The sequence below is a fragment of the Vibrio sp. SCSIO 43135 genome (assembly GCF_023716665.1).
In the GTDB taxonomy this organism is placed as follows: domain Bacteria; phylum Pseudomonadota; class Gammaproteobacteria; order Enterobacterales; family Vibrionaceae; genus Vibrio; species Vibrio paucivorans.
Genome location: NZ_CP071859.1, coordinates 1,783,266 through 1,840,936 on the forward strand (window position 1 = coordinate 1,783,266; position 57,671 = coordinate 1,840,936).

Genomic DNA, 57,671 nt, shown 5'->3' on the forward strand with positions numbered 1-57,671 from the left:
GGTACAGAAACCATTCAACAAGCCGCCGTAAAAATGGCTGAAGAAAATGTCTCTTCTCTGCTGATTGTAAACCCTAACATTAGCGAAGAAGATGAAGATGCTAGCCCTGTTCTCGGTATCATTACCGATAGAGACTTATGTACCCGTGTACTGGCTGAAGGCCTTGATCCAAGTGACGACGTAACAAGCGTGATGACCACTGATGTTATCTCGCTTGACCATAACGCTTATGTGTATGAAGCAATGCTGACCATGCTGCGCTATAACGTCCACCACCTTCCAGTCATCAAAGGTAAGCACCCTATTGGGATCATCGAAGCGACAGATATTGTTCGCTATGAATCTCAAAACTCTCTGTTACTCGTGAGCAGTATATTCCAGCAACAGAGCATTGAAGATCTCGCCAGCCTAGCGGAGCAAGTCAAAGATTCTTTTGTTCGTTTAGTCAATGAAGACGCAAACTCACACATGGTGGGTACCGCAATGTCAGTGATTGGACGCAGCTTTAAACAGCGAATTATCGAACTCGCAGAAGAGAGCCTAGGTACTCCTCCCGTCCCGTACTGTTTTCTAGCGTTAGGTTCCATGGGCCGTGACGAGCAATTGATCGTAACCGACCAAGATAATGCGATTATCCTCGACGACAGCTTTAATAAAGAGAAGCACGATAAATACTTCGCGGATCTGTCAAAGTTTGTTTGTGATGGACTCGACCGCTGCGGCTATACCTACTGCACGGGTGACATCATGGCAACCAACCCTGATTGGCGAATGACCCGTCGAGAATGGGAAGAGTGCTTTGCTGATTGGATTGATGACCCGAACCCTAAAGCTCTACTTAACGCCTCAATCTTTTTCGATTTAGATGGTGTTTATGGACGTTTAAAATGGGCTGAGCAACTTAATGGCTTTATCGTCAGACGCGCTCGTAAAAACAATCGTTTCCTAGCTTGTTTAGCGCGTAACGCATTGAATCGAACGCCACCACTTGGCTTTTTTAAAGACTTCGTGATGGAGAAAGATGGGCGTCATAACAACTCAATCAACCTAAAACGCCGAGGTACTGCGCCATTAGCCGATCTGATACGTGTTCACGCGCTTGCTGTTGGCTCTCGCTCTAGAAACTCTTTCGAGCGGCTAGACGACATTATAGATGCGGGAATACTGCCAAAAGGACGAGCTCAAGATTTAAAAGATGCCATGGAGTTCATTTCAATGGTACGCATCCGCCATCAAGCATTAGATGTCGAACAGAACATTGAACCGGATAACAATATCGAGCCAGAAAACCTGTCTGATTTTGAGAGACGTAACTTGAAAGACGCGTTCCAAATCCTAAGTAACGCGCAGAATTTCCTCAAGTTCCGCTACCAAGCAAGTAATAACTTTAAGTAGGTGCCAGCATGAAATTGTTGAAAACACCGACTATCGATTGGCCGAGTAAATTTGCACAGCGCCTTCAATTAGCGCAGCATCCAGCTTTGAAATCGTTCTACCAGCAGACTCTTCCTAATGCAGATACGCCAATGGATGAGATTGAGTTCATTGCACTGGATTTTGAGACAACGGGACTGGATCCAAAGAAAGACGACATTATCACTATTGGCCTTGTTCCTTTCACGTTGAACCGAGTGTTTATCAATCGCGCGAAACATTGGACAGTACGCCCGAGGAAACAACTTAAAGAAGAGTCTGTTGTTATTCATGGTATTACTCACAATGATGTGCTCGACGCTCCTGATCTGTCAGAGATTATCGAGGAAGTGCTAGAAGCCATTCAGGGACACATTTTGGTTGTTCACTATCGAAGAATTGAGCGCGAGTTTTTGGATCGTGCGCTAAGAACGCGCTTTGATGAAGGAATCGAGTTTCCCGTCGTCGATACCATGCAAATCGAAACAGCCATTCAGGCCAAATGGGCGGGTGGTTTTTGGAACAGATTGAAAGGTATCAAACCACAGTCTGTACGTTTAGGAAAAAGCCGGCTAAGGTACAACTTACCCGCCTACACACCTCACCATGCTCTAACCGACGCCATCGCGACGGCCGAGTTACTGCAGGCTCAAATAGCGTATCACTACGATACCAAGCAAGCGGTAAGAGATTTTTGGCTGTAGCTTGTATCTTTATATAAAAAAGCCGGAGATGAGTCTCCGGCTTTACTACTAACACCTAGATAGAATTCTTTAAATACTAGGAATTGCTGTAGCTTCTAACTCAATTTCCGCTCCCCAAGAAGGTTCCGAACGCTCTTGCAATAACGTCCCACGATTGTTGATCCACACTGTTGACACATCAGGTATTTCAGAAGAGGCAAATGTAGTCTCGCTGTATACTTTACATGCGTAGAATGTACCCGCTTCCACTGTGATTTTTTCCTTACCTAAGTAGACTTGGGTATAGTCAAAATAGACTGGGTTTAAGTCCATATACGAAGAGTTTTCTGGAGCAGAATTAATATTAGCCAAACTTACGTTTGCAGACTGGCCATATACCGTTTCAACACCTAGTAAAATTTCATCATTGTTTACGACTTCAGGTAATACCGCTTTTGCTTGACCCCAAGTCCCATCACCTGCTGCTGTTTCACCATACTGTCCGAAGTAATAGTTTTGGTTACTATATTGATCTTCAACGAACAAATCATTGCCATCTTCATCTCTACCCAGTACCTCGGTTTTTGTCAATTCTCCTTCCGACAACACTGCAGGTAAATCGACTACATTCGTTTCTGTTAGCCATGAAAAGTTACTTCCTAAATAAGTAAACTCATATTCTCGGTCAGTATCATTGAAATCCACATCGTAGATATGCTTATCTCCCACTTCTGCTTCATAGTCAGCATCAGGAAGTTCTGCCAAACATGAAGCAAGCGTCATTGGCTGTGTATAGTTATCCAGAATAAACGTTACTGTCGCTGTGTCGAAAATATACTCAGCGTCACTCGCTTCATTTTCTTCATAATGACTTACTCGAACAAAATCGTTGTATAACGCAAGGTAGAACTTCCCATCGTCATCATTAATACTGGACCAAGAATAGTCATAGTCTTCGTATACGACTGATGGGCTGGCCACTTCACGAAGCGTTTCTCCATTTACTTCAATATCTCGCCAATTACCTTCCTCTTCTAGCTTCTCTAGGCTTCCATCTACCCAAATGTGGTGATAATAATATACGGAACCATTTTCAAGTAGCTGAGCCATGACGTTTCCGCCATTCCAGCCAATTACAGATATGAGGCTTTCATAATTCGTGCTGCCCGTTCGATCTGCGCTATCTGTAGCAAGAGTATCCGCCAGTGTTTGTGCATATGAACCATCGATCAACACACTGTTACAAGCACCATTTAACGCTTCTCTATTATCACACCAATCACCCTTGTTGAATGCATAATACCCATCGACAGTAGCTTCGAATTCTACTTTATACGCAGTTGTATCTGCTGGAAAATTTAAGTCTTCGGAGACAACTTCTCCCCAAATACCGTCACCGCCTGTTTTAGACAATACAGTTGATACACTTAGCCCGCTTATATCTACTTGTTCAGCTTCAGCGATTTCGCTTAGCTCAGGAGTCGCCATTACTAATAGAATTGAACCTTCATCATTAATCTCAATCGATTCAACGGCATCATCTTCGTCTACCCACCCATTAGAGCTCAATATGACACCTTCATTTTCACCGTTAGATTCTAATACAACAAATTTAGCGGTCTTATAGTCAAACTCATATTCAGTGTCACTAATTGAGTCATCTGAGTTCAGCTTGAGTTGACCAAACTCCAAAATTCTTGGCGTATTGCCTTCTTGCTCACTCCAAAACCAATTAATTCCTTCACTTGCAACCAAAGCCCCTAAATTAGCCGCAGATGAGTTTTTAGTTGCCTCGTTCTCTTCTATTTTCTCTTCAAGATTATCTTGGTCTAAATCTATCAGGCTAGAACCGATACTCGTTGCAATACTTGAAGAGTCAAATTCATCTTGATCGGCATATTGTTCGACTTGCTGTACGATATTGGAAATTACCTGTGTTACTTCTTCCAAGATCAGACTCGTTAGTTGCTCAACCGAAATACCCGCGCCACTTGCTGCTGCTTCAAGTGCGTCTGTATTATCAGCCATAATGCCCGCTGTCACTTGAGATATACGATGAAGATTTTCAAAAGCGGCTTGTTCTTCAGCCGAGTAATCGTCGGAAGACTTAGCTTCAACATAATCTTCTGTGATATCTAAGCTCGTTCCCAATTGAGTTTTGATTTTTGCGGTAGCTTCTTCTACAGAACTTCCATTCTCAATTTCATTCTGAAGCAGTGTCGTAATTGGGCTAATGAAGTCTGAACCAGGAGGGGCTGTCAAGGTATAGCTTTTCGCGAGTGTTACATCTGGATTATCGAGATCAATGGTTTGATTTTCAACGATCTCTATTAGAATCACCCCCTGCTCTAACTGTTCTTGAGTAATACCAGATATAGTAAACTCACCGCCATCTCCAGTTACTGATGAAGGTTCATCATCATTACATACCTTGTCACCATTTAAATCGAGGCAAGCGTTAGCACCCACTAAATACCCGTCGGCTGCTTTCGCAGTTAAAGATGTTGTAGCTGCACCTTCATTAGTTGTGTCAGTGCTCGAAGTGTCATCGCTTCCACAAGCAGCTAATGTTGCCGCGACAGTAATCGCCAATAAAGAACGTTTAGTATGCATCCTATATCTCCGTATATAATCTAGGAACGCTATGTTAGTTCAGCTCCCTAACCCAAAGGGGGGCACCTTGTTACATAGCAATAAAACTTCCGTCGCAAATCATACACACAGATAATTTAGACCAATAACTCAAATCAAATACATATGCGAGACATATCTTACAATTGACCTTCTAGTCAACTAATCATTAATTGTCTCAGTTCTAAAACAAGATTTACCAATTGCTAAATAAGTGAACCGTAATCGGCAATGTACTCTAGTGGGAAATAAAAAGGAGCCTTTCGGCTCCTTTTTCGTTTTCTAAATACCTAGTATTTTTCAGTGCGCATACCTTTAAGTAAGCTCACACACATCAGCAACAAGATCAGTGTAAACGGCAGTGCTGTCGATATTGCACCTGCTTGTAGAGCCTGAACCGCTTCAGTGCCACCAATCCAAAGAAGCGCTACAGCAATAGCACCTTCCATAAATGCCCAGAATACACGCTGAACAACTGGTGCATCTACCTTACCACCGGCAGTAATACTATCGATAACCAAAGAACCAGAGTCTGATGAGGTGATAAAGAACACTAGTACCAGTACAACCGCAATGATTGAAAGCACTGAACCAAATGGCAATACATCAAACATTTGGAACATCGCCAACGATACGTCAGTTAAGCCTTCAGAACCTAGTTGACCAACGTTATTGATAACTTGGTCGATTGCCATGCCACCAAATACTGACATCCAGATAACTGTTACAGCCGTTGGTACAAGTAGTACTGCTGTTAAGAACTCACGAACAGTGCGACCTTTAGATACGCGAGCGATAAACATACCAACAAATGGTGACCAAGATACCCACCATGCCCAGTAGAATACCGTCCAACCTTGGAACCATGTCTCATCTGGTCGGCCGTGTGGGTTACTTAATGGGATGAAGTTTTCAATGTAGGCCATTAACGTTGTAGGGATAGAACCCAGCGATACCGCCCAACCAATTAAGCCCACTAGAATCAGTAGTAAGAACGCAATGATCATGTTGATGTTACTGATGACTTTCACACCGCCGTCAATGCCACGTAGCACAGATACAACCGCTAAGAGCGTCACTACCGAGATCACAACAATTTGCAGCCCCATACCCGCATCAATTCCGAACACGTGGTGAATACCACTTGCGGCTTGCTGCGCACCCAGACCTAATGATGTCGCTAGGCCAAATAGCGTTGCTAGTACTGCTAGAATATCAACAATGTGACCCGCCCAACCCCAAGCACGATCACCAAGAATTGGGTAAAAGATCGAGCGGATAGAAAGAGGTAAGCCCTTATTGTAAGCAAAGAATGCTAGTGACAATGCCACAACACCATAAATTGCCCACGGATGAAGGCCCCAGTGATACATGGTCGCACCCAAGGCTAACTTAGCGGCTTCCGGTGTGTTCGGTTCAACGGCCAGAGGCGTTTCAAACCAGCCAGTGAAATATGCGACAGGCTCTGCGACGCTCCAGAACATCAAGCCGATCCCCATACCGGCCGCAAACAGCATCGCGAACCATGATACGTATGAATAGTCCGCGGTCGCATCTTGGCCACCCAAACGGATCTTTCCGTATGGTGAAACGATAAGCGCCAAACAGAAAATTACGAAAATGTTGCCTGACCAGATGAATAGCCAGTCAAACGTTCCGATGATTTTCAGCTTAATTCCATCGAGTACGGCTTTAGCTGATTCAGCATCTGTCACTAATGTAGCTAGTAGAAATAGTGCGATTAATCCAGCGCTCACGCCAAATACTGGATTGTGAACATCAAAGCCCCATTTTTGTACATTATCCTGACCGACTGTGTAGTCGGTACTGTCGATACTGTACTTATCAATACCCTTTGTCATTGTTCCTCTCTCAATTGTTTCTTTAACGAAAGTTATGAGCACAACGAAGTGCAGGAAGAACTCCTAGTGAATATTTCGTACTCATAACAGTGGTTAAAACGAAGTTTCTACAGAACATTCTACGCCAATCCTTTCAACAATCCAGTAATGTCCTATTTTTTAACCACTTTCATACACACTATCCATTCAAATGCTGAGTTTTCATACAATCTGTTCAACTAAAAAATCACCTATCATTAGAGCTCTAAACTTTGACCTCTATCGACCATTGACCGGTATTCCAACCTATACATCTAACTACTTATAGATAGAACTTTTCAACACGATGAATTTGATGTATTTTCGCCAAAACTCGCCTGTTATTTAACGCTTACTGGGTAACTTCATTGGAAAAACACGAAGAAGTATTGGTATCAATACGACAAATTATAAGAGCGATAGATCTCCACTCTAAAAAGCTGAGCAAAGAATCCGGCCTTACTGGCCCACAGTTGATTTTGATGCGCTCGATTCAAGAGTTAGGAGAAGTCACCATTCGTCAGCTTTCAAACCACACGAATATGAGCCAAGCGACAGCTACAACTATCTTAGATAGGCTGGAGCGAAATGGTTATGTTCAGCGTGTAAGAAGTAATACCGATAAGCGTAAAGTTCATGCCTATTTAACTGAAAAAGGCACCGAGCGTATTAAGTCGGCTCCGCGCCCACTTCAAGACAGCTTCATTAACAAGTTCCAAGCGATGGAGGAATGGGAGCAAAGCCTACTGCTCTCCTCTGTTCAGCGTATATCGTCAATGATGAACGCCGAGGATATCGATGTGGCACCAGTGCTCGAGCTAGGTAGTATTACCAAAGCAGAATAGAACGATTTAAAAACTAAAAAGCTCAGCAAATGCTGAGCTTTTTTAGATGTTTAGTTTGGGATCTTGTCTGGATTATTAACGTAATACATATCAAGTAACTCCTTGCCGTAATAAACCTCGGTTTGTAAGTGAAGCACCAGCATAACCATTGCAACCACAACGAAGATGAGATTAAACCTTGATGTAAACTTTGTCCTCTTCTGTTCTCCAAACACCGCTATTGAAATGCCAACAACGACAAACGGGTAGGAAAAAAGCATCGCCAACAAAATGGCCAGATACGTAGAAATCGCCATCGGTGTGTCATAACCCATAAACCACCTCCTGTCATTTATGAAGTAAACCTACCATATCAACGGGCTCAATATTGAGAAGCTAGAAACTTCTCGCTTAAGCGCGACTCGTTGTCGCTAACAAAGCCCCCGCTCCGATAAATACGCCACCCGTCAAACGGTTGAACATTTGAGCTCGACCTTTAGCAAAAATCCAATTAGAGGATTTAGTCCCTAAATAGCCATAGATTAATAGCCAACTTAGTTCCATCACCATAAAGGTAATAGTGAAAATGGAATACTGAGGAAGCAAAGCAGCTTGTGCATCAATGAACTGTGGAAACAGTGCGGTAAAGAAAAGAATCGCTTTGGGGTTGCTTGCTCCGACAATAAACCCGCTCACATAGTGCTTAACGGCACTGGTTGGGACGACAAGAGCCTCACTCATTTCATAGTTTTGCTCTTTCGACGTAAGGGCTTTGTATCCCAAATAGGCTAAGTAGGCCGCGCCACACCACTTAATAATGTTAAACACCAGTTCAGACGAAGCGATAATGACGCCTAAGCCAGTGAACGATAGTGTTAAAACACCCGTAATTGCGGTTAGGCTCCCCAACGCAGTAAACAACGCACCTTTAAAGCCCGTAGTTACACCCTTAGTCATACACAGTAACGAGCTTGGGCCTGGCGACGCAGTTAAAATCAGTACAGCAAAAAAATAAACAATCCATGTTTCTAAATTCACACTCAACTCCTTTGAAGTGAAATTCATCCGAATATTCAATTAATCAGATATCAGTTACGATGTAAATACTAAATTTGTCTAAGCTCTGGCGCTTCTTTAAAACTGACAAATAATATTGGTTCGGCTTTATTGTTGAATAGATACAAAAAACCGAGCACATGGCTCGGTTTTTATTAGAATAGCGAGGAATTACTCTTCGTTATTTGCTTCGTCTGAATTTGAAGATTCACCAGCTTCATTGGATACCGCTTCAGTTTGCTCACTTTCTTCAAAGTCAGCTTCTTCCACTTCTTCAATACGCTGTAGGCCAACGACATTTTCATCTTCCGCAGTACGGATCAAAGTAACACCTTGAGTATTACGACCAACTTGACTCACCTCTGCCACACGAGTACGCACTAGCGTACCGGCATCAGTGATCATCATCATCTCGTCGCCTTCCTCAACTTGAATGGCTCCAACCACTGGACCGTTACGTTCAGAGACCTTAATCGACACAACACCTTGAGTTGCACGGCCTTTCGTTGGGTACTCAGCAAGTTCAGTACGTTTACCATAACCATTTTGAGTCACAGTCAGTACGTCACCCTCATTTGAAGGAACGATTAGAGAAACAACTTGATCGTCTTCTGCTAGCTTCATACCGCGAACACCTGCCGCTGTACGTCCCATAGCACGAACTTTGTCTTCGCTAAAGCGAACAACTTTACCTGCTTTCGAGAACAACATGATGTCGCTATCACCATTAGTGATATCTACACCGATCAATGAATCATCGTCGCGTAGGTTAACCGCAATCAGGCCGTTAGCGCGCACGTTAGAGAATTGATCAAGTGATGTTTTCTTAACGGTACCGTCACCAGTCGCCATAAAGATAAACTTCTCTGGACTGAATTCTGAAACCGGTAGAATCGCAGTAATACGCTCATTCTCTTCCAGAGGAAGGATGTTCACAATTGGCTTACCACGCGCTGTACGACTTGCCAGTGGTAATTGGTATACCTTCAAGCGATATGTTTTACCGCGAGTCGAGAAACATAAGATGTTGTCATGAGTATTCGCAACAAGCAGACGCTCAATGTAATCCTCTTCCTTCATCTTAGTTGCGCTCTTACCTTTACCACCACGACGCTGTGCTTCGTAATCGCTTAGTAATTGGTACTTCACGTAACCTTCGTGAGACAGCGTCACTACAACATCTTCACGAGCGATTAGCTCTTCCATATCGATGTCGTGGCTTGCAGCTGTGATTTCTGTACGGCGAACATCACCAAATCCATCACGAACGGCTTCAAGCTCTTCACGAATAACTTCCATCAGACGTTCAGTGCTTGCAAGAATTCGCATTAACTCAGCGATTTCTTCTAGCAATGCTTTGTATTCGTCAAGAATCTTCTCATGCTCTAGGCCTGTTAGTTTCTGTAGACGAAGATCAAGAATCGCTTGAGCTTGCTGTTCAGTTAGGTAGTACTGGCCATCACGGATACCGTATTGAGCTTCTAGCCACTCAGGGCGAGCTGCATCGGTACCAGCGCGCTCTAGCATTGCCGCAACATTACCAAGATCCCAGCCACGGGCTGTTAAGCCTGCTTTCGCTTCCGCTGGAGTTGGTGCTTTACGGATTAGTTCGATGATCTCATCGATATTCGCAAGAGCAAGAGCCAAACCTTCAAGAATATGCGCACGTTCGCGAGCTTTGCGCAATTCGAAGATAGTACGGCGAGTTACAACTTCACGACGGTGATCCACAAAGCACTTCAACATATCTTTCAGGTTGAATAGCTGTGGCTGACCATTGTTCAGTGCAACCATGTTAATGCCGAACGTAGTTTGCAGCTGAGTCTGCGCGTAAAGGTTATTAAGGACAACCTCGCCTACCGCATCACGCTTACATTCAATAACAATACGCATACCGTCTTTGTCAGACTCATCACGTAGTGCACTGATACCTTCGACTTTCTTATCTTTAACTAGCTCGGCAATCTTTTCGATTAAGCGAGCTTTGTTCACCTGGTAAGGGATTTCCGTAACAATAATGGTTTCTTTACCATTCTTGTCAGCTTCGATATCCGCTTTAGAGCGCATATAGATCTTGCCGCGACCAGTCTTATAAGCATCTACGATGCCTTTACGACCACTGATCAAAGCAGCAGTTGGGAAATCTGGACCTGGAATGTAGTCCATTAGCTCATCAATAGTGATCGCTTCATTATTGATGTATGCCAAGCAACCATCGATTACTTCCGTCAAGTTATGCGGAGGAATGTTCGTTGCCATACCTACTGCGATACCTGAAGCACCGTTTACCAATAGGTTAGGAATCTTTGTAGGAAGAACTGCTGGAATTTGTTCAGTACCATCATAGTTAGGTACATAGTCCACAGTTTCTTTATCTAAGTCAGCCAGCAGTTCGTGGGCAATTTTTGCCATGCGAACTTCGGTATAACGCATTGCCGCTGCTGAGTCACCATCGATCGAACCAAAGTTACCTTGGCCATCGACTAGCATGTAGCGAAGTGAGAACGGCTGAGCCATACGTACAATAGTATCGTATACCGCGCTATCACCATGTGGGTGATATTTACCGATTACGTCACCTACCACACGGGCAGATTTTTTATATGGTTTATTCCAATCATTGCCTAGTACATTCATCGCGAATAATACGCGGCGGTGTACAGGTTTTAGGCCATCACGCACATCTGGAAGAGCACGACCCACGATAACTGACATCGCGTAGTCTAGGTATGAACCTCGAAGCTCATCTTCAATGTTTACGGGCGTGATCTCTTTAGCTAGATCGCTCATAGAGCCATTATCCCTCTATAGTTTGATCGTATGTTCGATACGTACAAGGTCGAAAAATATAACATACTATTAGCCTGTTCGGCATTACTTTCCCTCTCCTTTTATCAGGTTGTGAGCTTGGTTGTGAATCAATTGCCGAGAATTTGCACACTCGTCCAATATCCATATGAAAAACGGTGATTTTTTGTTCGGTTATTTACGAATATACTGCTTACTATGTTCATGCCGCGAGTTGTGGTTATAATGCCCGCAATGTTCATGGAAGTATTTCGAATGTGAGTAACTCGATTATGACTAAGCCGCAAAACGTCGATCCTAGTGAAATTAAAAAATTTGAGGATATGGCCTCACGTTGGTGGGACCTAGAAGGCGAATTTAAACCTCTACATCAAATCAACCCACTTCGTCTTGATTATGTGCTTGAGAAATCTGGCGGACTGTTTGGCAAGAAAGTGCTAGACGTTGGCTGCGGTGGCGGCATCCTCGCAGAAAGCATGGCGAAAACTGGCGCTGAAGTGACAGGCTTAGACATGGGTAAAGAGCCTTTAGAAGTCGCGAGGCTACACGCACTCGAAACAGGAACAACCCTTACTTACATTCAAAGTACGATTGAAGATCATGCTAGCGATAATGCACAGACATACGACGTGGTGACCTGTATGGAGATGCTGGAACATGTTCCAGATCCCCTTTCTGTTATCCAATCTTGTGCCGCATTAGTGAAGCCTGGCGGTCATGTCTTTTTCTCAACCCTAAATCGCAACATGAAGTCTTATTTGTTTGCCATTGTGGGGGCTGAAAAGCTACTTAAAATTGTTCCAGAAGGCACTCACGACCACGACAAGTTCATTCGCCCTTCTGAGTTGATCAAAATGGTCGATAAAACGGATCTTCAAGAGCTTGGTATCACAGGTTTGCACTACAACCCATTGACCGACAGCTATAAATTAGGATCCAATGTCGACGTCAACTATATCGTTCATACGCAAAAGCTCTAGTCGTTGATCAATAAATGGCGCAAGGCGGTAGCACAAGCTCACCGCCTTTTTTAGTCAAAAAACAAACAAATTTTGTCGATTAGATTCCATTTTGACCAACTCAATTTTCGCTCCCCATTTTGTTCAAAGATCAAGAGATTTTTTTTTGTTTGTGGTTACAAATAAACCGATCATGAAACGGTAATTTTCTACAATCACACCAGCTCTATTTTCATCGGTTAGTAGACACTTACTGTTTTTTTTATTTTTGTCAGTTATCCACAACTCTTCCCAGATCTGTACCTTGAAAAGGTTGGGATATAGCACTATCTTGTAACCCGAATAACGAAGCACCCCTATATCTTGTGTTTGAACTACAATATAGAGGTAGAGCTTGATCACAAAGCCGATATGCACTTTTCAAAATTTGCAGTTAAAAAGATTCAATAATACGGCTTTAATCAGTTTTGTTAGGGAAATTAAGCAGAATGAACCAACAACTCACCGTCACTAAGCGTGATGGCCGCAAAGAAAACATTGATCTCGACAAGCTACACCGTGTCATTACATGGGCTGCCGAGGGCCTGCAAAATGTTTCTGTATCTCAGGTAGAACTAAGAGCTCACATTCAGTTCTACGAAGGCATCACCACATCAGATATCCACGAAACGATCATCAAGTCAGCAGCGGATCTTATTTCAGAAGAAACGCCAGACTATCAATACCTAGCTGCACGTCTTGCTGTATTCCATCTACGTAAGAAAGCGTATGGCCAATATGAGCCACCAGCGCTATACGACCACGTAGCTCGACTTGTAGATATGGGTAAGTACGACAAACACTTACTAGAAGACTACACAAAAGTAGAGCTTGATGAACTGAATGAGTACATCGATCACAAGCGCGATCTAGACTTCTCTTACGCTGCTGTAAAACAGCTTGAAGGTAAGTACTTCGTACAAAACCGTGTGTCTGGTGAAATCTACGAAAGTGCGCAGTTCTTGTACATGTTGGTCTCAGCATGTTTGTTCGCGAATTACCCTAAAGAAACGCGCCTCGATTACATCAAGCGTTTCTATGATGCGACATCTACCTTTAAGATTTCTCTACCTACACCGATCATGTCTGGTGTACGTACTCCGACTCGTCAGTTCAGCTCATGTGTTCTTATTGAATGTGGCGATAGTCTTGACTCTATCAACGCAACAGCAAGTTCGATCGTACGCTACGTTTCTCAACGTGCAGGTATCGGAATTAACGCTGGCCGCATTCGTGCGCTAGGTTCTGAGATCCGTGGTGGTGAAGCATTCCATACTGGTTGTATTCCATTCTATAAGTACTTCCAAACTGCGGTTAAATGTTGTTCTCAAGGCGGCGTACGTGGCGGTGCAGCAACAGTATTCTACCCACTATGGCACGGTGAAGTTCAGTCGCTGCTCGTACTGAAGAATAACCGTGGTGTTGAAGAAAACCGTGTACGTCACATGGACTACGGCGTTCAGTTGAACAAACTTATGTACGCTCGTCTTGTTGAAGGTGGCGACATCACTCTGTTCTCTCCATCAGACGTCCCTGGTCTATACGATGCATTCTTCGAAAACCAAGAAGAATTTGAGCGTCTATATGTTCAGTACGAAAACGACCCTTCTATCAAGAAAGAGAAAGTGAAAGCCGTTGAGCTGTTCTCTCTGTTAATGCAAGAGCGCGCTTCTACTGGTCGTATTTACATTCAGAACGTGGACCACTGTAATACACATAGCCCATTCGACTCAGAAGTCGCACCTGTTCGTCAATCTAACCTATGTTTGGAAATCGCGCTGCCAACGAAGCCGCTTACAAACGTTGAAGATGACTCTGGTGAAATTGCTCTGTGTACACTATCGGCATTCAACCTTGGTGCAATCAACTCTCTAGATGACTTCGAAGAGCTATCTGACCTAGTCGTTCGTGCGCTAGATGCACTACTTGACTATCAAGACTACCCGCTTCCAGCGGCGTACAAGTCGACTATGAATCGTCGTACTCTAGGTGTTGGTGTAATCAACTATGCATACTACCTAGCAAAACACGGTGTGAAGTACTCTGACGGCAGTGCAAACGGCCTAACTCACCGCACATTTGAAGCGATTCAATACTACCTATTGAAAGCTTCTGTAGCGCTAGCTAAAGAGCAAGGTAAGTGTCCATCATTTGATGAGACTAATTACGCGAAAGGTTTACTACCAATCGACACTTACAAAAAAGATGTCGACCTAGTATGTGATGAGCAACTTCACTATGACTGGGATGGTCTGCGTGAAGAGATCATGACTCATGGCTTACGTAACTCAACGCTAACAGCATTGATGCCTTCTGAAACATCATCGCAGATTTCAAATGCGACTAACGGCATTGAGCCACCACGTGGTTACGTATCTGTTAAAGCATCAAAAGATGGCATATTGAAGCAAGTTGTACCTGATTTCGTTAACTTGAAAGACAACTATGAGCTTCTTTGGAATATCGGCTCGAACGATGGCTATTTACATCTCGTCGGTATCATGCAGAAGTTTGTTGACCAAGCGATCTCAGCTAATACCAACTACGACCCAAGTGTATACGACAGTGGTAAGGTTCCAATGAAGAAGCTGCTTCAAGACCTTCTTACTGCCTATAAATACGGCGTGAAGACACTGTACTACCACAACACTCGTGATGGTGCGAAAGATGAGCAATCTGGAGCGGTAGCCGTTCAAGAAGATGATTGCGCTGGCGGCGGTTGTAAGATTTAATTCGACGCCAACAAACAGAATAATGATTTAAGTGCCCTTCTCGAGAGAGAGGGGCTTAAAAGGAATTGAGGCATTTATGGCTTACAGTACTTTTTCTCAAAACAAGAATGACCAACTCAAAGAACCAATGTTCCTAGGTCAATCAGTAAACGTTGCTCGTTACGACCAACAGAAATTTGAAATTTTCGAAAAGCTAATCGAAAAGCAGCTTTCTTTCTTCTGGCGTCCAGAAGAAGTTGACGTATCTAGCGACCGTATCGACTACAACAAGCTTCCTGAGCATGAAAAGCACATTTTCATCTCTAACTTGAAGTATCAAACGCTGCTAGATTCAATCCAAGGCCGTAGCCCTAACGTTGCTCTACTTCCACTGGTATCTCTACCTGAAGTAGAAACTTGGATTGAAACATGGTCATTCTCAGAAACGATTCACTCTCGCTCATACACGCACATCATTCGTAACATCGTAAATGATCCTGCTATTGTGTTTGACGACATCGTAGAGAACGAGCATATCCTTAAGCGTGCAAAAGACATTGCACACTACTACGACGACCTAATTCAGCTAACTAACGACTACCACCGTTACGGTGAAGGTACACACGAACTGAATGGCGAAACAGTGACTGTTAGCCTGAATGATCTGAAGAAGAAACTGTACCTATGTCTGATGTCAGTGAACGCACTTGAAGCTATTCGCTTCTATGTAAGCTTTGCGTGTTCATTTGCTTTCGCTGAGCGTGAGCTAATGGAAGGTAACGCGAAGATCATCAAGCTAATTGCACGTGATGAAGCACTACACCTAACAGGTACTCAGCATATGCTGAACCTACTTCGCAATGGTCAAGACGACTTCTCATTCATGCAAATTGCAGAAGAATGTAAGCAGGAATGTTTCGACCTGTTTAAAGAAGCAGCAGAGCAAGAAAAAGAATGGGCAGAATACCTATTCAAAGACGGTTCAATGATCGGCCTTAACAAAGACATCCTGTGTCAATACGTTGAGTACATTACCAACGTTCGTATGCAGGCTGTAGGTTTAGGTACGGCTTACCCAGAAGCGACTTCTAACCCAATCCCTTGGATTAACGCTTGGTTATCTTCTGATAACGTACAGGTTGCTCCACAAGAAGCGGAAATCAGCTCTTACCTAGTAGGCCAAATCGATAACGAAATTAACGCGGATGACTTCGAGGGCTTCGAACTGTAATGCCAACGATAAAAATCAACACGCTCACAGCGATTGAGTCTAACCCATCAAACACTCTGTTAGAAACAATGGAGAATGCTGGATTGGAGCCAGAGTATAACTGCCGAGATGGCCACTGTGGTGCTTGTCGTTGTACTTTGAAATCAGGTGAAGTCGAGTATGTTGGTTTTGCTATGGCATATACACAAGGCGACGAAATCCTTCCGTGTATTTGTAAAGCCAAAAGTGACATTGAGCTTGAGAATGTCAGCTACCGTTTGAAAGAAAAACGAGCTTAGCTATCTTGCTATACAAATAGATAATAAAAAGACCAGCCATCGAGCTGGTCTTTTTCATGATCGAATACAACAAGCAAATCAGGGAGGCGTCCCTTGCCCCCACTAATAATTCACTACATGTTTTCATCAATATTGTTATAGTCGTTTCCACTGCCCCCATGGTCGAGGTTATCAAAGCTAGAACTATCGTCCATGACATCTACCCCAACATTGGTGTTATCTCCGAGTGTCCAATCCCCTCCTTGCTCTTGACCATTTGATAATGTATCTGCATTGCCAGTGGCTCCATTTGATTGCATTGCATACTGCTCATCAACTTCTATAGTGACTTCTCCATGAGCGTTTGGAACCGTATTACCAATGTCATCAAGCCCTTGGAATTGAACATTACTGGTTCCCTCGAACTGTTCATCCAGAGAAATAGAAATTGGCTGAGATAAATCACCAGAGACGACATAGCTTCCATCACCTCCAGAAAGCGCGTTCTCTATACTTGCACCTTCTGGCAATCCACTCACTTCAACTTGAGCTACTCCTTCTATACCGCTAACATCTTCGGGAATAGATACATTAGCAACGTCGCCTGGAGCAACCGTCACATCAGCGGTCTCTTCAGTATCAGGTTCTGATCTGTCGACGATAATCTCGTCACTCGCAGAAGACTCTAATGAGTCAGAGCCTGCCTCATCTTGCTCTGCAACACTAGCTGCTGTTTCAGCATCAGTTGCTACTTCTATATTGAGATCATGCTGACTTGTCTCTCCATTGAGTACCGTTTCGGCACTCAATGCGAGATCACCATCGAAGCTTTCATCCGGCCAGAAAGTCCAAGAACCGTCGCTATTTTCAATGACAGTACCATCTTCACCGGTATGCTCAAGCGCTGTAACTTCTGAACCATCGGACAATCCAATCGCATCTAGAATCGTCTCTTGATCTAACACTAAAGAGCCATCTTCAGACAACGACAGGCCTTGCTCCTCCTCAGCTACGTTAATATTAAAGTGACTTCTCACGCTCTCTTGCCCATCCGTCGCGACAAAGCCAACGGTCGCTTCTCCGGAGAAACCCTCAGCAGGAGTAAACGTGTGATGCCCTTGTTGATCGGTTTCAAGCAACCCTTGCCCACCAATTAACTGCACTGACTCTATCGATAAGCTATCCCCTTGCAGATCATTCACGTTCGCTAACATATCCTGATCTGTAAAGTTAAGCGCGGCGCGATGCCCTACATCCACACTAGCGTTACCGCTAACGGATGGCGCTGTATCATTTTCCGCCTGAACCGCAACAGATGTTTGAGCGTCGATAATGTTGCCACCATCATTCACTACGTAACCGAGGTCTGCTGTACCTTCAAAACCGTCAGCTGGTGAAAATGTCCATGTTCCGTCACCATTATCAACAATTTCACCTTGGCTTCTGTCTATCAAGTGAACATGTTCGATGTCACCTTCACTTGCATTTTCAGCCATCTCTAGCAAGTCTTCAGTTGTTAAAACTACACTCTCATCAGGCTGTGTTTGGAAGTCACCTGTAGCCTCTGTTGGAGTCGCCATAGCTTGAGACTGTTCATCTCCGTAATCAGCTGTTGTTGCTGTAACTGTAATGAAGAAATTACCGGAGAAATCTTCTGGAGGCGTAAGGGCTAACGAGTCGATATTCCATTCAGTGACATCAATATATTGCCCAGGCGCAGTAATGACCACTGTATGAGTACCGTCACTCACTTCGAATCCAACAGGGAACCCAGTAATAACCAAATTGGTCAATACTTCAGAAGAATCTAAAAGATCGACATTTAATCCGAGGTGTCCTGTAGAGTCTTCAGAGAAGACCAAAGGACCTTCATGATCTGTAGTGATTACCGCACCATCAGCTACTGGGCGAACAAACACCGGCACATCAAGGCTAGTCTCAAACTCACCATCACTAACAACGACCTGCATACCCGACGTACCCGCGAAGTCGCCAGTTGGGGTAAACGTCCAAGTACCATCACCGTTATCTTCGAGGCTTCCGCCATCCTCCCCGTCAGGCATGATAATTCGTGACACAACGAGGTTGTCAGTATCAATATCACCAAACAGATCAAGCATGTCATCAGCGTTGAACGTAAATGCGCCATCCTCATGGGTAGTTAAGTGAGCGTTTCCTTCGTTAAATGGAGCGTCATTTACAGGAATAACATCGACATTGATTGAACCTTCTACGGTTTCTGTTCCATCTGATATTTCATACGCAAGGTCGATCATGCCATTGAAATCAGCTGGAGCGATAAGATGGTACATACCATCAGCTTGAGGCTGTAAAGTAGCGTTCTGAGGCTGGCGAACTGACAAGCTTTCCAAAGATAAGTCGTCCCCATCCAAATCAGAAGCATTTGCCAGAATAAACGCGGGGTCAATAACGAGAACCTGATCTTCTTCACCATTGATTTCTAAGGTAGGAGCTACTGGAGCATCATTAACAGCGACTACATCTATGCCAGCTGTCGTCTCAGAGGTCGCTCCGCCTTCGTCAGCTATAGTCACTTCTAAGCTGATTTGACCATTAAAGTTTTCTGCCGGTGTAAAGGTGTAAGTTCCATCCTCATTTGCAACAAAGTCACCATCATTTCCTGTGTAAGAAACATCAGCAACGCTGACTGCCCCTTCTACGTCGCTAGAGTTGGCGAGAAGCTGAGCCTCAGTCATCGTGATCGAACCATCTTCTTCAACACTGTAGCTGGTAGCTCCAGCTATCGGAGCATCATTCACTTCCTTAACTGTTATGCCAATACTCGCATCAGTAACCTGAGTACCATCACTCACACCATAATCTAATTGAACCTCTCCATTGAAGTTTTCATTTGGTGCAAAGCTATAAGTCCCATCACCATTGTCCGTGAATACGCCATCTGTTCCGGTGTAATTTACTGATGAAACCGTTAGCTCATCACCATCAATATCCGAAGCACCTTGTAGCAAGTCTTGGTTAGTGATGGTGATGATTCCGTCTTCATCCATCTCAAACTGATGATCTAGCGCGATAGCAACGTCATTAACCGGATTAACTGTTAAGTCGCCCGTCGCTTGAATCGTGTCGGTACCATCAGTGATATCAAACTGCATGGTGATATCGCCGTTGAAGTCCGCATCCGGCGTGATGGTGAAGCTGCCATCGTCGTTGGCTTCAACCGTTGCGTTTCCATCCACAGTTAAGTTCGATGCAGTCAGGTCATCGCCTTCAACATCACTTGAACCCGCAAGAAGCTGCTCTTGCGAAATGGTGATCGAGCCATCTTCGTTGACGGTGTACGCTTGCTCACCTTGCACTGGTGCATCGTTGATTGGCAGAACATCAATCTCTGCCGTAGTTGAAGCGGTAGCGCCCTCTTCATCGACTACCACCACATCCAAACTCACATCGCCATCGAAGTTTTGGTTTGGCGCAAAGCTAAAGGTGCCATCACCATTGTCGGTTAAGATACCGTCACTGCCTGTGTAGGTAACACTATCCAGCACGACATCACCTTCGATGTCTGAGGCGTTCGCTAGAAGCTGATCTGCACTGAACGTAAGGACTTCATCTTCATTAACGGTGTAAGCCGTTGAGCCCGCAACCGGTGGATCGTTTTCTGGTGTGACTGACACATCAATGTTGGCTTCTACCGTATCCGTACCATCAGATACTTCAAAGCTGAACTGTACATCACCATTGAAGTTTTCGTTCGGTGCAAAGCTGTAGCTGCCATCACCGTTGTCGGTTAATACACCATCAGTGTCTGTGTAGCTGATGCTTTCCACACTCAGGTTGTCACCATCAATGTCGGTTGCCCCTTCAAGCAGGTCAGCATCGGTAAAGTTTAACGTGCCATCTTCGGCGATGGTGAACGCTTGGTCTTGCGGCTGAGGCAGGTCGTTAATCGGGTTAACTGTTAAATCACCCGTCGCTTGAATCGTGTCAGTGCCATCGGTGATATCAAACTGCATGGTGATATCGCCGTTGAAGTCCGCATCTGGCGTGATGGTGAAGCTGCCATCGTCGTTGGCTTCAACCGTCGCATTGCCATCGACGGTTAGGTTCGATGCAGTCAGGTCATCGCCTTCAACATCACTTGAGTCGGCAAGAAGCTGGTCTTGTGAGATAGTAATCGAGCCGTCTTCGTTGACCGTGTAGGCTTGCTCACCTTGGACTGGTGCATCGTTGATTGGTAGGACATCGATATCAGCAGTTGTAGTTGCCGTCGCGCCTTCTTCATCGACGACCACCACATCTAAACTCACATCGCCATCGAAGTTTTGGTTCGGTGCGAAGCTGAATGTACCATCACCATTGTCGGTTAAAATACCGTCGTTACCTGAGTAGCTGACGTCTTGAAGACTCACATCGCCTTCCACATCGGACGCGTTCGCCACTAGCTGCTCAGCACTAAACGTCAGTACTTCGTCTTCGTTCACTGTGTACGAGGTCGAGCCCGCAATCGGTGGATCGTTCTCTGGTGTCACGGACACATCAATGTTCGCTTCGACCGTATCGGTACCATCAGACACTTCAAAGCTGAACTGCAAGTCACCATTGAAGTTCTCGTTTGGTGCGAAGCTGTAGCTACCATCACCGTTGTCGGTCAACACACCATCGGTACCGGTGTAGCTGATGCTTTCAACGTTGAGGTTATCACCATCAATATCGGTGGCCCCTGTTAGCAGGTCTGCATCAGTAAAGTTCAGCGTGCCATCTTCGGCGATGGTAAACGCTTGGTCTTGTGGTTGAGGCAGATCGTTAACCGGATTAACCGTTAGATCGCCCGTCGCTTGAATCGTGTCAGTGCCATCGGTGATATCAAACTGCATTGAGATATCGCCGTTAAAGTTGGCATCTGGCGTGATGGTAAAGCTGCCATCTTCGTTCGCTTCAACCGTTGCGTTTCCATCCACAGTCAGGTTCGATGCACTTAAGTCATCACCTTCGACATCACTTGAACCCGCAAGAAGCTGCTCTTGTGAAATGGTAATCGAACCATCTTCGTTAACGGTGTAAGCCTGCTCCCCTTGAACCGGTGCATCGTTGATTGGTAGAACATCAATCTCTGCGGTGGTTGAGACTGTTGCACCCTCTTCATCGACCACAACAACATCAAGACTCACATCGCCATCGAAGTTTTGGTTTGGCGCAAAGCTGAATGTGCCATCACCATTGTCGGTTAAGATACCGTCGCTACCAGTGTAAAGCACGCTATCCACCGCCACTTCACCTTCAATGTCAGATGCATTGGCTAATAGCTGCTCTGCACTGAATGTCAGCACTTCATCTTCGCTCACGGTGTACGAGGTCGAGCCCGCAACCGGTGGATCGTTCTCCGGTGTCACGGACACATCAATGTTCGCTGCAACCGTGTCGGTACCATCTGATACTTCAAAGCTGAACTGTACGTCACCATTGAAGTTCTCGTTTGGCGCGAAGCTGTAGCTGCCATCACCGTTGTCGGTCAATACGCCGTCAGTGCCGGTGTAGCTGATGCTTTCGACGCTGAGGTTATCGCCATCAATGTCGGTGGCACCGGTTAGCAGGTCAGCATCGGTAAAGTTCAGCGTACCATCTTCCGTGATGGTGAACGCTTGGTCTTGCGGTTGAGGCAGGTCATTAACCGGATTAACCGTTAAGTCACCCGTCGCTTGAATGGTGTCCGTGCCATCAGTGATATCAAACTGCATGGTGATATCGCCGTTGAAATCGGCATCTGGCGTAATGGTGAAGCTGCCATCGTCATTCGCTTCTACTGTGGCATTGCCATCCACAGTTAGGTTCGATGCGCTTAAGTCATCACCTTCGACATCACTTGAACCTGCAAGCAATTGCTCTTGCGAAATGGTAATCGAACCGTCTTCGTTAACGGTGTAAGCCTGCTCCCCTTGAACCGGTGCATCGTTAATTGACAGGACATCAATGTCGGCAGTTGTAGTCGCCGTCGCGCCTTCTTCGTCGACGACCACCACATCAAGGCTGACATCACCATCGAAGTTTTGGTTCGGCGCAAAGCTGAATGTGCCGTCACCATTGTCGGTTAAGATACCGTCACTACCTGAGTAAGAAACGCTATCCACCGCCACTTCACCTTCAATGTCAGACGCATTGGCTAGTAGCTGCTCAGCACTGAACGTTAGCACTTCATCTTCGTTCACGGTGTATGAAGTAGAGCCAGCCACCGGTGGATCGTTTTCTGGTGTCACGGATACATCAATGTTCGCTTCAACAGTATCCGTACCGTCCGATACTTCAAAGCTGAACTGCACGTCACCATTGAAATTCTCGTTTGGTGCGAAGCTGTAGCTGCCATCACCGTTGTCAGTCAATACACCGTCAGTGCCGGTGTAGCTGATGCTTTCCACACTGAGGTTATCACCATCAATGTCGGTAGCACCTTCAAGCAGGTCAGCATCGGTGAAGTTCAGCGTACCATCTTCGGCAATAGTGAACGCTTGGTCTTGTGGCTGAGGCAGGTCATTAACAGGATTAACCGTTAAATCACCCGTCGCTTGAATGGTGTCAGTGCCATCGGTGATATCAAACTGCATTGAGATATCGCCGTTGAAATCGGCATCCGGCGTGATAGTAAAGCTGCCATCATCATTGGCTTCAACTGTCGCATTGCCATCCACAGTCAGGTTCGATGCGCTTAGGTCATCGCCTTCCACATCACTTGAACCCGCAAGAAGCTGGTCTTGTGAGATAGTAATCGAGCCATCTTCGTTGACCGTGTAGGCTTGCGCACCCTGCACCGGTACATCGTTGATTGGTAGAACATCAATCTCTGCGGTGGTTGAGACCGTCGCACCCTCTTCATCCACCACAACAACATCCAGGCTAACGTCACCAACGAAGTTTTGGTTTGGTGCGAAGCTAAACGTTCCGTCGCCATTGTCAGTTAAGATACCGTCTGTGCCAGAGTAAGAAACATCGCTAACGGATACATCACCTTCAATGTCTGAGCTATTCGCAAGAAGTTGAGCATCAGAAATGGTAATTACGTTATCTTCGTCAACGCTGTAGGTTGTTGAACCAGCTACCGGTAAGTCATTAACGGCAATAACGTCTATGCCTGCGGTTGTTTCGGCCGTTGCACCATCTTCATCCATAACAGACACATCAAGGCTGATGTCGCCGTTAAAGTTTTCATTCGGCGAGAAGGTGTAAGTTCCATCACCGTTGTCAGTGAACACACCATCAGTGCCGCTGTAAGTGACATCGCTAACAAACACTTCCCCTTCAACATCTGAACTGTTCGCCAGCAGCTGTGCATCGCTCAGGGTAATGCTACCATCTTCTTCGACGCTGTAAGAAGTTGTGCCAGCAACTGGTACATCATTGATAGGCACAACTTGAACATCAATGTTCGCCGAGACCACATCTGTGCCATCGCTGACATCGTAAGTTAGGCCAACGTTACCATTGAAGTTCTCATTTGGAGCAAAGGTGTAAGTGCCATCGCCATTATCCGTGAACACACCATCAGTGCCTTCATAGTTAACAGATTCTACTGATAGGTCATCACCATCAATATCGGTTGCACCAGCCAGTAGCTGCTCATCAGTGAAGGTTAACGAGCCATCTTCATTAATGGAGTAGTCATGATCGTAGATCACAGACAGGTCGTTGACCGCGGTGACAGTCACGTCAAGCTCAGCAGGAGTCACTCCACCATTACCATCATCTACGTTGTAGCTAATGGAGAATTCACCATTGAAGTTCTCTTCTGGTGTAATGGTGTAGGTACCGTCACCATTGTCAGTGATCAGAGCGTTCTCGATTGAGATATCACCAACACTTGGTTCGTTACCATCGGTATCGCCCAAATCACCATCTTCTTCGCCGATTAGCAATTCAGAGATATCAATACCATTCTCAGCCGCGAGCGCTTCTTCTGCAGTTGGTAAATCAAATGCATTTTGACTACCTACATCTTGGCTTGGAACAATCACGCCGTTAACGATATCGAACACATGCCAGTGATCGCCTGATGGGTTATCTGGCAGCTCAGGGGTGAAGGTTTCAACTAACGTATCACCAACAAACACCTGAACTTGCACATCCTCAACACCATCTACATCCCAACTTCTGTTGGTGTAGTTGTGCACTGAATAGTGCATGTCTGCATCTTGATAGTTTGGAATGGTTATAGTTTCAGGACCATGACCATTTACATCATCCACGTCTTGTTGAACTACGTTTCCTTCACCTAGGTCGTGGCTCATATCGCGGTAGTAGATATGGTCTAGCTCATTTCCATTCTCTGTATCGTATAGCCATAGGTGGTTATCCATATCTCGTGGACTTTCACCCCAGGTAACCACGATACGCATATCTGTTTCTTCAAGCACTTCAGATATTGCGGTCACGCCACCATTCACATCTTCGCCCGCAGGAACAAGGAAGCTGCTGGTAATTGAGCCTTCTTGCTCAATCGTCACCGTACCTTGGTCTACGACTGGTCCTGTAACTGTGTAATTACCAGAGTCATCTGTGACCGTGGTGTAGCTATTACCCACACTGTCAGTCAACGTCACTTCAGCACCAGATACTGGATTACTAGTTTCAGCATCCAACACCGTACCCGTTACTGTAGTTTCATCTCCCTGCTCTCCAATAATTGCGGTCATGTCATCGTCTTCGATGTCAGTCGCGAATTGAAGCAGCTCTTCTTGAGTAATCGTGTACGAGCCATCTTCTTCAATGGTTATCGCTACATCAGCAGAGACAATTGGGGCGTCGTTTACCGGGTCAACCGTTAGTCCTAAGTTCGCTGCGATCGGTGTATCACCATCGCTAATGCTGTACGCCACATCAATGTAGCCATTGAAGTTTTCGCTTGGAGTAATTGAGAATGTGCCATTGCCATTATCGACAATGGTCGCATCGTCTCCCACCAAGGTTAGGTTAGAAGCTACAAGATCATCACCCTCAATATCTGCTGCATTCGCAAGTAACTGCTCCTGCGTGATAGTAATGGTGTTATCTTCGTCAACATTGGCATAAACATCACCGCTGGTTGGCAGGTCGTTGACAGGGTTAACCGTTAAATCGCCGGTTGCTTGAATGGTATCGGTGCCATCAGTGATATCAAACTGCATGGCGATATCGCCGTTGAAGTCTGCATCTGGCGTGATAGTAAAGCTGCCATCTTCGTTCGCTTCAACCGTTGCGTTTCCATCCACAGTTAGGTTCGATGCGCTTAGATCATCGCCTTCGACATCACTTGAACCTGCAAGAAGCTGCTCTTGCGAAATGGTAATCGAGCCATCTTCGTTGACCGTGTACGCTTGCTCACCTTGGACTGGTGCATCGTTGATTGGTAGAACATCAATATCAGCAGTTGTAATCGCGGTTGCGCCTTCTTCATCGACCACGACCACACCAAGGCTGACATCGCCATCGAAGTTTTGGTTTGGCGCAAAGCTGAATGTGCCATCACCATTATCGGTTAAGATACCGTCGTTACCTGAGTAGCTTACGTCTTGAAGACTCACATCGCCTTCTACATCGGACGCATTCGCCAATAGCTGCTCTGCACTGAAGGTCAGTACTTCGTCTTCATTCACTGTGTAAGACGTTGAGCCAGCAACTGGTGGATCATTTTCCGGAGTGACGGACACATCGATGTTGGCTTCAACCGTATCGGTACCATCGGACACTTCAAAGCTGAACTGCACGTCACCATTGAAGTTCTCGTTTGGCGCAAAGCTGTAGCTGCCATCGCCGTTGTCGGTCAACACACCATCGGTACCGGTGTAGCTGATGCTTTCAACGCTGAGGTTATCACCATCAATGTCGGTGGCACCTGTTAGCAGGTCTGCATCGGTGAAATTCAGTGTGCCATCTTCCGCGATAGTAAATGCTTGGTCTTGTGGCTGAGGCAAATCATTAACCGGATTAACCGTTAAGTCGCCCGTCGCTTGAATGGTGTCAGTGCCATCGGTGATATCAAACTGCATCGAGATATCGCCGTTGAAGTCTGCATCTGGCGTGATGGTAAAGCTACCATCTTCGCTCGCTTCGACCGTCGCATTGCCATCCACAGTTAGGTTCGATGCTGTCAGGTCATCGCCTTCGACATCATTTGAACCGGCAAGCAATTGGTCTTGCGAGATAGTAATCGAACCGTCTTCGTTAACCGTGTAAGCCTGCTCGCCTTGAACCGGTGCATCGTTGATTGGCAGTACATCGATGTCAGCAGTTGTGGTTGCCGTCGCGCCTTCTTCATCAACCACGACCACATCGAGGCTGACATCACCATCGAAGTTTTGGTTCGGTGCGAAGCTGAATGTGCCATCACCATTGTCGGTTAAGATACCGTCGTTACCTGAGTAAGTAACACTATCAACCGCTACTTCACCTTCGATATCTGAGGCATTGGCTAATAGCTGCTCTGCACTAAACATCAGTACTTCATCTTCATTCACGGTGTATGAAGTAGAGCCTGCCACCGGTGGATCGTTTTCAGGTGTTACGGACACATCAATGTTCGCTTCAACCCTGTCGGTACCATCTGATACTTCAAAGCTGAACTGCACGTCACCATTGAAGTTCTCGTTCGGCGCAAAACTGTAGCTGCCGTCACCGTTGTCAGTCAGTACGCCGTCAGTGCCGGTATAACTGATGCTTTCCACACTCAGGTTGTCACCATCAATATCGGTGGCACCTGTTAGGAGGTCTGCATCAGTGAAGTTCAGCGAGCCATCTTCGGCGATGGTAAATGTTTGGTCTTGTGGCTGAGGCAGGTCGTTAATAGGGTTAACCGTTAAGTCACCCGTAGCTTGAATGGTGTCAGTGCCATCGGTGATATCAAACTGCATGGCGATATCACCGTTAAAGTCCGCTTCTGGCGTGATGGTGAAGCTGCCATCTTCGTTGGCTTCTACTGTCGCATTGCCATCCACAGTTAGGTTCGATGCGCTTAAGTCATCACCTTCCACATCACTTGAGCCTGCTAATAGCTGCTCTTGAGAGATAGTAATCGAGCCATCTTCATTAACCGTATACGCCTGCTCACCTTGGACTGGGACATCGTTAATTGGCAGTACACCAATCTCTGCGGTAGTTGAGGCCGTTGCGCCTTCTTCATCTACAACAACTACATCAAGGCTGACATCGCCATCGAAGTTTTGGTTCGGGGCGAAGCTAAACGTGCCATCGCCGTTGTCGGTTAAGATACCGTCATTGCCGGAGTAGCTTACGTCTTGAAGACTCACATCGCCTTCTACATCAGAAGCGTTCGCCACTAGTTGTTCTGCACTGAACGTTAGCACTTCATCTTCATTAACGGTGTAAGCAGTTGAACCTGCCACAGGTGGATCGTTCTCTGGTGTCACGGATACATCAATGTTCGCTTCAACCGTGTCGGTACCATCTGACACTTCAAAGCTGAACTGAACGTCACCATTGAAGTTTTCGTTTGGTGCAAAGCTGTAGCTGCCATCACCGTTATCGGTCAGTACGCCGTCAGTACCGGTGTAGCTGATGCTTTCCACGCTGAGATTATCACCGTCAATGTCAGTGGCACCATCAAGCAGGTCTGCATCGGTGAAGTTAAGAGTGCCATCCTCAGAGATGGTAAACGCTTTATCTTCAGGTTCCGGAAGGTCGTTTACTGGTGTAACAGTCAGTTCCAAGTTGGTTGATACAATATCGTCTCCATCTGAGACATCAAACGTGAACTGTACATCACCATTAAAGTCCGCATCTGGTGTAATGGTAAAGGTACCATCGCCATTCTCAGTAATGGTGACGTTCTCATCGTCCGTCACTAGATTGAGCGCCGTCAGCTGGTCACCATCTAAATCTCTCGCATTCTCAAGCAAGTCTGCCTGCGTGATGATGATAGAGCCATCTTCTTCTACCACAGCATCAACAGGCAATGCTTCTGGTGCGTGTTCAATGTGTGTGCCCGTTGCGTTGATGTAGATAGTTTGAGAAACCGTTTCTTCATCGCCATTAGACTGTTCAGTGGACGTTGCGGTGACCACAACTTCTAACTGTTCATCAAAGTCTTCTGGTAAAGCTAACTCGACAGTTTGTTCGATGGCCGTCGTCGGAAGGACTACAGCACCACTGGAATCGACGGTGACTTCACCGCTATAGATCTGACTGTTGACTTCACCAACATCAATCGTGAAATTAAAGTCTGTAAAGTCAGCGTCACCACCGCCATAGAGATCTTCAAAGCCGTAAACTAGCTCACCGTCGTCATTAACGGTGGTACGCGTATGCTCCATTCCGTCTTGATTTAAACCTGCGCTCGAACCGCCATGGAAAACAGCATCACCAAACTGACTGCGCACCACTGTTTCTGAGCCGTCTTCGCCGACAAAAATAAGCTGAGGATCTAGTGTATCCGTCGTTGCAGGAGAACCATCACTTGCTCTGAATTCAAAGTTACCATCTTGCATTGAATCAAAGTCATTGAAGTTGAAACCATTAGGAATCAAGAACAGATTGAAACTCTCACCTTGATCAACTTGGAACGAGAAAGAATCTTCACCTGGTTGTAGATCACCGCCTCCACCAACTTGTGAGGCATTTTCGTAGACGACTTGAACATCTGAAATATTTCCGTTCTCATCTACTTTGTAGTAACCCGCTGCATTTTGGAAACCAGCAGTCTCACCTTCGAACGTGACTGTAATCTCTGTATCGTTATAACTGGTGATACCATTTTCTTGATCATTCAAGACAGATTCACTGTCATAACGGATAACTGAGCCTTCAGGTACTCCATCAACGGTCACCGTGAGCGTTTCAGATAAGTCTTGGTCAACCAGGCTAGCTGCAATATTCAGATCAACAGTGCCACCCGGCTCAGTGAGGATTGCTTGATCATCAACGTTATTACCATCACCATCGGTAATCGTTAGATTCGGCGCGTCAGCTACGGCCTCGATATGTAAATCAATAGTTTGCTCTACTTCATCCGTACCGTCACTGACCGTGAAATTAAATTGGAGATCACCGCTAAAATGTTCTTCTGGAACGAAACTAAATGTACCGTCTCCGTTGTCAGTCATGACACCTTCGTTACCTTGATAATCAATTTCAGTAACGGTGAGGGCATCACCATCAATATCGATAGCACCACTTAGCAAGTCTTCTTGCGTGAATAGCACCGAGCCATCTTCTTCAATGCTGTACATCGCAGGAGCAACAATTGGCGCATCGTTAACAGGATTTACAGTTAAGGTAAGGTCGTTTGTCGTACTCAATTCACCATCGGTTACTTCATAAGTAAATTGAATGTCACCATTGAAGTTTTCTGAAGGAGTGACTGTATAGGTGCCATCGCCGTTATCAGTAATCTGAGCATTTGGATCGTTAGTCTCAAGACCTACCGCGGTCAGTACATCACCATCTTGGTCGGTGGCATTCTCCAGCAACATTTCTTGCGTCACCAGAATACTACCGTCCTCATCAACATCCGCGACAATTGAATCAGCTTCCGGCGCATCATTTACGAACTCTACCGAAAGGTCGATATTGGCACTCACCACATCAGTGCCGTCACTCACATCGAATGTTAAATCTGCATTGCCAAAGAAGCCGTTTTCTGGCGTTAGCGTGTATGTACCATCACCGTTGTCTTGAACGGATACCGAATCACTGCCACTTGTTACGTTAACCACTGAAAGCTCATCACCCTCAATATCTGTCGCTTGAGCGAGCAACTGGTCTTCAGTTATCGTCACCGAAGTGCCATCTTCAGTACTAAACACAAGGTCTGGAACTTCAGGTGCATCATTGATTGGATTAACAGTAAGGTTAAGGTCAGCAGCAATAGTCTCAATGTCATCGGTTACATCATAAGTAAACTCGATCTCACCAAAGAAATTGTCACTTGGCGTTATGGTGAAGCTACCATCAGAGTTTTCAACAATTGACGCATTAGGGTCATTAGTTTGCAAGTTGGTTGCAGTGAGGTTATCTCCATCTGCATCCGTTGCATTTGCTAACAAGTCTTCTTGCGTGATGGTGATACTGCCATCTTCGTCAACTACAGCATCAACTGGGCCACTAACTTCAGGTCCTTCATTAACAATTTCTACATCGATTCTAGCTGTGCTAGGAGCACTTGCTAAGCCATCACTGATATCAAATGTTAAGTTAACTTCACCGTAGAAGTTAGATGATGGTTCAAATGTAAAGGTGTTATCGCCGTTGTCCGTTAATGTACCTTGACCCTGGTCGACAAGAAGCAGGTTTTCGATGTGAAGGATATCTCCATCAACATCAGTCGCACCCGCCAACAGATCTTTCGCTTCAATGGTAATCGAGCCATTTTCTAGCATCTGTGTATGTAACGGAGCCCCCGGCACTGGAACGTCATTGACAGGAATAACAGTCAAATCTAGGAGCGTATCGACAGCGTCTTGCCCATCAAACACTTTGTAGTCGATGTCCACTTCACCATTGAAGTTTTCGTTTGGCACGAAAGTAAAGCTACCATCGCCATTATCGATCAGCTCACCATTAGGACCATCGTAGTTAATATCAATGATGGATAACTCATCCCCTTCAACATCAGTCGAGTTCGCCAGAAGCTCATCAGCAGTGAACGTAATGCTGTTGTCTTCCTCGGTAGAAAGCACAATTGGCCCAGAGACAATTGGTTCATCATTGACTGACTCAAAGTGAATATTGATGATATTGCTATCTGCTAATTCGCCATCTGTTACGTTATAGCCGAGCTCTACTTCACCGTGGAAGTTTTCATTTGGAACAACTGTCCATGTACCATCACCATTATCGACCAGCGTTGCATTGTCCGCACTTTCACCAACTAACTCGAGCCCTTCTATGTCTAAAATATCACTGTCAATATCTGACGCCTGAGCGAGAAGCTGCTCCTCAGTGATGATGACTGATGCAAACTGTGTTGCGCCATCAGTATCGACTTCTACGTTTGGTAACTCAGCCGTTAGGTCGATCTCTGAATCACCTTCACGAATATTCAGCGATACTGTTTCGGTGATCTCAGTTCCATCCACACCTATTGATGTAAACACAGCTTCATCTGGGCAGGTTTGCGATACCGTCATGTTTTGCACGACATAAGTACCGTTCCCTTGAATTGTACCAAGTTCAAAATAGGAAACTGGTTCATCAACCGTTAACGTATAGTCCGTTTCGAAACTGTTTCTATCTTCTTTGTGATAGGTCAGAGAGTCGATCATCTCACCTTCAGAATTAAATGCTCGAATCTCTACTTCGGTAAAGTGACGGGACTCTTCCATAAACCAGCCACCAAGGCCATCTAAATGGAAACTGATTTCGTTAATATCTTGCCCTTCAACGGTAACGGTAAGTTTCTCGTCACCACTTAGTCCTTGCCGGTCAGTATCACCAATGCCATGCCCAATGTGCGTATTGCCGTTCCAAGCACCAAGTGGGTCGTCATTACTTTGCACTGTAACTGTTAAGTCACCATCAATGAATTGACGAGTATAAGGATCAACTTCATCCCCCCAATCGTCGACACTCGCATTGTCATCAAACGTACCAATTTTCGTTGTATGAGTACCGTTTTCGACCGCGTCCTGATCTGCAACAAATCGTACTTCCGTATCAGCTGGAATCTCTACACCAACATCCAAATCAATCCATTCATCATTCAGATGCGCTTGAACGATACCGTTCTCTGGCGCCTGATCTAAACGAATCACTGGGTCTTCACGTAGAGTTACACCAACAGTCTGGTCTTCTTGTGCTTGAATATGGATTTCATCGCCTGCGTCTGGTGCATCATTGACAGGATTAACCGTCAAATCGAGAGTGGTGACAACGTCACTCTCACCATCACTGACATTGTAGGTAAAATCTAACTCGCCATTGAAGTTCTCCGAGTGCGTAATCGTAAATGAGCCATCCTCATTTGATACAATCGTTGCATCTGGATCATTGGTTTGCAGGTTACTCGCAACAAGGTTATCACCCTCAACATCTGTTGCATTGGCTAACAGCTGCTCTTGGCTAATCGTAATCGCATTATCTTCATCAACTTCTGCAGTAATTCCTGACGTCACAGGTGCATCGTTGACCGGCAGTACTTCAATTCCGGCTGTGGTCGATGCGGTTGCCCCTTCGCTATCAATAATGTTTACGTCTAGGCTGACATTACCATTAAAGTCTTGGTTTGGTACGAAAGTAAATGTTCCATCACCATTGTCTGTGAATGCGCCATCAGAACCCGAGTAACTTACCTCTTGAATGCTCACATCACTTTCAATATCCGATGAATTGGCAAGCAACTGTTCCGAAGTAATTGTGATTGAATTGTCTTCATTGACCGTGTAAGACGTCGAGCCCGCCACCGGTGGATCGTTCTCCGGTGTCACGGACACATCAATGTTGGCTTCAACCGTATCGGTACCGTCCGACACTTCAAAGCTGAACTGAACATCACCGTTGAAGTTCTCATTTGGTGCAAAGCTGTAGCTGCCGTCACCGTTATCGGTCAGTACGCCGTCAGTACCGGTGTAGCTGATGCTTTCCACGCTTAGATTATCACCGTCAATATCAGTGGCACCATCAAGCAGGTCTGCATCGGTGAAGTTAAGAGTTCCATCTTCGGCGATGGTGAACGCTTGGTCTTGTGGCTGAGGCAGGTCATTAATAGGGTTAACCGTTAAATCACCCGTCGCTTGAATCGTATCCGTGCCATCGGTGATATCAAACTGCATGGTGATATCGCCGTTGAAGTCCGCATCTGGTGTAATGGTGAAGCTGCCATCATCATTAGCTTCCACCGTCGCATTGCCATCGACGGTTAGGTTCGATGCAGTCAGGTCATCGCCTTCAACATCACTTGAGCCGGCAAGAAGCTGGTCTTGTGAGATAGTAATCGAGCCATCTTCGTTAACCGTGTACGCTTGCTCTCCTTGAACTGGCGCATCGTTGATTGGTAGAACATCAATCTCTGCGGTTGTAGTCGCAGTCGCACCTTCTTCATCGACCACAACAACATCCAGACTCACATCGCCATCGAAGTTTTGGTTTGGCGCGAAGCTAAAGGTGCCGTCACCATTGTCGGTTAAGATACCGTCACTGCCAGTGTAAAGCACGCTATCCACCGCCACTTCACCCTCGATATCTGATGCATTGGCTAGTAGCTGCTCTGCACTGAATGTCAGTACTTCATCTTCATTGACTGTGTAAGATGTTGAGCCCGCCACCGGTGGATCGTTTTCTGGTGTTACGGACACATCAATGTTCGCTGCCACCGTCTCGGTGCCGTCGGACACTTCAAAGCTGAACTGTACGTCACCATTGAAGTTCTCGTTTGGCGCGAAGCTGTAGCTGCCATCGCCGTTGTCGGTCAGTACCCCATCCGTGCCGGTGTAGCTGATGCTTTCCACGCTGAGGTTGTCACCATCAATGTCGGTAGCACCGGTTAGCAGGTCTGCATCGGTGAAGTTGAGCGTACCATCTTCGGCAATCGTAAACGCTTGGTCTTGTGGCTGAGGCAAATCGTTAACTGGATTAACCGTTAAATCACCCGTCGCTTGAATCGTGTCGGTACCATCGGTGATATCAAACTGCATCGAGATATCGCCGTTGAAGTCCGCATCTGGCGTAATGGTGAAGCTGCCATCATCATTAGCTTCCACCGTCGCATTGCCATCGACGGTTAGGTTCGATGCAGTCAGGTCATCGCCTTCCACATCACTTGAGCCCGCAAGAAGCTGGTCTTGTGAAATGGTGATCGAACCATCTTCGTTGACCGTGTAGGCTTGCTCACCTTGGACTGGTGCATCATTGATTGGCAGAACGTCGATATCGGCTGTTGTTATCGCGGTCGCACCTTCTTCATCGACCACAACGACATCGAGGCTGACATCGCCATCGAAGTTTTGGTTTGGTGCAAAACTAAACGTACCATCCCCATTGTCGGTTAAGATACCGTCGTTGCCTGAGTAAGTAACACTATCAACAGCCACTTCACCTTCAATATCAGATGCGTTCGCTAGAAGCTGCTCTGCACTGAACGTTAGCACTTCATCTTCATTTACTGTGTAAGACGTTAAGCCCGCCACCGGTGGATCGTTCTCTGGTGTCACGGACACATCGATGTTCGCTGCCACCGTCTCGGTGCCATCGGACACTTCAAAGCTGAACTGTACATCACCATTGAAGTTCTCGTTTGGCGCAAAACTGTAGCTGCCGTCGCCGTTGTCGGTCAGTACCCCATCCGTGCCGGTATAGCTGATGCTTTCAACGCTGAGGTTGTCGCCATCAATGTCGGTTGCCCCTTCAAGCAGGTCAGCATCGGTGAAGTTGAGCGTGCCATCTTCGGCAATGGTGAACACTTGGTCTTGTGGCTGAGGCAAATCGTTAACTGGATTAACCGTTAAATCGCCCGTCGCTTGAATGGTGTCGGTACCATCAGTGATATCAAACTGCATAGTGATATCGCCGTTGAAGTCCGCATCCGGCGTGATAGTGAAGCTGCCATCTTCGTTGGCTTCTACCGTCGCATTACCATCCACAGTTAGGTTCGATGCGGTCAGGTCATCGCCTTCGACATCACTTGAACCGGCAAGTAATTGGTCTTGCGAAATGGTAATCGAACCGTCTTCGTTAACGGTGTAAGCCTGCTCACCTTGAACTGGTGCATCGTTGATTGGTAAGACATCAATCTCTGCGATTGTAGAGACCGTTGCACCTTCTTCATCGACCACAACGACATCAAGGCTGACATCGCCATTGAAGTTTTGGTTCGGCGCGAAGCTAAAGGTGCCATCACCGTTGTCAGTTAAGATACCGTCGTTACCAGTGTAAAGCACGCTATCCACCGCCACTTCACCTTCGATATCAGATGCGTTAGCCAATAGCTGCTCTGCACTGAAGGTCAGCACTTCATCTTCGTTGACGGTGTATGAGGTTGAGCCAGCCACCGGTGGATCGTTTTCTGGTGTCACGGACACATCAATGTTGGCTTCCACCGTGTCGGTACCATCTGACACTTCAAAGCTGAACTGTACATCACCATTGAAGTTCTCGTTTGGCGCAAAACTGTAGCTGCCGTCGCCGTTGTCGGTCAGTACACCGTCAGTGCCGGTATAGCTGATGCTTTCAACGCTGAGGTTGTCGCCATCAATGTCGGTTGCCCCTTCAAGCAGGTCAGCATCGGTAAAGTTTAGCGTGCCATCTTCGGCAATGGTGAACACTTGGTCTTGTGGCTGAGGCAAATCGTTAACTGGATTAACCGTTAAATCGCCCGTCGCTTGAATGGTGTCGGTACCATCAGTGATATCAAACTGCATAGTGATATCGCCGTTGAAGTCCGCATCCGGCGTGATAGTGAAGCTGCCATCTTCGTTGGCTTCTACCGTCGCATTACCATCCACAGTTAGGTTCGATGCGGTCAGGTCATCGCCTTCGACATCACTTGAACCGGCAAGTAATTGGTCTTGCGAAATGGTAATCGAACCGTCTTCGTTAACGGTGTAAGCCTGCTCACCTTGAACTGGTGCATCGTTGATTGGTAAGACATCAATCTCTGCGATTGTAGAGACCGTTGCACCTTCTTCATCGACCACAACGACATCAAGGCTGACATCGCCATTGAAGTTTTGGTTCGGCGCGAAGCTAAAGGTGCCATCACCGTTGTCAGTTAAGATACCGTCGCTACCCGTGTAAAGCACGCTATCCACCGCCACTTCACCTTCGATATCAGATGCGTTAGCCAATAGCTGCTCTGCACTGAAGGTCAGCACTTCATCTTCGTTGACGGTGTATGAGGTTGAGCCAGCCACCGGTGGATCGTTTTCTGGTGTCACGGACACATCAATGTTGGCTTCCACCGTGTCGGTACCATCTGACACTTCAAAGCTGAACTGTACATCACCATTGAAGTTCTCGTTTGGTGCGAAGCTGTAGCTGCCGTCGCCGTTGTCGGTCAATACGCCGTCAGTGCCGGTGTAGCTGACGCTTTCAACGCTGAGGTTGTCACCATCAATGTCGGTGGCTCCGGTTAGTAGGTCTGCATCGGTGAAGTTCAGCGTACCATCTTCGGCAATGGTAAACGCTTGGTCCTGTGGCTGAGGTAGATCGTTAACTGGATTAACCGTTAAGTCACCCGTCGCTTGAATCGTGTCGGTGCCATCGGTGATATCAAACTGCATGGTGATATCGCCGTTGAAGTCCGCATCTGGCGTAATGGTGAAGCTGCCATCTTCGTTCGCTCCTACTGTCGCATTGCCATCAACCGTCAGATTCGATGCAGTCAGGTCATCGCCTTCAACATCACTTGAACCCGCAAGAAGCTGGTCTTGTGAGATGGTGATCGAGCCATCTTCGTTGACCGTGTAGGCTTGCTCACCTTGCACCGGTGCATCGTTGATTGGTAAGACATCAATCTCTGCGGTGGTTGAGACCGTTGCGCCCTCTTCATCAATCACAACGACATCTAGGCTGACATCGCCATCGAAGTTTTGGTTCGGCGCAAAGCTGAATGTGCCGTCACCATTGTCGGTTAAGATACCGTCGCTACCCGTGTAAAGCACGCTATCCACCGCCACTTCACCTTCAATGTCAGACGCATTCGCTAATAGCTGCTCTGCACTGAATGTCAGTACTTCATCTTCGTTGACGGTGTACGAGGTCGAGCCTGCCACCGGTGGATCGTTCTCTGGTGTCACGGACACATCAATGTTCGCTTCGACTGTGTCGGTACCATCTGACACTTCAAAGCTGAACTGCACATCCCCATTGAAGTTCTCGTTTGGCGCAAAGCTGTAGCTGCCGTCACCGTTGTCAGTCAGTACACCATCGGTGCCGGTGTAGCTGATGCTTTCCACGCTGAGGTTATCACCGTCAATATCGGTAGCACCGGTTAGCAGGTCAGCATCGGTGAAATTCAGCGTGCCATCTTCGGCAATCGTGAACGCTTGGTCTTGTGGCTGAGGTAGATCGTTAACTGGATTAACCGTTAAGTCGCCTGTCGCTTGAATCGTGTCCGTGCCATCGGTGATATCAAACTGCATAGTGATATCGCCGTTGAAGTCCGCATCTGGCGTAATGGTGAAGCTGCCATCATCATTAGCTTCCACCGTCGCATTGCCATCGACGGTTAGGTTCGATGCAGTCAGGTCATCGCCTTCAACATCACTTGAGTCGGCAAGAAGCTGGTCTTGTGAGATAGTAATCGAGCCGTCTTCGTTGACCGTGTAGGCTTGCTCACCTTGGACTGGTGCATCGTTGATTGGTAGGACATCGATATCAGCAGTTGTAGTTGCCGTCGCGCCTTCTTCATCGACGACCACCACATCAAGGCTGACATCGCCATCGAAGTTTTGGTTTGGCGCGAAGCTAAAGGTGCCGTCGCCGTTGTCGGTTAAGATACCGTCGTTACCTGTGTAGGTCACGCTATCTACTGCAACATCACCTTCAATGTCTGAGGCATTCGCTAATAGCTGCTCAGCACTGAACGTCAGTACTTCATCTTCGTTTACGGTGTAAGCCGTTGAGCCCGCCACCGGTGGATCGTTCTCTGGTGTCACGGACACATCAATGTTGGCAGCCACCGTGTCGGTGCCGTCGGACACTTCAAAGCTGAACTGCACATCCCCATTGAAGTTCTCGTTTGGCGCGAAGCTGTAGCTGCCGTCGCCGTTGTCAGTCAGTACCCCATCAGTGCCGGTGTAGCTGATGCTTTCTACACTGAGGTTATCACCGTCAATGTCGGTAGCACCGGTTAGGAGGTTTGCATCGGTGAAGTTCAGTGTGCCGTCTTCGGCGATGGTGAACGCTTGGTCTTGCGGCTCAGGTCCATCATTTACCGGATTTACCGTTAAATTTAGTGACGTTGGCGTAATATCCTGACCATCTGAAACATCATAAGAAAACTCAATTTCGCCATTGAAGTCCTGGGATGGCGTGATAGTAAAGCTGCCATCATCGTTAGCTAAAATCGTGGCATTAGGGTCATTAGTTGTAAGGTTTTGGGCTGTAAGGTCATCACCTTCGACATCACTTGCATTAGCTAAAAGTTGCTCTTGGGTAATCGTAATTGAATTATCTTCATCAACCGTTGCTGTAATGCCCGCAGATACTTCCGCAGCGTCGTTGACATCTTCTACGTTGATTTCAAATGTTTCTGAAACCGTTTCTGTATCAAAGTCTTCTTCGTTCTCGGTCGCGCCCTCTTCCTCAACGTTAACTTCAAATGTTTCACTTACAGTGGCAGTATCAGGTTCTGAAGTATCACCAACACTCGTAGCATCGGAAGATGCGCTAGAACCACCACCAGAGCCACCTGCTCCGGCAGACACTACGGAATCAGGTGACGAGCTTTCGCCAGATTGACTTGGCCCACCCGACCCATCGTCTGTCGCTCCGCCAACATTTTGAGAACTAGGAGCAGACGATGAAGGAGCCCCATCTGATGCAGCTTCTCCAGTCGCTTGGCTGTCCACAACTTTAGACTCATTGCCTTCAGACTCTTCAGCACCAGCTGAGGCTTCTTGAACCGGCGCCGCAGCACCGCTAGAGTCATCGCCACCGCTCGAACCCGCCCCACTTGGGTTGTCTTCTAAAGCCTGGTTAATTTCATCAGCTAGGTCTGCATTCTCTACCCCGGTCGCAGTCACCGAGGCAGCTGTATTTTGTTGGTTTTGTCTTTCCTGAGCCGAATTTGATTCTGTTGACGAATCTGAAGTGGTTACATTTTCAACCGCATCATTTAGGTTTTTCTCGTTTCCATTTGAGTTTTGATTATTATTTTCCATTTACCTAGCCCTATTCAACGAATGGATGTGAAACTAAATGTATAACTGACTTGTATTAATGAAGTACAATCTTGAGAGTTCTTCAAGGTGAAAACGTCTGAAAGTAATAATTTTTTGTCAATTTGCTGCAGTCATATGAATAGGGAAAAAGGGGAGTTTTTTACCCGGCTAGCATCAGCTCTTTAATCAAACTGTACTTTCTTTCTCAAAGCCTAAGACTTCACAAAACATGATGTTACGTATTGCATATCCAGATATGCATCTATAATGATATTCGTTGGCGATAAAAAATAACAAAAACAAACACAAGGACGACTTGATGAGCGAAATCGAAAGACATATTCGCAATGCGATGTATGAATCTCATCAAACGCAAGATGCGCAGATAAACGATGAAGTCGTAATTAAAAGTGCATTAACTGCTACGCACAAAACTCTGCTAGCGGTTTTTCTTGCCGTTGTAACGTTGCTTGTCGTTGTATCCCAAGTCACTATCGATATTGTCGTATCTAGTAGAGGAGAGTTGTTACTCGATACGGACATCGAAAAGGTTCAGCACCTAGAAGGTGGCATATTAGACAAGTTACTCGTGACAACTGGCGACACGGTTTATGCGGGGCAGCCAATCGCTCGTTTAAAATCTGTTGATAGGAACACTCAACTAGCGTCTTCAACACTCGATATCGAAGCTATCCAAATCGAACTAGAGAAGTTTCGTGCCCTAATTGAAGATAGAAAACCAGCATTTTCAGAATCCAGCTATTCCCCTGAACTCGTTCAAGCGGGAAATCTTTCTTGGGCTCAAGAAGCTGCAAAAAATCGTTCTAACCAATCTCTTATTGAGCATGATATTCAGCACAAGGAAAGGCTGATGAGTTCAATGCGAAAAAGAAAAATCAGCTCCCAGAAGCAACTTGGGTTGATTCAAGAACAACTCAAGATCAAAGAAACACTATACGGTGAAGAGATGGCTTCCTATATCGATGTGTTAAACATGCAGGTACAGGAAATGAACATGTTACGTGAGATAGAGAATCTCGATGAAGCATTACTAAACGAGGACTTCCAACAGCTCCGGTTGAAAAAACAATTGGCTGATCTAATTGCAAATCGAAATGCAGAATATCAAAGCCAAATAAACAGCCTTAAAAAAGACCTAACTCTTAAACAAGCAACATTGCCCCAACATACTGACAAAGTCGAAAGGTTAACTGTTTATTCTCCAGTTGACGGTGTTGTCGATAAAGTTCACTTCAACTATCAATCCGCCGTCATTCCTCCAGGGGAAAGTATCGCGGATATTGCGCCCATACGTAATCAACTTCATGGCGAAGCCAAGATACCAAGAAAGGATCTTGGTTTTGTCGAAATTGGCCAAGAAGTAAAACTCAAATTTGATACGTATAATTTTGCCAAGTATGGCTATATAACGGGAACCATACAGTCAATCAGCCGATCATCGTACAAGGAAGAAGAAACCGAGTTCTACATCGCTACCATAAGTATGGAAAAATCATATTTGGAAAAATCAGGAGCTCGATACAACCTGTCGCCATATATGGAATTTACTGCAGATATTAAAACAGGCTCGCGAAAAATGATCGAGTACGCGTTGAAACCTGTAATGTCCGCCATCGAAGATGCGTTCGATGAGAGGTAAAGCGTGAAAGGTAGTATTCGTTCCTTACTATTTATAATCACAGTCACCATTACGATTATTATGGCGATGCAAGTATGGAACACGATTAATTGGGCTCGATATGACAATAAAATCAAGCAGCAGCACCAAGAAAAAGCCACCGTAGAAACCAAAGCCTTGTTAGACAAAGTTGAATTACTATTGGCAGAAGTCGACCAATGCTACCAACAAGAATGCATTCTTGATTCATCTCATCTTTCAGCCGTCAATCATCAACTGCAACATTTCACTTCTGCTGTTTCTCAGGAGAAGTCGAGCGTCAACCTAGTAGGTGCAGTAGAGTATACTCAGTTAAAAGTCGCTCTATCTAAGTACTCGAAAGAGAAAAATATATCATCGTTACTTAGCGACCTAACGCCAATCTACATTGAGCTGCAGCACACCTATCAGACCTTACTCAAGATACAAATTCAAAACGTCAATCAAACTCAAAGTAAAAAATTCTACCTAAGCCTTATGCTTTTTATCGCTCTGCTTTTGGTTGCACTCCTATCCATCACGCTATATAGCCGTCGTATTACACGCCTAAACAAAGAGTACGATATCGAAAATCGTCAATTCGAACGCTTTGCAAATCAGGTCAATGAACTGACCACACAGAACTTAGAAGAGAAAATTAATCAGCTAGGAATCTCAATCAATGAGAGAAAGTTATATTCGCATATCCTAGAGCTATACAGACAAACAGAGTCAGAGAGAAAAAATTCAGATCTCTATCGTCAGCTATATACCTTGATTGGATACGAGATCAGAGGAATCACCAACACAATAGAGGGAGGTGTCAAGCTGTTGGTTCAAGATACCGATGAGAATGGTGCTGTGATGGCAAAAGAGATCTCTTCAGCAACGACGACGCTCTCTGAGCTGGCTGACAATTATAACGAACTCATCACCCAAGGAAGTGCAGAAAGAAAGAATGCTTCCCTAACTTCTCTACTTTCAGTTCTCATTGTACATATCAAAGCGAAAGCACAACGTCAGCAAATACAAGTTGAATGCTATATCGAAGATAATTTACCTAACACAATAGACACCAGCGCCACCAGCTTATTTTGGGTGTTGTTCTTACAGCTCTCCAACGCTATGACACTCGTTGACTGTAGCAAAATACTCCTTCACGTATTTAGTTTAGGTTCTAACGAAATAGAAAAAACACGGCTCACGTTCGATGTTGTTTTCCTTGGAAATAAAGATTGTACTCTGGATGAGATTACAAGTAACAACTGGCAGCCAGCAGACGATCAACATAACAGTCAAGACTCTTGGTCTAAGCAGATATTATCGGATGTATCTTTTTTTGAATCGTCTTGGTTTACGCAAAACAGTAATCAGAAGAAACGTCTTCAGATCGATGTCACTCCACTTAACTTCCTTCAAGCTAACAGCGAATTAGACGACAAAAGTATATTGGTTTGCGCTGATTCAGAACTCCAAATCAACATCATTCAAAACATTCTGGAACGATATAAATGTCATGTTTCGATAGCACGCACACCGAATGACGTATTTAAAAACCTTCCCAACTTGTCATCGACTGATGCAGTCATCGTGACTGATACAATCAAAGGCATTGAGCTACGTTCATTTTGCAAAACGTTAAAGTCTAGAATGAAAAATTGCCCTAACACACAACTACTTCTGGCAATTTCGGAGGCTAGTGCAGTACAAAGCGCCCATGAGTTCGTCGATAGAATATTCTATACCCCACTATTACCCCATGAGTTTATACCAAACCTTGTTGAAGCAATGGAAACTGAAAAACAGCAAGAGGATAGCACTCAAAATCATTTCCTAGTCGTGGAAGATGACCGCGTTCAACAATTCCTTCTCAAACAACTATTAAAGAAACAAGACTATGAAGCAAGCACTGCCTCTAATGGAGAAGAAGCGGTTGATTACTTCAAAAAAAACAGTGTCGATATTATCTTTATGGATTGCATCATGCCAGGCATGGGAGGGCTAGATGCTACAAAACTGATCCGTTCACTAGAGAGTGAAGACCCGACACGAACACCAGTAACAATTATTGGAGCAACCGCATTAACTAGTGCCAATGAGCATAAAGCCTGTATAGAGGCGGGAATGGATTTCGTTATCAGCAAACCGTATAAGAGTGATGAAATTGCAAAAGTTATTAAGAAATACTTGGCAGTACATAAAATCTTTTAGTCTAGGTTTACTGCTTGCCCACCCACAACATTCAGTTGCCGCTAGCCTATCGGAAGTGGTAGAGATGTCGTTGCGCCAAAATCTCGCACTGGAAAGCGCTCGAGTCGGAGCAAAAGCTTCCGAGAGAGATGCAGATATCAATAGCGCAAAGTTCTTACCAAGCCTTAGCGTTTCAGCAAACACCACTTGGAATGAAAGCAAAACTCATAAGACTGACCAAGATACTCGCTCAGAATACAATTCTCACGGCTACAATGTTTCGCTGTCTCAGAGTCTCTTCAACCTCTCCGACTATTACTCACAGCGTAGCTCCCTCTTAGATGTTGATATTCAACAACTTGAACTTGCAAAGACTGTCCAACAGACAATACAAGACGTCGCCTCAACGTATTTCGAAGTATTGAAAAACAAAGCCCAAGAAAGAGCGACAGAAGCTGAGCTTAGTTCAGCGGTTGCTCGCTATAGGCAACTTAAACGAAATGTTGAATTAGGTAATGTTGCTGGAAGCGAAATGTACGAAGTGATGGCTCAAAAAGAACAGGTTGCGAATGACCTCAGAACGTTGCGCAAAGATCAGAAGGTTCTAATCAGACAGCTAGAGAATTTCGTCCAATACCCTGTTGTTGTAAGTTACGATTTAGTGAGTTCAACCCAGCTTCAGTCATTAACAAAAGATTTAACCCAACAGCTAAATACTCTTGCTAGCCAAGAAAATTTGGATATCCAAATTGCTAAGCGGCAAGTATCAAAAAATAGAAATCAGCTAAGAGAATCGGGTTCTGATTTCTTACCTTCATTATCTGGAAGCGTTTCCTATAGTCACAATGACACAAATGCAGGTTCTACTGACCCATTAGACTTAGGCAGAAACGACCAACTGGTCTACAGTCTTAACTTGGATATTCCTATTATCAGCGGCGGCGGGGACTATCACAAATATCAAAAATCTGCATTAGAGCTAACAAAAGCTGAAATCGACCTGCGTGATCGCATTCAAAACACTGAACAATCCTTTCATGAAGCCATCAGTAACATTAACGACAATGCTGAATCTCTAATCAGCTTAAGAACTATCATCAAAGCAAACTACGCCTCTTATCGAGGAATACAAAAAGCTTATAAACTCGGTACAAGAACCATAACCGACCTACTCGCAGCAGAGAGTAAACTCTTTAATAGTATTCGTGACTACGAAAATGCTCGCTACACCTATGTAATCGAGACATTAGGTTTAGAACAACTTGTTGGCCGATTAAATCTAGACACCATCAAAAAAATATCCGCATTAATGGCGCACAGCGATTCAACACAAACTAATTCCCCAATACCTCTTCACCTCATAGAGAATGAAGGAGTCACACAATGAGCCATCAGTTTGAGCGTCGTATCAATACTTTCGACAAAGTGTATTTAATCTTTTCAACGCTAATGACGACCTTACTTGGCCTAGTTTTGCCATTCTCGATCTTAATCATATTCGACCGGATTCTTCCCAATCAATCAACCGACTCTCTGTTTCTCCTTTTTGCGTTCATCCTCATTTCGATCGCCTGCGATTACTTCTTAAAAACACAGGAGGAAAAGGTGACTTCGCTCGTTATGAAGCGCTATGAGTCCCAGCTCACCAATCGTGTATTTAACTCAATCTGTCACGCAAATATCGCCAAATTCACAAAGTTAGAGATGGGCCAGTATCTAGAGCGAATTTCAGCCATTCCCGAGATAAAAAGTTTCTTCGGTGGAGAATCTATCAAAGCATTAATCAACACCCTAACTAGTGTTATCACCGTCGCAATAATATTTGTTATTAATACTGGTGCCGGCATCGCATTACTTGCTGCCTCAGGAACCCTTCTCATTGCAGCTCGAGTTCTATCACGAAAGCGCATCGCCCTATTAGAGAAAAGAAGCGATACCGAAGGCATGACTAACTCCAAAATCATTGAAATTGTGTCTAGTCCGTTAGAGATAAAAAGCCGGGCGATGGAATATCGCTTCGAAAGCTTTATGAAGAGTATGATTGAGGAGCGAGAAAGCCATAGCATCGAATATGAACGGTTAGAGTCTTCGTTCAACCTAACCTTGACTCTGATTCAACAGCTGTCTGTCGCAGTTGTGGTGGTTATGTGTGCCATGTCGGTCATCAATTTGGAAATCAGCCAAGGTGTCATGGCTGCGGTGATTTTATTAACTAATCGCTACTTTTCTCCTTACCAACAAGTCATGCAAACCTTTAGTCGTTGGAAACTCAACCAATCCTACATAAAACATGTTTGTGAGTTAATGGATCTTGAAGAGTCATCGACCAGTGAAAGTCACATCGCAATAGGGACAATATCCGTTAACTTAAAAGGTCATAAATTTAACCTTAGTTCTGGCACCAGTTATCAGTTCAGCGGCCCTACCGGAAGTGGAAAAACTTACTTAACCCGGAGTCTAACTCTTGAGCAGCCTTCAACCGATATTGAAATCTTGATCGACGGAACACCAATTTCAGAAATTGACTATGCCAGCTGGAAGCAGCAAGTAGCCAGAATAGACCGCAACTCAACGCTGGTTGAAGGGACGATCATCGAAAACCTCACCTGCTTTCGCCCCCATTTAAACAGTGCCGCTTACTCTTTGTGTGAGAACCTTGGGGTAAAAGCGCAAATAGACCAGCTTAAAAGTGGGTTCTACACGCAACTCAAAGGAAATATGCAGAATCCATTTTCTAGACAAGTCTATTATTCGCTGCTCATTGTTCGCACCCTTTTAAGCCAGAAACAGGTGATCGTTATTGACGATTTCGATATGTTCTTCGATAAGCTGTTTGCACAGCGTGTCATGGCTTGTATCTCGAACAAAGTCGAACGAACAACCTGCATCGTAATCAGTAATAAACTTAGCCAAATTAGACATAAACTAGAACCCATTCAGTTTAAAGCAACTAAGGCACAGACAACAAATGAGAACACATCCGGAATTTTGGAGAGAGTTCTATGAGCATACTTATCGACTTTGGAAATACGAGTGAACGTCTCAAAAAATTCAACAATCCTCGGTTTGCTCAACGATATCAGTCGTCACCAACATTAAGGGCATTAACTCACACCTTGATTGCGATGGAGTGGGAAGGCACACCTGATATTTTGTCCGATGCTTTTTGCCCGGCTGAGAATGATTTGGATACCTACCAAAAGACGCTTGAGCGCCTTGGCTATCAGTGCACATTAACCCGAACCCAACTCAACCATCTTGATGCCAAGCGTACTCCTGCCTTTATCGAGTTTGAGAAAGTATCCGTTGTACTGTTAGACATTCGCGAAGGCCAAGCTCACTTATATGATTACAAGAACGACACATTACTTACTCACGCCTTAGAGAAAGTTGATTGCACAATATGTGAAATCACAGAGTATTCGAAGATTTTTCGAGAACCACCACCAGAGTCTCAGGACAAAACGAACTGGATTAAGTACACCTTTTATCGTTATAACGGAGAGATCAAGAGCCTCATCTGGCTAAGTCTCGTTATTAACTTGCTCGGTGCAATGCAGCCGTTCTTTATTATGGGTGTCTACAATTTCGCACTCACCTCTGGCTCTCAATCAACACTCTTTGGGCTGACTTTACTTGCCATATTCCTAGCTCTCTCCGAATTTGGTTTCAAAAGATTAAGAATGAACATACTCGCTACTTCCGGACAGGATTTAGCTGTCCATATTTCGCGAAATGTTGTATCAAAGCTACTTTGGCTCCCCTACTCCATGACATCTTCAGCTGGAGTTTCTTCGCAAATAGCTCGGCTTAAAGATATCGACCAGTTCCGCCGATTGGTTACCGCAGAATCAACATTGAGCTACTTCGATATGCCCTTCGTCATTATATTCATTGTCGCGATTACCATCATGTCTGGGCAAGCGGCTCTCACTGTTATCGCGGGGATAATTTTAATGCTCGTGTTCTGCGTATATGCTAGATATGTCTATACGCAAGCGACCTCCAAAAGTTCACGAGCGAACGCGATGGTGTCATATCAGTGGAATGAAGTTTTAAGAAATATTAAATCCGTACAAGGCTTACCACTACTCAACGTGTTCCAAACTCGCTTTAAGGCCGCTCATTCTCAGAGCCTTACTGACGCTGAAAATGTTGCTATTACTAATGGTCGAATTCAAAGCCTTGGCCAATCTCTAGTTCAAGTCATTGGTACCGCCAGCATCGTCACCGCTGTATTTGGGGTGATGGAAGGTACAACAGACGCAGGAGCAATGTTAGCTATCATTATTTTGGTTTGGAAAGCGCTTGGCCCAATAATGGGCATCTACAACTCAATATCTAAATTTCAGTCACTTAAAGCGGCAGCCGGTCAGATTAATGCATTAATGTCCTTGAATGACGACAAAACACTTATGGAGAAAAGCCCTCCTATCGATAGATTCATCGGCAGCTTTAAAGTGGACGGGTTAACACACCGCCATCAATTTATGGCTCAAGGTCTTACCAACTTAGGCTTTAAGATTTCTAGAGGCGAAAAAATTTCCATATCAGGCCCCTCAGGCTCAGGTAAAACAACCTTGCTCAGCTTGTTAGCCGGGCTCGATGAACGCTACCAAGGCTCAATATTTCTCGACGGCCATAACATCAAGCAATTCAATAGCTTTAGATATAGAAAGTCCGTCAACTATATCCCGTTTGACCTGCATATTTTTGAAGGCACATTGGCCAGTAATTTCGTGATCCACAATGGCGTGATGCCACGTGAAGAAATGGAAGATCTGATTCAGTTACTAGAGATTGTCGATTGGTTACCTAAAGGTATTGATACTTATATGTCGAGTGATTTTCTGCAATCACTACCTAGTGGGGTTCTACAGAGCATCCGTTTAGCACTTGGATTAGGGCAGTGCCAAAGCAATGTATTACTGATCGATGAGCCTTTTGCAGGCTGCGAAAAAGAACATGTGAGACACATTAGCAAGCTATTTACTGGAAAGCTGTCGGACAAGACCGTTATCTTCTCAACCAACGACACATCTCTGATCGCTGCCTCCAATAATTGTCTTTTGTTAGAACATGATGGAGGTCAGAAATATTTTGGCTTCCCAGACAAGGTAATTCAAGCATTTACAACATAGATACCTTGCGATATGAGAATGTACTTATATACTAAAAATATGCACAAGTGCACATATCATTTCCAATAATAACGTCAACGGCTACTTAGGAGTATCGAATGATATGGACAGTCTACGTAACTCAAAAAATAGATTTAAAAACCTGTCTATTTTAATTGTCGACGACTCCAAAACGTCTGCTACATTGATCCGCCAGCAAATAAATACATTAGGTACTCCTCATGAGGGGATTGATATCTGTACGTCTTACCAAGAGGCTATTAAGCAAGTTGGCAAGCGATTTTATGATGTTCTTATCCTTGATTACCATTTAGAGCAATGTATTAATGGTAACGAGCTCGCCAGTCTCTTAAGCAAAAAAAAACTACTCAGCCGTCAGACTGGTGTCATTCTAGTCTCGGGGGACTCTAGGCAAGAAACTGTCCTCACAGTACTCTCAGGCGAAATTCAGCACTTTATTAAAAAACCCATTCAAACACAGGCTCTAGGAGCCAAAATCCTGAGCGTCGGGGAAGACAAAAAAAGCATCGCTGCGGTCAACAAAGTCATTGAAGACACTCACATAGATTCTGAACTTAGAGCGAAATGTATCACTGAACTGATTGACGCAAGCTCATCACCGATAATCGTTGAGTCCTCTGCAATGGAACAATTGGAGAGTATCCAAGACTGGAATGGACTCGCTTTGTTGCATCAAATTTCTACGACTCCATTACATATGGCAAAGGTCGTTTCTATAGCGACATTAAATCTCCAACAAAACGATGTTCAAGCAGCGATAGACCTGTTGGAAGACTTCCTATCCGCGAATCCACTCGCTCACAAAGCGATGGACAAGCTTGTTCACATTTTCATCGCAAATGAACTGTATTACGACGCATTGCACCTTGCGGTTAGAGCTTTCGAGTGCACCCCTAGTATCAATGAACGAATGCTCACTGCTGCGCAGTTAGCTGCGAGATTAAATAACCAAAATACCCTGATTAGTATAGGTAAGACATTTTCAAGTCACCTATCTATAGTCGATGTATCATGGCTCAACGCAGTAGTGCGTTACGGCGACTGTATTTTGGCATTACTCAATGAACATACCCATCCAAGCGACAGTAAAAAATTACTCAGTTGTATGAAACACTTTTTCAGGGCGGTCACCAATCGTGTTACTCATAACCAAAAGCCGTTCCTTAACAGCTACATCCAACTTTTTTCTTCGAAGGTGTACATGCTACAAAACAAATCACCAGAAGCGCATGAAACACTATTCAAAGCAGTCAGCCCATATTTCGAGAACTTCAACAAACTGCCTTCTGTACTACTAGTACAAATCGTCTACATCGCAGACAGTTTTGGTGAATTTTGGTTATCTGAGAGTCTACTGGCCGTACTTAAAACGAGAAACCAATTTGATAAGGAAACTCAGCAAGAAGTCGAGCAACTACTGAGTGATGCAAGCCGCTATGACAACGTTTCCGAACTTCAAACCGCCTTAGAGTCAGCTCGTGAAATCCTGAATATGAATGACAGCAGCTCCTATGCTAGCTACTTGAAAATATTAGAGGTCTACCCACTTTGTACCGAGGCACAGCTAGGTGTGCTTAAAGCGAGTATTTTATTTGACGTAGGTGAGAGTTCACGTTCAAAACAACTTGGGCACCTCAAGGACGCCAATTTGTTGCCAAAGAACTGGGGGTCATGGCTTAGAGATATAGAAAGCTCTGGAGTTGAGCGCCCATTACCCCAAGCATTTTAGTGTGTAGAAAGGAACTAGACATGATAGATTTTGCCCCTTTTTTTAATGACCTAGACAATGACCCAGAATCAATACAACTGATATTGATGGCTTACATTGAAGAATACGGTGATAGTGAAGAAAAATTAATGTTGCTATATGAAAAGCAAGATTGGGGCGCACTGTATATATTCGCTCATTCTTTAAAAGGGATATTAGTAGGTTTTGGCGAAACAGAAGTAACCACCATTCTCGAAGACATAGAATCAGAGACTCACGATAACACCCCTGCATCCGAGCACAAAGTGTTAGCAGCATGTTCGCTGCTACCTAATGTCCGCTCTCAAATCGAAACAGAGCTTGCAAACGTTTCTTAACATAGCTTTACGTAGCGGAGGTTCAAATGAAGCCAATGTTCAAAAAAGGTTTGTTTTCGACTATACGAGGCCAATTAACTGCTGGTTTTATGGTCGTTATGTTGTTGCTAACCACTTTCTTCTTTATCAATCACGAATACAAAGAGAAGGAAAATACGCTTCATAACTTGCAGGTTTTGATATCAGAATCCGTAGTGGATTTACTGACAATTAGAAGGCATGAAAAAGACTTTATTGAGCGACTAAACCATGAATATGTCGAGCGTCTTAATGAAGATATAGAGATGCTGAACCGTAAGGTTAACTATATTGAACAGGTGCTGAGTGAAGACCAACTATACCCGACCGACAGTGCTGCAGGTATTTATGTCGCTATTGGTGCTTATGAGGCAAAGTTTACGCAGCTAGTCAGACTCAAGTATGAAATCTATCAACCTCAGAGCGATACCAAAGAAAAAGGCTTACTAGAACAATATCATCAAGCAAGATTTCAGCTATCTCAGGTCGCTATTGATATTGGAAACAAAGACTTGCTGATGCAGCTATCCAAAAACCAAAGGGATGTTCAAGCCTTTTTCTCCGAGCCCAATGAGCAAAGCGCACTGTTAGCAAAAGCCAGTATAGCGCAGTCTTCAACCTCGATTTCCGAGCTTTACCCTACCCTGTCATCAGACGCCTATCACTATAGAAACTCTTTTGAGCAGCTCATTAATGCCTATCAGAGAATGGGATTTGACCACAATAAAGGGCTATACGGAGAATTGCGTAACTCCATTCATGATGTAGAAAACAGTTTAGAGATATTTCACAATAAGCTTCCGGAAGTCATTGAACAAAAACTCAACCAAGTAGAATCCAACATTCATCTGCTTTTTGGGCTTACGTTTTTTAGTTTGCTTGGTGTGCTAGCGCTTGTCAGCGTATCCGTCGCTCGTTTAGAAAAAGGGTTAAAGCATTCTCGAGAGCAAGCTAATTTATCAAACCAAGCTAAGAGCTCCTTTCTAGCAAATATGTCCCATGAGATACGTACGCCTTTAAATGGGATTATTGGGATGTCTGATATACTGGCAGAAACCTCACTAAACCCCATTCAGAAAGAGCACCTAGATACGGTAAAGACATCCTCACATACGCTTTTAATGCTAATTAATGACATTCTCGATTTATCAAAGATCGAGTCTGGGCACTTGGAAATCAGTCATCACCCCACCAACATTCGTCAGGTTATTTATGACACTGCATCAATGAGCATGGCCAAGGTACTAGAAAAGTCGATACTTCTTAAACTCGATATTTCAGATGACACACCAGATCAAGTCGAACTAGATGAACATCGCTTGCGCCAAATCCTGATGAACCTGATGTCAAACGCAGTCAAATTCACTTCAGCAGGCAGTGTCTCTTTATCTCTTCACACTGAAACTATTGATAGCCAGTCTGTTAGGTTGATCTTTTCAGTGCAAGATACCGGTATAGGTATAGACAAGGAAAAACAAACTGCAATCTTTGAACCATTCGTACAGGCAGATGAATCTATTACGCGAAAATTTGGCGGTACAGGGCTTGGTTTAAACATAAGTTACAAGCTAGTTGAAACAATGGGAGGAGAGTTACAGTTAGAGTCTCAGTTAAATGAAGGTAGCCGATTTTACTTTGAATTACAGAGTAAAGTGATAAGAAAAGTTCCGCTTCGCTCAACGAAATTGAACAGTACCAATGTTGGCTTATACATACGTACTGAAACCATGAGAAAACAAGTAGAAAAAGAGCTCGAGTTCATGGGGCTTAAAAACGTTACCTCTCACCAAAACCTTACTAATATCGAAGACAGCGGGATATTGGTGTACCAACATCATGATGTGATAGAAACCCAAAAGGATCTTAGCATGCTGTCTCAAGTACATCCTGAAACAGCCATTGTTTTAATACACGACGCCTTAGCCCCACAAATCCAACAGCAAGAACTAATAGACGGACTGGTTAAATTTCCTATTCTTGGCGAACGTTTTGTTCATGCCATTTCTCATGCATTAGAGAACCATGTAAAGAGTGAGCGACTTAGTCCAGTTAACAAATCATCTGCGAAAGGTACTGATGAAAAGAGCGCAAGGATACTCGTTGTTGAAGATAACACCGTTAACCAAAAAGTTGTTAAGCTATTTTTAAGTAAGAAAGGTTATATGTATGAAATTGCAAACAATGGAGTTGAAGCTCTGAATAAAGTCAGACAAGGAGAGGCTTTTCAACTAATACTTATGGATTGTATGATGCCAGAGATGGATGGTTTCACAGCAACCCAAAAAATACGTGAGTACGAATCTGAATTAAAGCTCAATAACACCCCAATAGTTGCACTAACGGCGAGCGTCCTCGATCAAGATATACAAAAGTGTCTAGACGCAGGTATGGACAAATACTTATCTAAGCCTCTAAAGAAAGAAAAACTCTACGAAGTAATTGAAGAATTTGTTAGTTAATGATTAGCGACTAAAGACAACCGTGCCCTTTGCTTTAGCTGAGGCCATTGAAGGGCCTCATTGCTGCAAAAATGCATCCGCAGTCATAACAGACACGGCTTTATCTGCGACTTCTCTGCCATCGTTATCAAACAAAGACAACCTATAACCTTGTGTACTTGCATTGTTACTTTCACAAGGCGCATGCAACCAACGAGAAACCACATCACAATCGTCACCATTGAGAGCCTCACCAAGAACGACTTTCTGACTAGCCACTTTGTACCAAACAAGAATTTTGGACTGGTTAAACATGCTCGCCTCCTTGATGAGCTTCCTTTCCGAAATGTCAGTGTACAAACAAAATGGCAAGAATGGAGGCTCACAGATGCGACAATTTTATCGCTTACCTATAAATCATCGACTTAGATTTATATCGATTTATTCTAAGAAATAAATATGAGCAGGAGTGAGTAATAAGACCAAAATTCATCAGCTTATTACTGAACGCTGCTCGGTAGTAATTTGACAAAGAAGGCATCGTTGTCATGCCTTCTAAGATTTTGATTTAAAGAACGTTTGCAGGAAGGTGCATTTCTTTTAGGGTTGTCGTTGAACTGTAGTTAACAAATACTGGCTTGCCAGATAAGTACCTACGTAGCATGTCAGCAGCTATAGTACCAACCAGCTCTTTTTGATCTTGTTTGGTAAAGGTTCGATTGAACTTCAACTGTTGTCCCCACTCACCTTGTGGTGTAGAAAGCGCAACTGTAAATTGATCTTCTTCCACTTTACCTGTGACTAAACCAATGTCCGTTGCACACTTCTCTCGAGTTGCCCCAGAAAGCGCGAATGCCGCAGCTAATGAGTCTTGATCTTTCGTGCCCACTTCAGTTGCACCGCTCAACACCCAAGTGTGACCACAGTATGAAGCGGCACGTTCATTAGAATGAAGCCAGTTCGTCAACCAACCCTGAGTTGATTGCTCCGAAATCGAAACAGACAGCTTTTTCTCCGCAATGAGGTGACCTAGATGATCTAACATGCTCTCATCAACACTGACGACATGGTTTTCAACCAGTTTGTAGATAAGCTGTAACAAACGAACTCGAGTATCCAAATCACCTTTAGGGCCAAACAGCTTTACTTCGATAAAAGGCAGATATGAACGATAACCCAGCATGTAGCCTTGAGGTAATTGCACCTTATCCAACTTATCTGATAAACCGGATTCTGATGTACCAAAAGTAAATAAGCGGCTGCAATCGCTTCCAACCTGATCTGGAAAACGAGACTGCAAGTCAGGCAGAATCTGAGTATCAACCATCATCTTAAACTCGCTTGGAACGCCAGGAGTGAAATAAAATAGGCAATCATTGATTAGCATTTTGAAGCCACACGCAGTGCCAATCGGATTATCAATGATTTCGCTCGAAGCCGGTAACATTGCTTGCTTTAGGTTGCTGTCGGGCATAGGAACCCCACGCTTTTGAAAAAATGCTTTCAGTGTTTCTAACCACTCGGGAAACAATACCAGCTCTTGATCACTCGCTTTAGCCGCAGCGGCTGAACTAAGGTCATCCGTTGTTGGCCCCAGACCACCGTTGACGATAACGACATCCATATTAAAGCTCAGCATCATTAGCTCTTCGACTAAATCGGACATAATATCGCCTACAGTCGTGCGTTTTGACAAAGAGAAGCCTTTCTCAAAAAACTGACGGGACATCCACGCAGCGTTGGTGTCGACTATATCTCCGTGTAGCACTTCTTCACCGGTGCTTAGCATTGCAATCTTTAACATTAATTTTCCAGAGCGTTCGAGAACTTACCTACTATCATCACATATTGAGCACAATATGAAACAACAATTTGCACTTATCTAAAGTTTTATGTCCGTCGCATAACGAATAAGTTCATTTTGGTGTTTTCATTGGCAGCTCTTTATTGGATAATTGTGAATCTCGTCATTGAAAAACATTAACTTGGAGTTGTCCGTGTCTAAGAAAAGCATCGCTGCACTTATGCTAGCGTGTTCCGCAAGCGCGCATGCAGCGAATTACGACTATAACCAACATATCGAGTTTTCCTACACGGTCGACTGCGAAAACGGATTTTGCGCTAACAACAAGTATTCTTACCAACCGAGCGTATATACCCCTGAAGAACCTTACGTCATGAGCTTGAAAGAGCCAGAACTAAACGTAGAACAACCAGCATTACCGAAGTACCTTACGGTACAAGATGGTAAAGATTGGGATTACCTGATGGGCCAAACCTACACAATCCTAGGTTTAAGTGTCGCAACCGTTGGCTTAATGACTCTACTACCTGAATCCATCACAAAGTGGGATGAAGACGATCGCGATATGAGCGAACTCGGCAGTAAGTGGGTGGATAACGTGTCTTCCGGCCCAGTATGGGATCGTGATGAACACTTCCTAAACTACATCATGCACCCTTACTTTGGTGGTGTTTACTATACTGCTGCTCGTCACGCGGGTTTCAATGAGTTTGAGTCTTTCCTATATTCCGCAACCATGTCGACTTTCTTTTGGGAATACGGTGTAGAGGCATTCGCTGAAGTACCATCATGGCAAGATCTATTCATTACTCCATTCTTCGGTGCCGTTGTGGGTGAAATCATGTTCGAAACAGAACAAGATATCGTTGCACAAGGTGGCTACGTGATGGGTTCTAAAACCATGGGTGACGTTTCATTATTCTTCTTAAACCCAGTAGGTCATATCCACGGTTGGGTATCTAATGCTTGGGGCGGTAGTGCAGAGTTCCAGTTTGCAAGCGCACCATGGTTCGGCAACCAAGATGCTGCTAAGTTCGCTATGGATGCTGGCGCTTCATACGACAACGTATTCTACGGCGCAGAAATGAAGATTTACTTCTAACCTAAGCAGAGTAACTTAAAGCGTCATTGAGAAAAGCGGTGTTTATTCACCGCTTTTTTGTGCCTGAGTAAACATAATCGACCAGTCCAAATCCCTTTAATTCGAAAAATTGACTTTGGTCAAACCATGCCCAACTGTAAGTTCTACACTGAAACTAACAATTAAATGAACCAGTTACGGACAACGTTTACGAGGGGCACGCCATGAACAGTACTTTCATTGTTAACTTTGTTGGCAGGGCAACGCCAGCAACCATCAAGCAACTTGCTGCTGTTACCCATGAAAACGGCGGTAAATGGTTAATCAGTAAAGTGAACTTCATTGAAGACCAAGTCGCTGCAGTAATTAAAGTAGAACTGCCCGCGGTTAACGAGCAAGTGGTAAAACAAGCATTCCAGTCTCACCCTGAACTGTTAGTTCAAATCACAGAAGCGGATTCTAAGTCTCATGGTGAAGATACCATTTTCCAACTGCGCTTAGATTCAAATGATCGCGCTGGTATTGTTAACGAAATTACTCATGTATTGGATGGCCAGGGGATCAATATTTTGGACATGGACTGCCAACGTGTATTTATTGCTGGCGGAGGCGGTGTTAGCTCCAGTTTATTCACTGCAAACATGGCGGTGCGCCTACCTGGAGAAATTCAAATCGAAGACGTTGCTAAAGAGCTAGAGGCACTGAGTGAAGATACAAGAGTGATACTCGAAGCTTAAATCTCAACTTAGTTGAATTACGACACAGTCTTCACTGGTAACAAAAAAAGAGCAGCTCAACGCTGCTCTTTTTAATTTATTCTACGCTCCATTGAGATAGCGAGCGTTTAAAGTCCGAGTAGTCGAACTCGTTAAGTTTCTGAATACGACCGTCGTTACGCTCACAGTATACCGATGGCATACGTAAGCCATTGAACCAATTAAGCTTAACCATGGTATAGCCCGCACTATCTAATATATGCAAACGCTGGCCAATTTCTAACGGCTGATCGAAGCTTGCTTCACAGAACTGATCGCCAGCTAAACAAGAACAGGAACCAACCACGTAATCATGAGCACCCTGCTCTGACGCTTCCAATATTGAAGCAGGTTCGTTGTAAATTAATGTATCTAAACGGTGCGCCTCTGTCGCAGAATCTACAATCGCAGTTTTCTTAACGTTTTCTACGATATCAACTACTGTTACCACAAGGTCGGTTGTTTTGGTGATGATTGCTTCACCCGGTTCAAGGTACAATTGAACGCCGTGTTTCTCAGCAAATGCTTTAAGCGCTAACCCTAACTTTTCGATGTCATAGCCTGGCCAAGTGAAAAATACACCGCCGCCCATGCTTACCCAATCAAGCTTATCTAGGTATTCGCCAAATTGCTCAGAGATTGAATCCAGTAGCGCAATAAATGCATCCACATCTTTGTTTTCACAGTTCATGTGGAACATCACACCATCGATGTTTTCGAATACGTCTGGTTTTATGTGGTCTGCTTGTACTCCCAAACGCGAGAACTGGCGAGCTGGGTTCGCTAAATCTTGGCCTGCGTAGCTAACACCAGGGTTAAGTCGAAGTCCGATTGACGCTTTACCTTCAACAATATGTCGGTACGCAGCTAGCTGTGACTGTGAGTTAAAGATCATCTTGTCACAGATATCTGCGACTTCTCTTACATCGTCCTCACTGTAACCCACACTGTAAGCGTGCGTTTCACCACCAAAGGTTTCGTGACCCAATTTTACTTCAAATGGACCCGAGCTTGTCGTGCCATCTAAATAAGGCTTGATGATGTCAAATACGCCCCAAGTAGAGAAGCACTTCAAAGCAAGCACTAGCTTAACGCCAGAAATCTCTTTTAGCTGCTTTGCTTTCTCTAAGTTCTCAATCAACTTATCTTCGTTGATCATAAAGTATGGGGTTTTAAGTTCTTCTTTCTGAAATGTCATTTTCTATACGCACTCA

Annotated in this window: 26 protein-coding genes (1 of these 26 only partly in view); 17 read left to right on the plus strand and 9 right to left on the minus strand. The window is 44.8% G+C overall.

Annotated elements, in window-relative coordinates; genetic code table 11:
• On the plus strand, positions 1–1,395 hold the 3' portion of the coding sequence (locus J4N42_RS08010) for a DUF294 nucleotidyltransferase-like domain-containing protein (protein WP_252027331.1). 492 nt of this gene lie to the left of the window's left edge; the window shows 1,395 of its 1,887 coding nt (coding positions 493–1,887); its start codon lies off the left edge, out of view; its stop codon occupies positions 1,393–1,395.
• Positions 1,396–1,403: 8 nt separating this feature from the next.
• On the plus strand, positions 1,404–2,117 hold the full coding sequence (locus J4N42_RS08015; protein WP_252027332.1) for a 3'-5' exonuclease: 714 nt from the start codon (positions 1,404–1,406) through the stop codon (positions 2,115–2,117).
• Between the two features lie 69 nt (positions 2,118–2,186).
• On the opposite strand, the gene J4N42_RS08020 is transcribed toward J4N42_RS08015, so the two are convergent.
• Positions 2,187–4,709: a hypothetical protein gene (locus tag J4N42_RS08020; protein ID WP_252027333.1), complete on the minus strand. Its 2,523-nt coding sequence runs from the start codon at positions 4,707–4,709 to the stop codon at positions 2,187–2,189.
• A gap of 308 nt (positions 4,710–5,017) precedes the next feature.
• Positions 5,018–6,589, minus strand: a complete 1,572-nt coding sequence (locus tag J4N42_RS08025) for a BCCT family transporter (RefSeq protein WP_252027334.1) — start codon at positions 6,587–6,589, stop codon at positions 5,018–5,020.
• A 386-nt stretch (positions 6,590–6,975) separates the two neighbouring features.
• Between J4N42_RS08025 and J4N42_RS08030 the strand changes: the two genes are divergently transcribed.
• A complete protein-coding gene (locus J4N42_RS08030) occupies positions 6,976–7,452 on the plus strand; it encodes a MarR family winged helix-turn-helix transcriptional regulator (protein WP_252027335.1) in 477 nt (158 codons plus the stop codon).
• A 50-nt stretch (positions 7,453–7,502) separates the two neighbouring features.
• On the opposite strand, the gene J4N42_RS08035 is transcribed toward J4N42_RS08030, so the two are convergent.
• The 3 genes from J4N42_RS08035 to gyrA form a co-directional block, all read right to left on the minus strand.
• A complete protein-coding gene (locus J4N42_RS08035) occupies positions 7,503–7,766 on the minus strand; it encodes a hypothetical protein (protein ID WP_252027336.1) in 264 nt (87 codons plus the stop codon).
• Positions 7,767–7,842: 76 nt separating this feature from the next.
• Positions 7,843–8,469: a LysE family translocator gene (locus tag J4N42_RS08040; protein WP_252027337.1), complete on the minus strand. Its 627-nt coding sequence runs from the start codon at positions 8,467–8,469 to the stop codon at positions 7,843–7,845.
• A gap of 189 nt (positions 8,470–8,658) precedes the next feature.
• A complete protein-coding gene (gene gyrA, locus J4N42_RS08045) occupies positions 8,659–11,277 on the minus strand; it encodes a DNA topoisomerase (ATP-hydrolyzing) subunit A (RefSeq protein ID WP_252027338.1) in 2,619 nt (872 codons plus the stop codon).
• Between the two features lie 290 nt (positions 11,278–11,567).
• Here gyrA and ubiG point away from each other — a divergent pair, with 290 nt between their 5' ends.
• From ubiG to yfaE, 4 genes are all read left to right on the plus strand, one after another.
• Entirely contained in the window at positions 11,568–12,275 is a 708-nt protein-coding gene (gene ubiG, locus J4N42_RS08050; protein ID WP_252030809.1) for a bifunctional 2-polyprenyl-6-hydroxyphenol methylase/3-demethylubiquinol 3-O-methyltransferase UbiG, read from the plus strand.
• 467 nt (positions 12,276–12,742) lie between these two features.
• On the plus strand, positions 12,743–15,025 hold the full coding sequence (gene nrdA, locus J4N42_RS08055) for a class 1a ribonucleoside-diphosphate reductase subunit alpha (protein WP_252027340.1): 2,283 nt from the start codon (positions 12,743–12,745) through the stop codon (positions 15,023–15,025).
• 76 nt (positions 15,026–15,101) lie between these two features.
• Entirely contained in the window at positions 15,102–16,235 is a 1,134-nt protein-coding gene (nrdB, locus tag J4N42_RS08060; protein WP_252027342.1) for a class Ia ribonucleoside-diphosphate reductase subunit beta, read from the plus strand.
• Complete coding sequence (yfaE, locus tag J4N42_RS08065) at positions 16,235–16,513, plus strand: class I ribonucleotide reductase maintenance protein YfaE (RefSeq protein WP_252027343.1); 279 nt, start codon at positions 16,235–16,237, stop codon at positions 16,511–16,513. Before nrdB ends, yfaE begins: the two co-directional genes overlap by 1 nt.
• 113 nt (positions 16,514–16,626) lie before the next feature.
• Here the strand turns inward: yfaE and J4N42_RS08070 are convergent, their stop codons facing one another.
• Positions 16,627–39,267, minus strand: coding sequence for a tandem-95 repeat protein (locus J4N42_RS08070; RefSeq protein ID WP_252027344.1), 22,641 nt, complete (start codon positions 39,265–39,267; stop codon positions 16,627–16,629).
• A gap of 319 nt (positions 39,268–39,586) precedes the next feature.
• Here J4N42_RS08070 and J4N42_RS08075 point away from each other — a divergent pair, with 319 nt between their 5' ends.
• From J4N42_RS08075 to J4N42_RS08110, 8 genes are all read left to right on the plus strand, one after another.
• Positions 39,587–40,927, plus strand: coding sequence for an HlyD family type I secretion periplasmic adaptor subunit (locus tag J4N42_RS08075; protein WP_252027346.1), 1,341 nt, complete (start codon positions 39,587–39,589; stop codon positions 40,925–40,927).
• A gap of 3 nt (positions 40,928–40,930) precedes the next feature.
• Positions 40,931–43,135, plus strand: coding sequence for an ATP-binding response regulator (locus J4N42_RS08080; RefSeq protein WP_252027348.1), 2,205 nt, complete (start codon positions 40,931–40,933; stop codon positions 43,133–43,135).
• Positions 43,083–44,501, plus strand: a complete 1,419-nt coding sequence (locus tag J4N42_RS08085; protein ID WP_252027349.1) for a TolC family protein — start codon at positions 43,083–43,085, stop codon at positions 44,499–44,501. The genes J4N42_RS08080 and J4N42_RS08085 overlap by 53 nt, the downstream gene beginning before the upstream one ends.
• Positions 44,498–46,120 carry an ABC transporter transmembrane domain-containing protein gene (locus tag J4N42_RS08090; RefSeq protein ID WP_252027350.1) on the plus strand — a complete coding sequence of 541 codons (1,623 nt, stop codon included), beginning with the start codon at positions 44,498–44,500 and terminating at the stop codon, positions 46,118–46,120. The genes J4N42_RS08085 and J4N42_RS08090 overlap by 4 nt, the downstream gene beginning before the upstream one ends.
• On the plus strand, positions 46,117–48,255 hold the full coding sequence (locus tag J4N42_RS08095; RefSeq protein WP_252027351.1) for an ATP-binding cassette domain-containing protein: 2,139 nt from the start codon (positions 46,117–46,119) through the stop codon (positions 48,253–48,255). The genes J4N42_RS08090 and J4N42_RS08095 overlap by 4 nt, the downstream gene beginning before the upstream one ends.
• Positions 48,256–48,358: 103 nt before the next feature.
• Complete coding sequence (locus J4N42_RS08100) at positions 48,359–50,005, plus strand: response regulator (RefSeq protein ID WP_252027353.1); 1,647 nt, start codon at positions 48,359–48,361, stop codon at positions 50,003–50,005.
• A 20-nt stretch (positions 50,006–50,025) separates the two neighbouring features.
• The gene (locus J4N42_RS08105; RefSeq protein WP_252027354.1) at positions 50,026–50,361 is read left to right on the plus strand and encodes an Hpt domain-containing protein; all 336 of its coding nucleotides are present in this window, start codon (positions 50,026–50,028) and stop codon (positions 50,359–50,361) included.
• Between the two features lie 26 nt (positions 50,362–50,387).
• A complete protein-coding gene (locus J4N42_RS08110) occupies positions 50,388–52,838 on the plus strand; it encodes a hybrid sensor histidine kinase/response regulator (protein WP_252027355.1) in 2,451 nt (816 codons plus the stop codon).
• A gap of 57 nt (positions 52,839–52,895) precedes the next feature.
• Here J4N42_RS08110 and J4N42_RS08115 read toward each other — a convergent pair whose 3' ends face one another.
• Together J4N42_RS08115 and J4N42_RS08120 are read right to left on the minus strand one after the other, a co-directional pair.
• Positions 52,896–53,132, minus strand: a complete 237-nt coding sequence (locus J4N42_RS08115) for a hypothetical protein (RefSeq protein ID WP_252027357.1) — start codon at positions 53,130–53,132, stop codon at positions 52,896–52,898.
• A 253-nt stretch (positions 53,133–53,385) separates the two neighbouring features.
• On the minus strand, positions 53,386–54,621 hold the full coding sequence (locus J4N42_RS08120; protein WP_252027359.1) for a CinA family nicotinamide mononucleotide deamidase-related protein: 1,236 nt from the start codon (positions 54,619–54,621) through the stop codon (positions 53,386–53,388).
• Between the two features lie 193 nt (positions 54,622–54,814).
• On the opposite strand from J4N42_RS08120, the gene J4N42_RS08125 reads away from it, so the two are divergent.
• Positions 54,815–55,723 (plus strand): DUF3943 domain-containing protein, encoded by a 909-nt coding sequence (locus J4N42_RS08125; protein WP_252027361.1) that lies wholly within the window; start codon positions 54,815–54,817, stop codon positions 55,721–55,723.
• A gap of 203 nt (positions 55,724–55,926) precedes the next feature.
• Complete coding sequence (locus tag J4N42_RS08130; RefSeq protein WP_252027362.1) at positions 55,927–56,439, plus strand: glycine cleavage system transcriptional repressor; 513 nt, start codon at positions 55,927–55,929, stop codon at positions 56,437–56,439.
• Positions 56,440–56,515: 76 nt separating this feature from the next.
• Here J4N42_RS08130 and nspC read toward each other — a convergent pair whose 3' ends face one another.
• On the minus strand, positions 56,516–57,655 hold the full coding sequence (gene nspC / locus J4N42_RS08135; RefSeq protein ID WP_252027364.1) for a carboxynorspermidine decarboxylase: 1,140 nt from the start codon (positions 57,653–57,655) through the stop codon (positions 56,516–56,518).
• Positions 57,656–57,671 lie beyond the last annotated feature (16 nt).

Coding starts and splice junctions, on each gene's coding strand:
- J4N42_RS08015 (WP_252027332.1), top strand. CDS start 1,404: ATGAAATTGTTGAAAACACCGACTATCGATTGGCCGAGTAAATTTGCA.
- J4N42_RS08020 (WP_252027333.1), bottom strand. CDS start 4,709: ATGCATACTAAACGTTCTTTATTGGCGATTACTGTCGCGGCAACATTA.
- J4N42_RS08025 (WP_252027334.1), bottom strand. CDS start 6,589: ATGACAAAGGGTATTGATAAGTACAGTATCGACAGTACCGACTACACA.
- J4N42_RS08035 (WP_252027336.1), bottom strand. CDS start 7,766: ATGGGTTATGACACACCGATGGCGATTTCTACGTATCTGGCCATTTTG.
- gyrA (WP_252027338.1), bottom strand. CDS start 11,277: ATGAGCGATCTAGCTAAAGAGATCACGCCCGTAAACATTGAAGATGAG.
- ubiG (WP_252030809.1), top strand. CDS start 11,568: ATGACTAAGCCGCAAAACGTCGATCCTAGTGAAATTAAAAAATTTGAG.
- nrdA (WP_252027340.1), top strand. CDS start 12,743: ATGAACCAACAACTCACCGTCACTAAGCGTGATGGCCGCAAAGAAAAC.
- nrdB (WP_252027342.1), top strand. CDS start 15,102: ATGGCTTACAGTACTTTTTCTCAAAACAAGAATGACCAACTCAAAGAA.
- yfaE (WP_252027343.1), top strand. CDS start 16,235: ATGCCAACGATAAAAATCAACACGCTCACAGCGATTGAGTCTAACCCA.
- J4N42_RS08070 (WP_252027344.1), bottom strand. CDS start 39,267: ATGGAAAATAATAATCAAAACTCAAATGGAAACGAGAAAAACCTAAAT.
- J4N42_RS08075 (WP_252027346.1), top strand. CDS start 39,587: ATGAGCGAAATCGAAAGACATATTCGCAATGCGATGTATGAATCTCAT.
- J4N42_RS08085 (WP_252027349.1), top strand. CDS start 43,083: ATGAAATTGCAAAAGTTATTAAGAAATACTTGGCAGTACATAAAATCT.
- J4N42_RS08090 (WP_252027350.1), top strand. CDS start 44,498: ATGAGCCATCAGTTTGAGCGTCGTATCAATACTTTCGACAAAGTGTAT.
- J4N42_RS08095 (WP_252027351.1), top strand. CDS start 46,117: ATGAGCATACTTATCGACTTTGGAAATACGAGTGAACGTCTCAAAAAA.
- J4N42_RS08100 (WP_252027353.1), top strand. CDS start 48,359: ATGGACAGTCTACGTAACTCAAAAAATAGATTTAAAAACCTGTCTATT.
- J4N42_RS08105 (WP_252027354.1), top strand. CDS start 50,026: ATGATAGATTTTGCCCCTTTTTTTAATGACCTAGACAATGACCCAGAA.
- J4N42_RS08110 (WP_252027355.1), top strand. CDS start 50,388: ATGAAGCCAATGTTCAAAAAAGGTTTGTTTTCGACTATACGAGGCCAA.
- J4N42_RS08115 (WP_252027357.1), bottom strand. CDS start 53,132: ATGTTTAACCAGTCCAAAATTCTTGTTTGGTACAAAGTGGCTAGTCAG.
- J4N42_RS08120 (WP_252027359.1), bottom strand. CDS start 54,621: ATGTTAAAGATTGCAATGCTAAGCACCGGTGAAGAAGTGCTACACGGA.
- J4N42_RS08130 (WP_252027362.1), top strand. CDS start 55,927: ATGAACAGTACTTTCATTGTTAACTTTGTTGGCAGGGCAACGCCAGCA.
- nspC (WP_252027364.1), bottom strand. CDS start 57,655: ATGACATTTCAGAAAGAAGAACTTAAAACCCCATACTTTATGATCAAC.